The 57,671-nt window shown below is 49.2% G+C and carries 52 protein-coding genes, 1 pseudogene and 1 riboswitch (2 of these 54 running past the window's edge); of the genes and pseudogenes, 46 read left to right on the forward strand and 7 right to left on the reverse strand.

Annotated features, from left to right (window positions below):
* The 15 genes and pseudogenes from E1757_RS21485 to E1757_RS21555 all read left to right on the forward strand — a co-directional run.
* On the forward strand, window positions 1-1,195 hold the final stretch of the coding sequence (locus E1757_RS21485; RefSeq protein WP_133231948.1) for a cation-translocating P-type ATPase. Its footprint begins 1,421 nt before the window's first position; only the last 1,195 of its 2,616 coding nucleotides appear in the window; its start codon lies off the left edge, out of view; the stop codon is at window positions 1,193-1,195.
* 27 nt (window positions 1,196-1,222) lie between these two features.
* Window positions 1,223-1,786 carry a Chromate resistance protein ChrB gene (locus E1757_RS21490; RefSeq protein WP_133231950.1) on the forward strand — a complete coding sequence of 188 codons (564 nt, stop codon included), beginning with the start codon at window positions 1,223-1,225 and terminating at the stop codon, window positions 1,784-1,786.
* 151 nt (window positions 1,787-1,937) lie between these two features.
* Window positions 1,938-2,300, forward strand: a complete 363-nt coding sequence (locus E1757_RS21495; protein ID WP_133231952.1) for an ArsR/SmtB family transcription factor — start codon at window positions 1,938-1,940, stop codon at window positions 2,298-2,300.
* Window positions 2,301-2,563: 263 nt separating this feature from the next.
* Window positions 2,564-2,887 (forward strand): hypothetical protein, encoded by a 324-nt coding sequence (locus tag E1757_RS21500; protein ID WP_133231954.1) that lies wholly within the window; start codon window positions 2,564-2,566, stop codon window positions 2,885-2,887.
* Window positions 2,888-2,904: 17 nt separating this feature from the next.
* Window positions 2,905-3,195, forward strand: a pseudogene (locus E1757_RS21505) (cation transporter); the annotation flags it as partial.
* Between the two features lie 27 nt (window positions 3,196-3,222).
* Window positions 3,223-3,504 carry a hypothetical protein gene (locus E1757_RS21510; RefSeq protein ID WP_133231958.1) on the forward strand — a complete coding sequence of 94 codons (282 nt, stop codon included), beginning with the start codon at window positions 3,223-3,225 and terminating at the stop codon, window positions 3,502-3,504.
* A 212-nt stretch (window positions 3,505-3,716) separates the two neighbouring features.
* Window positions 3,717-5,441: a sensor histidine kinase gene (locus tag E1757_RS21515; protein ID WP_133231960.1), complete on the forward strand. Its 1,725-nt coding sequence runs from the start codon at window positions 3,717-3,719 to the stop codon at window positions 5,439-5,441.
* A gap of 12 nt (window positions 5,442-5,453) precedes the next feature.
* Window positions 5,454-7,058: a response regulator gene (locus tag E1757_RS21520; protein WP_133231962.1), complete on the forward strand. Its 1,605-nt coding sequence runs from the start codon at window positions 5,454-5,456 to the stop codon at window positions 7,056-7,058.
* Window positions 7,059-7,205: 147 nt separating this feature from the next.
* Window positions 7,206-8,105 carry a carbohydrate ABC transporter permease gene (locus E1757_RS21525; RefSeq protein WP_133231964.1) on the forward strand — a complete coding sequence of 300 codons (900 nt, stop codon included), beginning with the start codon at window positions 7,206-7,208 and terminating at the stop codon, window positions 8,103-8,105.
* Window positions 8,106-8,111: 6 nt separating this feature from the next.
* Window positions 8,112-9,005 (forward strand): carbohydrate ABC transporter permease, encoded by an 894-nt coding sequence (locus tag E1757_RS21530; RefSeq protein WP_133231966.1) that lies wholly within the window; start codon window positions 8,112-8,114, stop codon window positions 9,003-9,005.
* A gap of 46 nt (window positions 9,006-9,051) precedes the next feature.
* Window positions 9,052-10,419 (forward strand): ABC transporter substrate-binding protein, encoded by a 1,368-nt coding sequence (locus E1757_RS21535; protein WP_133231968.1) that lies wholly within the window; start codon window positions 9,052-9,054, stop codon window positions 10,417-10,419.
* 88 nt (window positions 10,420-10,507) lie between these two features.
* Entirely contained in the window at window positions 10,508-11,257 is a 750-nt protein-coding gene (locus E1757_RS21540; protein WP_165972220.1) for a class I SAM-dependent methyltransferase, read from the forward strand.
* A gap of 11 nt (window positions 11,258-11,268) precedes the next feature.
* On the forward strand, window positions 11,269-12,630 hold the full coding sequence (locus E1757_RS21545) for a sulfatase family protein (RefSeq protein WP_165972221.1): 1,362 nt from the start codon (window positions 11,269-11,271) through the stop codon (window positions 12,628-12,630).
* A 23-nt stretch (window positions 12,631-12,653) separates the two neighbouring features.
* Window positions 12,654-13,952, forward strand: a complete 1,299-nt coding sequence (locus E1757_RS21550) for an ABC transporter substrate-binding protein (protein ID WP_133231974.1) — start codon at window positions 12,654-12,656, stop codon at window positions 13,950-13,952.
* Between the two features lie 329 nt (window positions 13,953-14,281).
* Window positions 14,282-14,668 (forward strand): ribosomal maturation YjgA family protein, encoded by a 387-nt coding sequence (locus E1757_RS21555; protein WP_246079360.1) that lies wholly within the window; start codon window positions 14,282-14,284, stop codon window positions 14,666-14,668.
* A gap of 131 nt (window positions 14,669-14,799) precedes the next feature.
* Here the strand turns inward: E1757_RS21555 and E1757_RS21560 are convergent, their stop codons facing one another.
* Complete coding sequence (locus E1757_RS21560) at window positions 14,800-15,522, reverse strand: TioE family transcriptional regulator (protein ID WP_133231978.1); 723 nt, start codon at window positions 15,520-15,522, stop codon at window positions 14,800-14,802.
* A 233-nt stretch (window positions 15,523-15,755) separates the two neighbouring features.
* Here E1757_RS21560 and E1757_RS21565 point away from each other — a divergent pair, with 233 nt between their 5' ends.
* Both E1757_RS21565 and E1757_RS21570 read left to right on the forward strand, forming a co-directional pair.
* On the forward strand, window positions 15,756-16,157 hold the full coding sequence (locus E1757_RS21565) for a GNAT family N-acetyltransferase (protein ID WP_133231980.1): 402 nt from the start codon (window positions 15,756-15,758) through the stop codon (window positions 16,155-16,157).
* Window positions 16,158-16,358: 201 nt separating this feature from the next.
* A complete protein-coding gene (locus E1757_RS21570; RefSeq protein ID WP_133231982.1) occupies window positions 16,359-17,522 on the forward strand; it encodes a cation:proton antiporter in 1,164 nt (387 codons plus the stop codon).
* Between the two features lie 35 nt (window positions 17,523-17,557).
* Here the strand turns inward: E1757_RS21570 and E1757_RS21575 are convergent, their stop codons facing one another.
* Window positions 17,558-17,950, reverse strand: a complete 393-nt coding sequence (locus tag E1757_RS21575; RefSeq protein ID WP_246079381.1) for a MerR family transcriptional regulator — start codon at window positions 17,948-17,950, stop codon at window positions 17,558-17,560.
* 133 nt (window positions 17,951-18,083) lie between these two features.
* Here E1757_RS21575 and E1757_RS21580 point away from each other — a divergent pair, with 133 nt between their 5' ends.
* The 9 genes from E1757_RS21580 to E1757_RS21620 all read left to right on the forward strand — a co-directional run bounded on the left by E1757_RS21580 (window position 18,084) and on the right by E1757_RS21620 (window position 27,781).
* Window positions 18,084-18,995 (forward strand): DMT family transporter, encoded by a 912-nt coding sequence (locus tag E1757_RS21580; RefSeq protein ID WP_133231986.1) that lies wholly within the window; start codon window positions 18,084-18,086, stop codon window positions 18,993-18,995.
* 470 nt (window positions 18,996-19,465) lie between these two features.
* Window positions 19,466-20,581: an ATP-binding protein gene (locus tag E1757_RS21585; RefSeq protein WP_342774583.1), complete on the forward strand. Its 1,116-nt coding sequence runs from the start codon at window positions 19,466-19,468 to the stop codon at window positions 20,579-20,581.
* 175 nt (window positions 20,582-20,756) lie between these two features.
* Window positions 20,757-21,299 (forward strand): RNA polymerase sigma factor, encoded by a 543-nt coding sequence (locus tag E1757_RS21590; RefSeq protein ID WP_133231990.1) that lies wholly within the window; start codon window positions 20,757-20,759, stop codon window positions 21,297-21,299.
* Entirely contained in the window at window positions 21,271-22,911 is a 1,641-nt protein-coding gene (locus tag E1757_RS21595; protein ID WP_133231992.1) for a DUF4179 domain-containing protein, read from the forward strand. Before E1757_RS21590 ends, E1757_RS21595 begins: the two co-directional genes overlap by 29 nt.
* Before the next feature lie 196 nt (window positions 22,912-23,107).
* A complete protein-coding gene (locus E1757_RS21600) occupies window positions 23,108-24,019 on the forward strand; it encodes a hypothetical protein (protein WP_133231994.1) in 912 nt (303 codons plus the stop codon).
* 101 nt (window positions 24,020-24,120) lie between these two features.
* A complete protein-coding gene (locus tag E1757_RS21605; protein ID WP_133231996.1) occupies window positions 24,121-24,858 on the forward strand; it encodes an ABC transporter ATP-binding protein in 738 nt (245 codons plus the stop codon).
* Window positions 24,851-25,597 (forward strand): ABC transporter permease subunit, encoded by a 747-nt coding sequence (locus tag E1757_RS21610; protein ID WP_133231998.1) that lies wholly within the window; start codon window positions 24,851-24,853, stop codon window positions 25,595-25,597. Before E1757_RS21605 ends, E1757_RS21610 begins: the two co-directional genes overlap by 8 nt.
* Before the next feature lie 18 nt (window positions 25,598-25,615).
* On the forward strand, window positions 25,616-27,088 hold the full coding sequence (locus tag E1757_RS21615) for a sensor histidine kinase (protein WP_133232000.1): 1,473 nt from the start codon (window positions 25,616-25,618) through the stop codon (window positions 27,086-27,088).
* A 6-nt stretch (window positions 27,089-27,094) separates the two neighbouring features.
* Entirely contained in the window at window positions 27,095-27,781 is a 687-nt protein-coding gene (locus tag E1757_RS21620) for a response regulator transcription factor (protein WP_133232168.1), read from the forward strand.
* Between the two features lie 80 nt (window positions 27,782-27,861).
* Here E1757_RS21620 and E1757_RS21625 read toward each other — a convergent pair whose 3' ends face one another.
* Both E1757_RS21625 and E1757_RS21630 read right to left on the reverse strand, forming a co-directional pair.
* The gene (locus E1757_RS21625) at window positions 27,862-28,548 is read right to left on the reverse strand and encodes a response regulator (protein ID WP_133232002.1); all 687 of its coding nucleotides are present in this window, start codon (window positions 28,546-28,548) and stop codon (window positions 27,862-27,864) included.
* Complete coding sequence (locus E1757_RS21630; protein WP_133232004.1) at window positions 28,545-30,140, reverse strand: ATP-binding protein; 1,596 nt, start codon at window positions 30,138-30,140, stop codon at window positions 28,545-28,547. The genes E1757_RS21625 and E1757_RS21630 overlap by 4 nt, the downstream gene beginning before the upstream one ends.
* Before the next feature lie 207 nt (window positions 30,141-30,347).
* Here E1757_RS21630 and E1757_RS21635 point away from each other — a divergent pair, with 207 nt between their 5' ends.
* From E1757_RS21635 to E1757_RS21660, 6 genes are all read left to right on the forward strand, one after another.
* Entirely contained in the window at window positions 30,348-31,175 is an 828-nt protein-coding gene (locus E1757_RS21635; protein ID WP_133232006.1) for an ABC transporter ATP-binding protein, read from the forward strand.
* Entirely contained in the window at window positions 31,153-32,001 is an 849-nt protein-coding gene (locus E1757_RS21640) for an ABC transporter permease (RefSeq protein ID WP_220446515.1), read from the forward strand. Before E1757_RS21635 ends, E1757_RS21640 begins: the two co-directional genes overlap by 23 nt.
* Window positions 32,002-32,045: 44 nt before the next feature.
* A complete protein-coding gene (locus E1757_RS21645) occupies window positions 32,046-33,143 on the forward strand; it encodes an ABC transporter substrate-binding protein (RefSeq protein WP_220446516.1) in 1,098 nt (365 codons plus the stop codon).
* 298 nt (window positions 33,144-33,441) lie between these two features.
* Window positions 33,442-34,332 (forward strand): methylisocitrate lyase, encoded by an 891-nt coding sequence (prpB, locus tag E1757_RS21650; RefSeq protein WP_220446522.1) that lies wholly within the window; start codon window positions 33,442-33,444, stop codon window positions 34,330-34,332.
* A gap of 34 nt (window positions 34,333-34,366) precedes the next feature.
* Window positions 34,367-35,809: a bifunctional 2-methylcitrate dehydratase/aconitate hydratase gene (locus tag E1757_RS21655; RefSeq protein WP_133232008.1), complete on the forward strand. Its 1,443-nt coding sequence runs from the start codon at window positions 34,367-34,369 to the stop codon at window positions 35,807-35,809.
* Entirely contained in the window at window positions 35,810-36,682 is an 873-nt protein-coding gene (locus E1757_RS21660) for a LysR family transcriptional regulator (protein ID WP_133232010.1), read from the forward strand.
* Window positions 36,683-36,768: 86 nt separating this feature from the next.
* Here E1757_RS21660 and E1757_RS21665 read toward each other — a convergent pair whose 3' ends face one another.
* A complete protein-coding gene (locus tag E1757_RS21665) occupies window positions 36,769-37,338 on the reverse strand; it encodes an RraA family protein (RefSeq protein ID WP_246079382.1) in 570 nt (189 codons plus the stop codon).
* 231 nt (window positions 37,339-37,569) lie between these two features.
* On the opposite strand from E1757_RS21665, the gene E1757_RS21670 reads away from it, so the two are divergent.
* The 9 genes from E1757_RS21670 (at window position 37,570) to E1757_RS21710 (ending at window position 51,067) form a co-directional block, all read left to right on the forward strand.
* Window positions 37,570-38,700 (forward strand): PrpF domain-containing protein, encoded by a 1,131-nt coding sequence (locus tag E1757_RS21670; protein ID WP_133232014.1) that lies wholly within the window; start codon window positions 37,570-37,572, stop codon window positions 38,698-38,700.
* A 34-nt stretch (window positions 38,701-38,734) separates the two neighbouring features.
* Window positions 38,735-41,491, forward strand: a complete 2,757-nt coding sequence (gene acnA / locus E1757_RS21675) for an aconitate hydratase AcnA (protein WP_220446517.1) — start codon at window positions 38,735-38,737, stop codon at window positions 41,489-41,491.
* A 456-nt stretch (window positions 41,492-41,947) separates the two neighbouring features.
* The gene (locus tag E1757_RS21680; RefSeq protein ID WP_133232016.1) at window positions 41,948-42,340 is read left to right on the forward strand and encodes a hypothetical protein; all 393 of its coding nucleotides are present in this window, start codon (window positions 41,948-41,950) and stop codon (window positions 42,338-42,340) included.
* Between the two features lie 87 nt (window positions 42,341-42,427).
* A riboswitch (cobalamin riboswitch) is annotated at window positions 42,428-42,619 on the forward strand.
* A gap of 224 nt (window positions 42,620-42,843) precedes the next feature.
* On the forward strand, window positions 42,844-44,424 hold the full coding sequence (locus tag E1757_RS21685; RefSeq protein WP_133232018.1) for an ABC transporter substrate-binding protein: 1,581 nt from the start codon (window positions 42,844-42,846) through the stop codon (window positions 44,422-44,424).
* Window positions 44,421-45,389, forward strand: coding sequence for a nickel ABC transporter permease (gene nikB, locus E1757_RS21690; RefSeq protein WP_220446518.1), 969 nt, complete (start codon window positions 44,421-44,423; stop codon window positions 45,387-45,389). Before E1757_RS21685 ends, nikB begins: the two co-directional genes overlap by 4 nt.
* A complete protein-coding gene (gene nikC / locus E1757_RS21695) occupies window positions 45,382-47,184 on the forward strand; it encodes a nickel transporter permease (RefSeq protein ID WP_133232020.1) in 1,803 nt (600 codons plus the stop codon). Before nikB ends, nikC begins: the two co-directional genes overlap by 8 nt.
* Window positions 47,185-47,210: 26 nt before the next feature.
* Window positions 47,211-48,014, forward strand: coding sequence for an ABC transporter ATP-binding protein (locus E1757_RS21700; protein WP_165972222.1), 804 nt, complete (start codon window positions 47,211-47,213; stop codon window positions 48,012-48,014).
* Complete coding sequence (locus E1757_RS21705) at window positions 47,998-48,783, forward strand: hypothetical protein (protein WP_133232024.1); 786 nt, start codon at window positions 47,998-48,000, stop codon at window positions 48,781-48,783. Before E1757_RS21700 ends, E1757_RS21705 begins: the two co-directional genes overlap by 17 nt.
* Before the next feature lie 343 nt (window positions 48,784-49,126).
* Complete coding sequence (locus E1757_RS21710) at window positions 49,127-51,067, forward strand: heavy metal translocating P-type ATPase (protein WP_133232026.1); 1,941 nt, start codon at window positions 49,127-49,129, stop codon at window positions 51,065-51,067.
* Window positions 51,068-51,118: 51 nt separating this feature from the next.
* Here the strand turns inward: E1757_RS21710 and E1757_RS35900 are convergent, their stop codons facing one another.
* Window positions 51,119-51,292 carry a hypothetical protein gene (locus E1757_RS35900; RefSeq protein WP_165972223.1) on the reverse strand — a complete coding sequence of 58 codons (174 nt, stop codon included), beginning with the start codon at window positions 51,290-51,292 and terminating at the stop codon, window positions 51,119-51,121.
* A gap of 195 nt (window positions 51,293-51,487) precedes the next feature.
* Between E1757_RS35900 and E1757_RS21715 the strand changes: the two genes are divergently transcribed.
* Window positions 51,488-52,159, forward strand: a complete 672-nt coding sequence (locus tag E1757_RS21715; RefSeq protein ID WP_133232028.1) for a DUF899 domain-containing protein — start codon at window positions 51,488-51,490, stop codon at window positions 52,157-52,159.
* A gap of 175 nt (window positions 52,160-52,334) precedes the next feature.
* Here the strand turns inward: E1757_RS21715 and E1757_RS21720 are convergent, their stop codons facing one another.
* Window positions 52,335-53,321 (reverse strand): LacI family DNA-binding transcriptional regulator, encoded by a 987-nt coding sequence (locus E1757_RS21720; protein WP_133232030.1) that lies wholly within the window; start codon window positions 53,319-53,321, stop codon window positions 52,335-52,337.
* Between the two features lie 479 nt (window positions 53,322-53,800).
* Here E1757_RS21720 and E1757_RS21725 point away from each other — a divergent pair, with 479 nt between their 5' ends.
* From E1757_RS21725 to arfA, 4 genes are all read left to right on the forward strand, one after another.
* Window positions 53,801-55,105, forward strand: a complete 1,305-nt coding sequence (locus E1757_RS21725) for an ABC transporter substrate-binding protein (protein ID WP_133232180.1) — start codon at window positions 53,801-53,803, stop codon at window positions 55,103-55,105.
* A 141-nt stretch (window positions 55,106-55,246) separates the two neighbouring features.
* Window positions 55,247-56,191 (forward strand): carbohydrate ABC transporter permease, encoded by a 945-nt coding sequence (locus E1757_RS21730; protein WP_425464858.1) that lies wholly within the window; start codon window positions 55,247-55,249, stop codon window positions 56,189-56,191.
* Between the two features lie 3 nt (window positions 56,192-56,194).
* A complete protein-coding gene (locus E1757_RS21735) occupies window positions 56,195-57,031 on the forward strand; it encodes a carbohydrate ABC transporter permease (protein WP_133232032.1) in 837 nt (278 codons plus the stop codon).
* Between the two features lie 54 nt (window positions 57,032-57,085).
* Window positions 57,086-57,671 carry the beginning of an arabinosylfuranosidase ArfA gene (arfA, locus tag E1757_RS21740; RefSeq protein WP_133232184.1) on the forward strand. It continues 923 nt past the right edge of the window, so 586 of the gene's 1,509 nt are visible here — the first part of the coding sequence; the start codon lies at window positions 57,086-57,088; its stop codon lies beyond the right edge, outside the window.

A 57,671-nucleotide genomic window follows, 5' to 3' on the forward strand; every position in this document is an offset into this window, starting at 1 on the left:
ATTCAGCGAACAGGCCGGACAGCTTGCGGATCAAGGCTACCGGATCATCGCCGCTGCTTATAAAGAAGGAGCGACCGAAGCCGAATTCGAGGAAAACGCTTTTACTTGGGTCGGACTGGCCGCTATGATTGATCCGCCAAGACCGAATGTGGGGGAAGCGATCGAAGCTTTACATCAAGCCGGGGTCAGGGTCGTTATGATGACGGGAGACCATGCGGGAACTGCGGCAACGGTCGGCCGTCAAATTGGTCTTAAGTCGACTCGCGTCGCTACCGGAAACGAGCTTGATTTGATGACGGAGGGCGAGCTCGTCTCCCGGCTTGAGCATACGAACGTTTACGCCAGAACGGCACCGCAGCATAAACTGCGGCTTGTCCGAGCTTTGCAGCAGCAGGGCGAAGTTGTCGCGCTAACGGGAGACGGAGTCAACGACGGTCCGGCATTAAAGGAAGCGGCTGTCGGCATAGCCATGGGGAAGTCGGGAACGGACGTAGCCAAGGAATCGGCCGATCTCATTTTGACGGACGACGATTTTTCAACCTTGCCGGTCGCCATACAAGAAGGAAGAAAGCTGTTTGCCAATTTGCGAAAATCGGTAGCGTATTATCTTGCGGCGAAAACGGCTTTGATCGCCAGCACTCTGGTTCCGGTATTGGCAGGAATGACATTGCCTTTCACTCCAATCCAGATCATCGTGATGGAATTGTTTTTGGATATCGGCGCCGCCTCCAGCTTTACGGCCGAGCCCCCGGAATCCGATGTGATGAAGCGCCCTCCCGAACGTACGCGGCGATTTTTGGACAAAAGGATGATGACAGGCATCTTTTCAGGCGGGCTCTCTTTAGGCTTGGCCGTTTTGGCAGCCTATTTAATATCATGGTCCATGAGGGCAAATACGGAGTATGCGCAGACGGTTGCTTTTTCGACATGGATGCTCGGCCATTTATGGTTAGCCATGATGATGCGTTCCGAGCGGGAGCCACTGCTATCGTTAGGTTTGTTGACCAACAAAGTGATGCTTTTATGGATCGCGGCGGCCGCCCTATTCCTCGCGTTGACCCAAACTTTGCCTGTTTTGAGCGGTCTGCTGCACCTCGTTGAACTGAAGGGAACGGATTGGATATTCGTGCTCGGATGCTCGTTTGTTGTTCCGCTATGGATGGAAATCAAAAAAATGATCGCTTGGCATAAGTAACTACTGCTGAAGCAGGAGGAATGAGGCATGCGTATAGATCAAGGCTGGTTCATCTTTTCTTACAAAGTTCCTTCCGAGCCTTCCACGCTGCGCGTGCGCGCCTGGAGGACACTGAAATCATTGGGCGCCATGTACATTCAGCAGTCGGTTTGCGTTGCACCGGATACGGCTGAGGTAAGGAAAAAGATGATGGCCATGAAAAAGCTGATCGAAGCAAACGAAGGCGAAGCGCTCTTATTGGAAGTAAGCCAGTTGGCCGGCTATTCGGAGGAGCATCTTTGCGGGTTGTTTAATCAGCAGCGAATGACCGAGTATGAGGAGTTTCTTGGAGGCTGCAAAAGCTTTTTACAGGAGCTTGAGCTTGAAACGGGCAAAGGCAATTTTTCATTTCACGAAGTGGAGGAAAACGAAGCCGAGCTTGCCAAATTGGAGAGATGGGTTCGCAAAATCGCAAAGCGGGATTTTTTCAATTGTTCGAGGCTGTATGCGGCAATGAAAAAATTAGAGCAGTGCGAACATGCGTTCAGCGAATTTACCTCGATGGTTTATCGGACGGAGGGGCGTACGGAAGGCGACATCAGTGCCGACTGATGAAGCTTGGCCCGATTGCAGGTATGCAGTTGAAACAACGGCTCAGACGGTTGCCGCGAGCCTTATTTTTAACATTGCGGCGACAGGGCTACTTTCTGCTATAATATAACGTAAATCGATATAGCGGCAAATAGAGAAGGTGGTGCATAAGTTGGAAAAGGTGCTACAGGATCAATGCGACGAAACTTGTGTCGGGACCTCCAATGTGGTCACGCTGAAGCAAAATTTGATAGCCGAGAACACAGCCGCCAGCCTGGCTGATATATTTAAAGCGCTGGGCGACCCTACGCGTGTGAAAATTATTTATACGTTGCTGCAGCACGAGCTTTGCGTGCACGATTTGACTGAAATATTGGAAATGGGCCAATCGGCCGTTTCTCATCAATTGCGCTACTTGCGAAATCTTCGCATCGTGAAGCGCCGTAAGGCTGGAAAAACGGTATTTTATTCATTGGATGACGAGCATATCGAGCAAATTTTTGTCCAGATGCTGCAGCATTTGAAACATGAATAACCGTATCGGAATACGAAGCCGACGGGCGTCCATAACCAAAGCGCGGCAAAAGCAGAGGTGCTTCCTCTGCTTTTTTGTTTTTTTCGAACCGGGACGATTGACCTGCGATTCCGTGATCGCTTCGAATTAGGCAGTTGCACAATTGACACCCGGATCAGAAAGGCATAATATTGTTAATATATGAACAATTAATCATATATAGGTAAAAGGATCCTGATTCCTGTGTCTGAAAAGTTACTCGCAGCACAAAAAGGAACCGGCACATGAATCATGCTCTTGTGACCGGTCCGGGAGACGAGATCATCATTCCGCCGAGCGTGGAAGCCATAACCATTGTCATGACGAAGAACATCTGCATGGATCACGCGATAATCATGAGAATCATGCTCATGACCATCTTCATCATCACGATCATGATCATAGTCGGGATCACGATCATCTGCATAAACACGACCATCAATACGGTGATCATCAAGGCTACAGCCATGACGGGCATGAAGAACATAGTCATGGACATCACCGCGACCACAGCCATGAGCATCATCATGAAGCTTCGTGCTGCGGGAGCCACGATGCGAATACAGTAAACCGGACAGTAAGCCTCGAAGGCATGCACTGCGCCGACTGTACCTTGAAGCTGGAAAAGTCGATTTCACGGTTAACGGGTGTCGCTCATGTTCAGGTGAATTTTGCCACGGCGAAGATGAGCCTCGGTTACGATCAATCCGCGATCGATTTCGATTTCATTAAAAAGCGAGTGAGCAGCCTCGGGTACAGCGTTCAAGAAAGTGCTGCGGCCAAACATGCCTCGGTTTTCCGAATAGACGGCATGGACTGCGCGGACTGCGCGCAAAAGCTGGAGAAACGCGTTAGCGCCCTTGCTTCCGTCAAGTAGGTTACCGTCAACTTCGGCGCGGCCAAGATGACGGTCGAGCATGACGGCAATGCCGAGCAGGCTGTCATTCAAACGGTTCAACAGGCCGATTATACAGCAACGCCGGAGTCCTCAGGAGGAATCCGCCAAGCCGCTGAGCGGAGCTTTTGGAGACGCAATCATAAAGTCGTGCCGACCGCGTTGAGCGGATTGGTCTTTATCATAACTTGGGGGCTTGAGCTGGGCAGCCTGATCCCCGATACGGCGGCAGCTGTATTGTATGGCCTTGCCATGGTGACCGCGAATGTAATTGGTAGAAATATTTTATAAATGACTGCTATATTAGACCACAGCTAATGTAACATGAACAGGAGTGTTTGCGAAGACGGACAGCCAGATGGATCATAATTGTAAACGGTTGCAATGAATTTGATTACTTGATATGATAGATGTAATTCAGCCGCTGGAGATCATTCCGCGGCTTTTTCCATTCGTGTTCATGGACAAGCATCGGTTTCGGTACGGGGAGGGTGAAGCTAGGCTTGGTAACGAGATTTCATGATTTGCGGATACAATATAAGCTTCTGGTTGTGTTTGCCCCATTGTTCGTTATCTGTCTTCTCGCAATATCGTCGATCGTCTACTACAACGTAGAAAAGACGATGATCCGGAATATTTGTGAGTTCAATGTAAGCAAGCTGAAACAAATATCGGATAAGATCGAAATTTTAAACCGCAATATTATTTCCGTGACGAACGTGTATTATTTGAATCAGGACATCCGGGCTTTTCTAAAGTATGATTCCGGTCAAGGCGAATACGACAGAAGTCGACAGCTCTCGATGATGACGGATACGGTCCAAACGATTCGCAGCAACTTTGACTATTTAAAATTTTCTACGACGATTGTCGGTATGAACAGCCGTTTCTTCTCCGACGCAGACCAAAACGAGCAAAAAAACCGGCAGCGCACCGAGAAGTGGAAAATGGACATTTCCCGAAAACCCGGCGAAATTTATTGGTCGAACACCTATGATTATAACAACAAGTATATTTTTTCCGCAGTCCGATATTTGCAGGACATTTATACCGGCAATCCGCTCGGCTATTTGATCATCGATTTCGACGAGGACATTTTATTCCGCACCTATGAGAATAAACAAGGGGAAAATCATTTTATTATGGATTCACAGGGAACCGTCATCTCGAACAAGGACAAGCAGCTGCTTTCCGTCAGCTTATCCGGCGAGCCATTCCTTCAGCGAATGGGCGACTACGATTCCGGCTATTTTCAATCGTCGTACCGCAAAACCAAAATGCTTGTTTCTTTTTACAAGGTACCCAATCTGAATTGGTATATTGTCGATATGGTGCCGGAGAACGAAGTGCTTCAAGGCGTATACGGGACCAAAAAGTTTATTTATTTGCTTACGCTGCTCAGTCTCGTATTCATTCTGCTGCTTACTTATATGCTGGCCAATATGATCTCATCCCCGCTCAAAAAGCTGGCTCTTTCCATGAACTCGTTACAGGCAGGCAACGTACAAGTTTCTTTGGAGCTTGACCGTAAAGACGAGGTCGGCATATTGGCCTTTCGCTTCAACGCAATGGTGAATCGGATCAATGAGCTGATTCAAGAGGTGGTCCAAGAGCATGAGGAGCGGAGAAAATACGAATTCAAAGCGCTGCAGGCACAAATCAATCCGCATTTCTTATACAATACGCTCAGCTCGATCCGCTGGATGGCCAGATCCAACCGGCCCGAGGTAGTCAATAATATGATTATTTCTTTAGTGCGTCTGCTGCGCCAGTCCATCAGCTCGCAGGAAGAGTATTTCAGCTTCCGTGACGAATTGCAGTTTTTACAGGATTATGTGTACATCCAGAAAATCCGCTATGCAGACAAATTTCAGGTTCAGTTTCAATTCAAGCCGACAGTGCTTTCCTGCAAGACGTTGAAGCTCATAATCCAGCCGCTGCTGGAAAACGCGATCTTCCACGGGATCGAACCGAAGGACGGAACGGGTACGATTCAGGTGAATGCGTATCCGGCGGATTCCGTGATCCTCATCGAAGTTATCGATGACGGAGTCGGATTTAACTATGCGCGAAAGCAGGTTGCGGACAGCTCCTCGGAAGGCGGCCTGGCTCTTGAAAATATTCAGCGCCGCATCCGGCAGCATTACGGTCCGCAGTACGGGTGCCGGGTAGAAAGCTCTCCCGGCCGTGGCACGAAGATAACTGTCACATTGCCCATGATCCGATAGGGAGGATACAGTATGAAAATATTGATTGTCGACGATGAGAGGCCGATCCGCCAATGGTTTCGATACGTCATTCAGCAGTATGGCCAGGAACTTGAGGTTGCAGGCGAAGCGGCCAACGGACAGGAAGCTTTGGCGCTAACTCATTTCCTGCAGCCGGATTTGGTCATTACGGACATCCGGATGCCGCTCATGGATGGCTTGGAGCTGATCGCTCAACTGAACCGCGCCGCCGATCCGTCACCGCCGTACATCTTAATTTTAAGCAACTATGACGATTTTGAATTTGTGAAAAAAGGGCTGGTTGCGGGTGCCAAAAACTATTTGCTCAAGGCAGAGACTGCCGACGAAGAAATTATTGCGGCCATTCGCGCCATTCAGGAACAAATGAAGCAGGAGCGAGAACAGAAATCATTGACGAACAGCCTTCAACTCAGGCTGCATGATCTCAAATCCGTATTCATCCGCGACTGGCTGACCCATGACTTAATGAGCTGGGAGCATGTGGAGCAGCAGCTCGATGATCTGGACCTTCGATTTCCGCATGATTCGCTTGGCATGATCGCGTTCGAGCTGGATGAAACGCCAATATCCGAACAAGGTACCGACGGCGATGCGCTTCGGCGGCAGCTCATTAACTTTAGTCGGGCGGAGCTTGCCAAATGGTATCCCGACGTCGAAGTGTTTCATATGAAGGGAGAATTGTTTCTCGCTATATTTGGCGTGGAGAGCGGGAAGATAATGGCGTCCACGGTGGAGCGGATATGCGGCGATATGCTTGTGCAAGCCCGAAAGCATGCCGGACTCACCCTCTCTTTTTGTTACCGCTTTGACCTGCGGAACCGATCCGACATTCATCGTGCATACGGCGACTGCGTCCGATGCCTGGATTATAAAATGTATTACGGCCTCGGTTGCACACTCAATCAGGCTGAACTGGCGGGTGGCGACAATTCTTCTATGCAGGCCGTTCAGCTATTATTGCGCCGGGCGCTTCAGCAATTCCAACTGCTGAACCAGCAATCGTTCCGAGCCATTGACGATGTGCTGCGTCGGATCGGAGAGACTAAGGCGCTCGGATCGACGGAGGCGAGAGACCTGCTGCGCAAAATTTGGGAGCATGCCGCAGACCAGCTTATGCAGCTGTCGCTGCATAAGCTGCCGGAGCCATTTGCCGAGCATCCGTTTCATCCCGGCCGATGCTTATATTGGGAGCAATATTGCGAATTGCTGATGGACGGAATCGTGCAGATGCATCGTACGGCCTACAAGCAGGTGTACGTCTATTCGGAAGCGGTCAATCAAATCATCCAAATCCTTGAGACGCACTACGATCAAAAAATCAATATGCGCATGGTAGCCGAGCGCGTTCATTTGAATGAAAATTATATTTCCCAGCTGTTCAAAAAGGAAACCGGGATCACGCTGCAAAAATTTGTGATGAAAATCCGCATGGAGCGCGCCTTGCAGCTGCTGCTTGAAGGTCATTATAAGATCAACGAAATTGCCGGCAAGATCGGATACTCCAACGAATCCCACTTTTGTACGTCATTTAAGCTGTATTATGGCGAATCGCCGACCCAAGTCCTGCAAAAAACAAAACAAAAGCTAAGAATTTGAAAAGTGGCTGAGAATTAGCGCATACGCAAGCCGAAAAACTAATTGAAATGAAAAAGCGGATAACCAGGGCTAATGGTTATTTGCTTTTTCTATTTGTACAATGTTGAGTTGTAAGCACTTACATTGCTGGAAAAGGAGGTTAATCGTTTGCTGTCTTTCAAGCTCAACAACCGAAGAAGAAGTCTCATCGCGTTTTACTTGTTTATCGGTCCATGGCTGATCGGCTACCTGGCGTTCACCCTTGGTCCGATACTCGCATCCGGCTGGCTCAGCTTCACGAATTATGATGGCGTAAATCCGGCCGCGTTTATCGGGCTGGACAATTATCGGGAAATATGGGATTCGAGCTTGTTCTGGAAATCGCTTTGGGTCACGTTCTATTACACGCTGGGACATGTTCCGCTCAGTGTAATCGGGGCATTATGTCTGGCGGTACTGCTGAATCAGAAAATACCGCTGTTGTCCTTATGGCGAACTATTTTTTATTTGCCGGTCGTCACTTCGGGTGTAGCGGTCGCCTTGTTATGGTCGTGGATTTTCCAGCCGAGCTACGGACTGATCAACATTTTTATTTACCAGGTATTCGGCGTGCAGGGGCCGGGATGGTTTTTCTCGGATCAATGGTCGGTTCCGGCCTTCATCATCATGAGCCTGTGGGGCGTCGGCGGTCCGATGCTCATTTACCTGGCGGGCTTGCAGGGGATACCGACCCAGTTCTATGAAGCGGCCGAGATTGACGGCGCCGGTGCTTTCAAGAAGTTTTGGCACATCACGCTGCCGATGGTGACGCCCGTCATTTTTTTCAATATGGTCATCACGATTATTATGTCGTTTCAGGTGTTTACACCCGCATTCGTCATTACGAAAGGCGGTCCAAATTACTCCACTTATTTCTATGTGCTTTATTTGTATCAAAGCGCGTTTGAAAATTTCCGGCTCGGATTTGCATCGGCTCTGGCCTGGATTTTGTTTGCAATCATTTTGATTATTACTGTGCTGTTGTTCCGATGGCAGCGCAAATGGGTTCATTACGAGTCAGTGAGGTAACGAAAAATGGATAACCGAACGTTATACGCCAGACGCTCTGCCGCTCATGTACAAAGTCATTTCAACAAGCAGCATAAAGAGCGGTTGCTGAAATCGATTTATACCGTCGTTGTCGCCGCAGGAGCGATCTTTGTGCTGGCTCCCACCCTGTGGATGGTTTCCACCTCCTTGAAGGAAGACGGCAAGGTGCTGCTCATGCCGCCGCAATGGATTCCAAGCCCGATCGTCTGGAAAAATTATGTCGAAGCGCTGGATTTCATGAACGCGGCCCAAGTTTTCGGCAACACCTTTTTCATTGTTATTTTGTCGATTATCGGCCAGCTCGTTTCCAGCACCTTGGCAGGCTACGCCTTCGCCCGCATTGATGTGCCAGGTAAAAATCTTTTATTTATTCTCGTTTTGACCGGGTTTATGCTGCCTGTTCAAATTACGCTTATTCCGCAGTTTATTATGTTCAGCAAATTGAATTGGATCGACACGTTTTTTCCGCTGGTCGTCCCCGAATTTATGGGCGCACCGTTTTATATTTTTTTGGCGAGGCAGTTTTTCCTCAGTATCCCGGGGGAGATGGACGAGGCGGCGCGAATGGACGGATGCGGATTTTTCGGCATTTATTGGCGAATTATATTGCCGCTATCCAAGCCGCTGCTCGGCATCATCGCAATCCAAACGTTTATGCATGCGTGGAACGATTTCTTGCGGCCGCTGATTTTTATTCATTCCGCCAAAAATCAGACCGTGGCGCTGGCGCTGCAGTCGTTTACGGCCGATTACGGGATGACGCCGTGGCATTTGCTCATGGCCGCTTCGTTGTTTGCTCTGCTGCCATGCATTTTGTTGTTTTTCTTCGCGCAAAAATATTTTATTCAAGGCATCGTCATATCCGGCGTCAAAGGGTAGACCTTCGCGTTGCAACAAACACACCATTTTTCAGGGAGCTGATCGTATGAACAAACAAATCGCGGCGTGTGCCGCATGCAGTCTGATTGTGCTCGTCAGCGCCTGCTCTGCGCCGTCATCCGGCGGATCGGGCGGCGCTAATAAGAGCGGCAAAAACGAAGTGGTCGAATTGAAATGGCTGATGCGCAGTAATCCGGTCGAAAACAAGTGGGAGAAAGAAACCGTGATCGAAAAGTTTCAAAAGCTGCATCCGAACATCAAAGTCAATCTGATCGTCGTGCCAAGCAACGAGGTCGATCCGAAGCTGGCTACGATGGTTGCGGCGGGAGACCCTCCCGATGTTTTCTCCATGTGGGGTGAATCCGGCTTCAATGAGTATTATAATAAAGGCATGCTGCTTGAGCTGACCGATTATATTAAAAAAGATATTACCAAGGACGACTTTATTAAAGGCATGTTCGATATATACGCCGTGGACGGCAAATATTACTCGGTGCCTCAAGTGACCAATTTCGGGCAAATGCTGGTGTACAACAAAGATTTGTTTAAAGAAGCCGGCTTGCCCGATCTGCCTACCCGCTGGGACGACAAGTCGTGGACATGGGACAAGATGGTCGAATACGCCAAAAAGCTGACGAAAAATTACGGTCAGGGCGTCAATGCGCAATACGGCATCGCACCGACTTATGAGGCTCATCAAATCGCCTATATGTGGGGAGCCGATCCGTTCCTGCCCGAGCATTACAAAACCGGGTTCGCGGAAAAAAGCCGGCTGGACGATCCTGCGGTCATCGAGGGGCTGCAGGCTACCGCGGATTTGGTCTATAAGGACAAGGTCGCGCCGACTCCGGCCGAAACGAAAACGTTGGAGCAGATGGGCAATATATTCGCCACCGGAAAGGTGGGCATGTCCGTCGTGCTGCCGACGCAAGCCTATGGCAACTTGAAAAACGTGCCGTTTAAGTGGGGACTGGCGCCCTTGCCGACAAAGAAGGACAACAAGACGGCTCTCTTTAACGGCGCCTGGTTTATCGCCAAAAAGAGCAAGCATCCGGAGGAAGCGTGGGAGCTAATCAAATATTTGCTGACTCCCGAAAATGCCAAGGACATGAGCGAAATTACCGGTTTTCTCGTCCCGCATAAAGACGCGGTGGAGACATGGCTGGATCTGTTTGTCAAACCGACGGGCATGACGAAAGACCAGCTGAGAGAAGTCATTACGGGAACGCCTTCCAATTCCGTCGAAAACGTCAACCATCTGTTCGCCAATTTCAGGGAGATGAGTACGACGCTCAAGCAGGGACTGGACCCGTTATGGACCGGGAAAGCGACGGCCGAGGAAACGGTCAAGCAAGTGAAGCCCAAGGTGGATGCCGTTCTCAAACGAACCAACGACAGCAAGGATAAAAAATAAGGGCTGGAGGAATCTTTCGAGACTGTCGATGAATCCCGCAATTCATCGACAGTCTCCGTTCCCCCTTTAAATAAGGAGGCTGATGCACATGTCGACATCCGGATTTTACGATCAAATGTCCGATTATTATCATCTGATTTATCCCGATTGGCCGAACAGTATCCGGCGTCAAGCCGGACATCTGGATGCCATCCTGACCGAGCATTGCCGTTCCGGCGGCAGGCAGCTATTGGATGCAGCCTGCGGTATAGGGACGCAGAGCCTGGGACTGGCGATGCTGGGCTACGAGGTGACCGCATCCGATATTTCCCCCAAATCGGTGGAACGGCTGCTGCGGGAAGCCGCCGACCGCAGACTTAGCCTGAACGGCTCGGTGGCGGATATGACCCGGGCTTATGAACATCACCAGCGGCAATTCGATGCGGTGCTGGCATGCGATAATGCAGTGCCTCATTTGCTGAGCGACGAGCTCATCGTGCAAGCTTTTGAGCAATTTTATCGGTGCACCCGGGACGGCGGCTGCTGCATCGTATCGGTCAGGGCCTACAGCGGAGAACCCCGCTACGACACCGTGTTTCAGCCTTATGGCATCCGCAGCTTCCAGGATAAAAAGCTGATCCTTTTTCAAGTGCAGGAGTACGAAGGCATTCAGTATAATGTTAGCATGTATTTTATTGAAGACGGTCCTTCGCCATGTCCGACCTATGTGATGAAAAGCAGGTATTATGCCGTAACCGTCGACAAGCTCGCTTCACTGCTGCGTCAGGCGGGATTTCGGGAGGTGGTGCAGGCGGACGATGCGTTTTTTCAGCCTGTCCTGATAGGATTAAAACGATAGGAGATGAATCGATGATGGCGACATTGCAAGCATCCGAACGTCGCAAGCAAAATGTGATTTGGATCTTTGGAGACCAGCACCGGGCCCAGGCGCTCGGCTGTAACGGCGATCCGAACGTATTAACCCCCAATATTGATAACTTGGCCGCAGCCGGAGTAAATTTTGACCGCGCCTTAACCGGGTTTCCGTTATGCTGCCCATCGCGCGGAACGCTTTTGACCGGCCGGTACGCCCATAAGGTTGTTCCGGGCCACGAATATCAGCTGCCGGCGGAGCAGCCGACGATCGCAAACGTGCTGAACGATAACGGCTATCATACCGCTTATTTCGGCAAATGGCATCTGGACGGCTTTCACGAACGGGAAGGGCGGGCGGCCTTTCACATCATCCCGCCCGAACGAAGGGGCGGCTTTCAGGAATGGGTCGGCTACGAGAACAATAACAGCCAGTGGGACTGCTGGGTACACGGCGGGGAAGGGGAGCATGCGTTCCATCGGAGACTTCCCGGATTCGAAACGGATGCGCTGACCGACATGTTTATCTCATATATCAAGAACCGAGGTCAAAAACGGGCTGCCGGGGAGGATCAGCCTTTTTTCGCCGTATTGTCGGTTCAGCCTCCCCATGATCCGTACATAGCTCCGAGCGAGATGAGGGGCAGGCATAATCCCGCCCGCGTCCAGCTGCGGCCGAATGTGCCGCAAATTCCAAGGCTGCTCCAGCAGGCCCGCAATGAACTGGCCGGCTATTACGCAATGATCGAGAATCTGGACTGGAATGTCGGAAGAATCCGGGCGGCTCTGGACGATTTGGGACTTGCCTTCGATACGCATATCGTATTTTTCAGCGATCATGGCGATATGCACGGCTCCCAGGGGCAGTTTAGGAAAACGAGCCCATGGGAGGAATCGATCCGCGTCCCTATGATCATCAGCGGGGAACAGCCCTTCTACGGCAGAAAAACGGGAAGATCCCCCGTCTTGTTCAGCAATGTGGATATCGCGCCGACCACGCTTGGACTGTGCGGCATCAATAAGCCGGACTGGATGGATGGAACGGACTACTCCTCCAGACGGATTGGCGCGCGTTCTTCGGACAACGAACCGGATTCGGCCTATTTGCAATGCGTCGTTCCGACAGGTCACGGCCACAGTGTCGACAGAGCGTGGCGCGGAATCGTGACGAATGATGGCTGGAAATATGTTTGCTTCGAACAGCTACCATGGCTTATGTTTAATTTGAACGAGGATCCGTACGAGCAGTCGAATCTGGCTCATAACTCGGCTTATCATGCAGAACGCAAGAAGCTGAACGACAGGCTGCAGGAATGGATTGATGCGACGGGAGATCGGTTTGCTTTGCCGACATATTAACAGCGCAGGATGGAGGATGGGGAATGAAACGCATCATAAGTGGAATCTGTCTGTACCTTTCTTTACTGCTGCTTATGAGCCTAGTATCCTCATGCTCCGTTCCTCAGGTGGAGCGTTTCGAAAAGTCGGAGCCGTCTGCGTGGGTGGACGGAAGTCCGAAAGTGATACGGTTCTGGATGCGCGGAAATGAGAGCAGCGAGCTTTCCGAAAGTTTCCGGCAAGATATGCTTGCCTATGAGCTGAGCCATCCGGATATAAAAATCGAGTACGATTTTATTGCGTACCCGGATGTCGAGTCAAAGTGGAATACGGCCTTCGCCGGCGGAACGGCTCCCGATTTGTTTGAAATCGGCATTATTAATCTGGCGTCGCGGGCTAATTTAAATCAGCTTGCCCCGCTTGATTCATATATTCAGGCATGGGTGGACCGTAAGGACATACCCGAACCGGTATACCGGTTCGGATCTTATCAAGGGCATATATACGGGCTTGGCTATATGTACGCTCCGAATATATTCGTGTACCGCAAAGATTTTTTCGAAGAAGCCGGATTAAATCCCGATCATACGCCCAAGAGCTGGGATGAGCTGCTGGACTATGCGTCCAAGCTTGCGCTGAAGGATGACGGGCGTTTGACCCGGGGCGGATTTGTCATCCCGCGTCAGGGCGGCGAATTTTGGCTCGAAATATTCGGAAGGCAGAATGGTAACGAGATTGTGGATGAAAATGGGATGATTCCGGTCTTCGATTCGCCTTCTGCTGTCGAGGCTGTCCAATATTTGCTCAAGCTTTTGCCTTATTCTGCCACCTATAACAGTCTGAACGGGGAAAAAAATCCGTTTCTGCTGAATAATGCCGCGATGACCTACATGCCTGCGGAAGATATCAACGCCCTGCTTCGCGCCAAGCCCTCCCTGAAAAATCATATCGGCGCCGCCGGGGATGTGCCCGGCAAGCGGCATTCGACGTTTAACGGACTCCGGCTATTCGCTATTTCCAATTCGAGCCGGCACAAGTCGGAGGCATGGGATGTCATTCAATTTTTAATGAGCCGGGAACGGATGCGGACACGCATGAAAGCGATCAATGTGCCGGGAACGCGGGAGTCGCTTATTCCCGAATTTGTCAGCCTCAGACCCGAGCTGAATTCGGCGATCATGGATGCCGTCCGCATCGGGACTGGCCGTCCGAATCTGACTTGGTCGCCGCTGTATGAGAAATACGCCCGTAGGGGCTACGAAGAAGCGATTTTCCAAACGAAGCCGCCAGAGCAAGCGTTAGGCGATGCCGTCAAGGAGCTTCTGAAGGAAATCGGCCGGTAACAGGAAGTTAAATGGAAGGACGTAAATGTACAGCTACATACCTATTTTACGCTGAAAAGCGACGGCAGAGCTGCTTCTACCGTCGCTTTTTATGTGCACCGATCGGTCGGTGCGTGGGCACGTTATTCCATGAGAATGCAGCAATAATTATTTATTAACATCATTAAACATAATAGTATATATCATTAAATATTACTATCATTAGATAAATATCAGCGGTTGTATTGATAACCCTGAATGCGGTAGATTTGCCAAACAGGATGAAATCTATACAATTAAATAGACGGTAACAATAAAGCTGCTTAAAAAGTAGCGGATAAAGGATGATAATGATGAAAGCACGAATGCCGTATTTCATAAGTGTGATCATTTGTATCGTATTAGGATTAGGCTCAAGAACCTATTCCGGCTTATTGCCCGTGTTCATTGCCGAACATGCCGGGGACATGCTGTGGGCAAGCATGGTCTATTTCGGATTTCGGTTTCTTTTCACAAGTAAAAGTTTGGCATGGGCGGCGGCAGGCAGTCTCCTGTTTAGCTTTGGCATTGAATTCAGCCAGCTCTATCAAGCCGAATGGATCGTGAAGCTGAGGCATACATTATTGGGAGCTCTGATCATTGGCAGAGGTTTTTTGACGCTCGATTTAATTCGATACGCTCTGGGCGTTACAATCGCTTTTGGGGTGGACAAGTTCGGGCTGCGACGCAAATCGTGATAAAACTGTATTCGAACCGAAGTCGATGTCGTTCCAGACATCGGCTTTTTTCGTTCGCGCAACCTTGACAAACGCGCATATCCCGGGGGACGGCGAAGCCGCTTGTCCTTGAGCAAGCGGATTCATTCCATTCAATCGGCAAATGATTCAGGCATAAGCTCCAGCACCTGGCACAGCTCGACCAGTTGATGGATGCCGCGCACCTGCTGACGGTTGCGCTCATGAATCGTCAGGATCGCTTGCTCCGTCACCTTTTTCGCTTGCTCGAAGTTTTGGTGTTCCGCGGCTTGAACGATTTCTTTCATTCTTTGCAAAAAATAAACGGTGCTCCGCAATGTGCGGATGAGTAAAATTTTACGAATGTGCACCGGTGTGAACAGCCGATAACCGTTCTCCGGATCGCGCTCAGGTGTGAGCAGACCTTCCTTCTCCCAATGACGGATCGCTGACGTCGCAACGCCAGTGAACGCGGCGGTTTCGCCAATCGTCATTCGATTTTTCGGCTTTTTATTGGCCAGTGGCGGGAGCTCGAGGTTTTGCAGCAGCTCGAGCGTCCGGTCCGCTGCTGCTTTCTCAAGATGCAAATTGGACTGTTCCTTGTTCACAAGCCAAAAGGCGGCATCAAGCTCGTCATGCTGAATGGACCGGAGCACCTCGCAGGTGACGGCGACCCCAAACCCGGGAAACATGGCGCGCAAACAGCGAAAATATGCCAAATGCACCTTCGTATAAAGACGGTAGCCGTTATCGGCACGGGCAGGGGCCGGAACGACTCCCCATGATTCATAATGGCGTAAAGCGCTCGTACTGATATCCAGCTCTCTCGCAATGTCGACAGGTCTATAATATTGCATCCCTAGACCTCCTTCGAAATGACTTGGAGGCTCCACTATACCAGAACCGGCCGCACCGTGCAAACACTCGAGAAAAACATTAAAGCTGCTTGACATGGAAGATAGTTTTATATGAAGGGAATTCGAATGAAACTTTCTCACTTGCATCAATGTTGTAAAGTAAAAAATAAGGAGCCTTTAATCAGAAAAGCTCCTGTGCAACTTCATTTCAAGAGAGGAGGAAACGGAATACTATGAACATCTCCCATATTGCTCCACTTCCAGAAGAGTACCTGGCATTAAGAAAGGCGGCAGGTCTTAATTCCAAGGATGATTCGACAGCCAAAACGGCATTGTCAAACTCGATATTATCGGTCTGCATAAGAAACGATGAATCCGAGCTTATCGCTATGGGGAGAATGATTGGCGATGATGCGTATGTATATCTCATTGCCGACATGATCGTCCATCCGTCCTGCCAAAGCGAGGGCTTGGATGAAACCGTAATGATGGAAATAATGAAGTATTTGGATCGCAGCGCTCCCAAAGGCGCGGATGTTATATTAATGTCCGATATACAGGCCATGGCGTTGTATAAAAAGTTCGGTTTTGAGCTGACTTATCCGAACTCGCTAAGCATGCGCAGAACGATATAGAGCGGGTTGGAGAAATTGTGTAAAAAAATGAATCCATAATCTGTTTTATACGTAGAGAAATGTAAATAAAATACCCGTTTTATTGGAGGAGCCTGTCACCTTGGATTTGCTATGTCCGCATAGCTGCTAAGGTTGCAGGCTTTTTTTGCATTTTTTTTAAAAATTTAACTCATGATATGAAGAAGAGGAGTGACAGAACGCATGCTTATTTTTCAATTAGCGATCATTTTACTTGCGTCCAAAATAGCCGGAGAGGTGAGCGTCAAATTAGGCCAGCCCTCGGTTCTCGGTAAGCTGCTTATCGGCATTTTGCTCGGGCCTTCCGTACTCGGATTGGTGAACAATACGGATATTTTGAATGAATTAAGTCAAATCGGCGTTATTTTATTAATGTTCATCGCCGGTTTGGAGACGGATGTCGATGAGTTCAAACGAACGGGAAAAGCCTCGACTTTGGTTGGCATCGGGGGAATTATCGTCCCTTTTGCTCTAGGCTATGCGGGCGGAATTGTCCTGGGACTTCCGCAAATCGAAGCCGTCTTTCTGGGGCTGCTGCTTTCGGCGACCAGCGTCAGCATATCGGTGCAGGCGCTTAAGGAACTGGGCAAAATGAAGACCAGAGAGGGGACCACCATATTAGGCGCGGCTGTTATTGACGATGTGCTCGTGATCATCGCGCTTGCCTTCGTCATGAGCTTTGCCGGCGGTGATGTGAACCTGGGGATGGTCATCGTAAAGAAATTTATTTTTTTTGCGGTTGCCATTTTACTGTCTTGGAAAGTAGTACCCTGGGTATTGAGGAGATTTGCGCCGCTGCGTGTGACCGAGGCTGTCATTTCAGCGGGTCTGATCATCTGCTTCGTATTTGCGTATATGGCGGAATATGCGGGAGTAGCTGCAATCATCGGCGCCTATATTGCCGGAGTCGCGATAAGCTTGACATCATTCAAGCATGAAGTGTTCGAAAAGGTTGAGACGATCGGCTATTCGATCTTCGTGCCTGTATTTTTCACATCCATTGGAGTTACGGCGGAGTTTATCGGCATTACTGAAAATATCGGACTTATCATCGGTCTTAGTTTTGTGGCCATCGTTACCAAGCTCGCCGGTTCGGCGCTTGGGGCCAAATTGTCGGGGTTCGGATGGCAGAGCTCTTTCGGGATTGGCGCCGCCATGGTCTCCCGGGGAGAAGTGGCGCTAATTATCGCAGCCATGGGTTTGGAAGCCAATCTGCTGAACAAACAAATGTTCGCATCCGTCATAGTCGTCGTTTTAATTACAACGATCGTAACGCCGCTGTTAATGAAATTGTTTTTCAAGGAAAAAGCGGCAGCTAGCGACGATAGACAGACGATAAATGAATAGCCGCTAACGATAAGGCCGCCGCGGCGGCCTGTCCGTTATTTCATAAGCTCATGATAAAAATACAGCTTCCGTTTCGTATCTTTAATGATTTCCTCCAACTCCCGACGCTGCTCTTCCATTTTGCTCAAATGCTCGGATAAAATGTTGATCCGGCCCGATATTGTCGCAGCTTCCTCATCCCGTACGGGTGAACGATGGATACAGATTTGTCCCTCCTGAAAAAACTCCTTAATCTCTTCTAATGATAGTCCGGTTTTCTTCAGACACTTTAAAGATTTCAATAGATGAACATTGTCATCGCTATATAAGCGTACGCCGCCCGGTTCTTTGCGCAAAGGCTTTAAAAAACCGAGCTTTTCGTAATATCTTAACGTATCCGGACTGAACTCCGTCATTTCGGCAACTTGACGGATCGTGTACAAAGGCATCGCCACCTTTCTATTCATAGTTTACACGTTGGAGTCAGCTCCAAGTCAATAGCAGCATATTTCTAAAATGCGTATTGTGCTAAATTCACAGCTTGGATATACTGGGTTCAACCGTTTGGAAAGGAACTTATTTATGCCGAACTTCAATCGGGCTGGAAAAACATACGAGCTGTATTTCGTTATTGGCATATTGGCGATCTCGTTTTCGGCCATTTTTGTCCGTTGGTCTTCAGTCGAAGCTTCCGTAATCGCCATGTACCGGTTATTTATAACCAATCTGATTTTACTTCCGCTCGTCTGGAAGCACCGGCAGTCGATGTTTCAGCTTGATCCGGGACAGTGGGGGCTGCTTGCCGTATCGGGCACGATGCTCGGACTTCACTTTCTGTTGTGGATGGAATCGCTGCGCCTGACTAGCGTAGCCAGCTCGACCGTCATCTTAACCTTGCAGCCTGTTCTCGTGATGCTGGGCTCGCGATTCCTGTTCAAAGAAAAGGCCAACCGGATGATGCTGATAGGGATGGCGGCTGCGGTTGCCGGCTCCATTGCGATCGGGTCCGGAGATTTCCGTCTCTCGGGGACGGCGGCGCTCGGCGACGCGCTGTCGTTGTTAGGAACCATTGCCATTGCCGTCAACATGATGATCGGGCAGCGTCTTCGCCAAGGGATGGAAGCATTCACGTACAATTTCTGGGTATTTTTGATAGCTGCCTGTTCGCTCGGCGCCTATAACGCGGCCATGGGCTTCAAGCTTACCGGATTTCCTGCCAAGGAATGGGGGCTTTTCGTACTTATGTCCGTCGTGTCGACCTTGTTCGGACACTACCTGTTTAACTGGCTGTTAAAGTATATGAACGCAACGGCCGTTTCGATGGCGATTCTTGGAGAGCCGGTTTGCGCGTCCCTGCTCGCGTGGATGCTGCTGGACGAAAAGCTTACCGCTTTGCAACTGGCTGCAGGTATGTTGATCATTGCAGGGGTGTGGGTCTTCATTCGAAGCCGCCCAATTAATCCGACCGAGATAACGGCAATTCATCCCGATTAGGAAATTCGTCCAATTGGCTACAATAATAAGCCTGGTGCGCACGTTAAGAGTGTACCAGGCCGTTTTGCGTCCAAAACGCTTTAAGAATTGATTACAAACGGGCAAGATTCGCATCCTTAGTGAACTCGTTCAGCTTTGCTGAACATCGGGGAATCAGATGGGGACTCTACCCCAATTAGAGGTGGGGGTCTTAATCCGATAAAGTCGTAATCGGATAAAATTTGCTTAAGCGAAATAAATGTGAAAATCAGCTGTTCCAAAATCTCCTCAGGCAAATAGTGCACATTTTTCTCCTTTGGCTAATGGGACCGCTTAGCGTATATTTTCGTTAAAATGTTAGCGGACCCTATAATTATTTACAGCTTTAATCAAATAAGTTATAATTTTACGTAAACACGTAATTACGTAATTAAATAAACGAAACTTGACCATAACGTGTTTAATCTATTCTCAAAGGAGTGTGAATTCCGGTGAATCAAGATTATCGCAATGAGTTGAATGCATTGAAATCCCGGGTTGAGGCACTTGAACAGCTTGTTCGGAAAGCGGCAGGCGCAGAAGAAAAGCCCGTCATACCTGGAGGAACGGAGCGAACAGTGGAGGAAACAGTTTTGCCGAGCGGAAGCGCGGAAGCATGTGCGATTTACTTCTCGGGCTATTATCGCAGCGGCGATCAAACGGTACGGTGCCAGCCGCAGGAAAGGCGCTCGGACGAGCTGCTCGGCCTTTCCGGAGGCAAGGCGGCCAAAGTGCTTGCCGCGCTTGGCCACAAGCAGCGACTCGATCTGCTGCTCGAGGTATGGAACGAGCCGCTTACCGGGGCGGAGCTTGTAGAACGGCTGAACATGGGGACGACCGGCCAGCTGTATCATCATTTGAAAGCTTTAACCGGCGCCGATTTGCTGCAGCAGGAAGAACGCGGCGGACGATATACGATTCCCGCTCATCGCCGGTTTCCGATTTTGCTTCTGATGGCAGCCATTGCGGATTTAATCGATACAAGCGATTATATCGATATGGCTGAAGTACGCAATGAAGCGCACAGCTACTTGGGCGCAGCCACGAAAGACGGGTTCGATCTCCATCAACTGCTTTGGGCTGTCGTCAGCAATTCGATCCTGGAGCATGAGGGGGGTTATTGCAGCGAAATCGGCATCTACTTGCATGACGACGGAAGCATAACCGTCGCGGATAATGGCCGGGGAATTCCGACCTGGCTGCTGCCGCAAACCGGTCAGCCGGCAGTGCAATCCGTGATGACCAGACTGGACCTGTTCGGCGATCCCAAGCAATCGTTCTTCGCTCCCGGCGCGGAGAAAGGGATCAGTATAGCGGTAGTCAATGCCTTATCGGACTTGTTGAGCGTAGAAAACCGCAGAGATGGCGAAATTTATCGCCAAGAATACCGGCACGGCATCCCGCAGACCGGACTCATGACTGTTGGCGCTACGAAGGAGACCGGCACGAGCGTTACCTTCAAGCCTGAACAGGAGCTGTTTGCCGGACGTTTTGACAAGTCGGGCATTGTAATGCGAGCCAACGAACTGGCAGAGGCTTACCCCGGAATTCGGATCCGCGTCCAATAAAGAAGAATCATTATGAGTACAAGGCTGCCAATGCAGCAGTTACGCAACGGCCCATAGCCTCATACGCTCCATGCTCATGCGCGCGCAGCGCGCTTTTTCTTTTTTAAGGGACTGCTAATGAACCTTTTGTTCATTTACATTGTTTAATAGTCAGAAACGGAAAGGAGGGGAACGCTTGACGGAAAAGGAACTGTTTGAAACATACAAAAAAGATGTTTACCGGACTTGCTTCTTCATGCTTCAGCAGGGCGCCGACGCGGAGGACGTATGCCAGGAAGTGTTTATGACCGTATTCCGGCATGACTGGACAAAGGTTGAGCATTTGAAGACGTGGCTGATACGGGTAACGGTTAACCACTGTCTGAACCATTTGAAGAAAGCCAGCCGTTCGAAAATGAAGCAAATGCAGCTTCAGCTCCAGCCTGCTCCGGCTATGGAAAAGGCGGCCGAAACGGTTGCCGAGGAGCGGGAATCCGCCATGGAAGCCATGCGTCTGATGCGGCAGCTGCCCGCGAAAATGAAGACGGTTGTATCGCTTCGATTTTTGAATGAGTGCAGCCTGAATGAAATTGCGGATATTCTCGGCATTCCGGTAGGAACGGTGAAATCCCGATTGAACAGAGGGCTAAAGCTGATGAAGCTGATGGTGATCCAGGGTGAAAACAAGTACGGAAAGGACGGGAAATCGTATGAACAAGGCGGAGCAAACATTTGCTAAATTGTTAAATGAAGAAAAACAGATGGACTATCCGGATTTTGATGCCATGTGGAAGCGGCTCGAATCCCAACTGCCCGGTCCGGATGAAAAGCTGCTGCCCGTCGATATGAACGCCCCGAAACGGAGTCGCCTCCGCAAAGCAGCCGTTATTTCAGTCCTGTCGGCCGTACTGGCGGCCACCCCGGTAGTTGCGGCCATTTCGTATAATTGGGATCATATTCTGTCTTACCGCAGCGGTATTCAATCGGCGTTACAGCAAGGACTCGGACAAATTATCGAAAAATCGGTGACGCATGACGGCGCCAAGCTGACGGTACATACGGCGATTGTCGACGATAACCGGACGGTTCTGCTGTACAGCCTGACGACACAGGAAGGTACGTCGGACAGCCTGTACTTTTCGGGAATGGAACTGAAGGATAACCAGGGGCGCGTAATTGAGGGGCGACACAGCCAGTCATGGGATCAGGCCAGCAAATCGTGGACCGGCTATTTCGAAACGGAATGGACGCCGGACGGTGTGGAAGCCGATGTGCAGCTTACGGCGCGAAAGCTTCAATCCTTTGCTTCAATGGAACGCGATATTGATTTTCATCCGTTGGACGGAAAATCGCAATCATTCGATATCGGCCAGGACGGGATCGGCAAGCTGACGCTGCAGCCGTTTGCCCAGGGTGATAACATGATGTTCGCTTCCGCGATTACTTTCAATCTACCGGAAGCGCAGCAATGGTCGCATCCCCGGATCGGAGTGTTCAAAGGAAATGCTGCTGTCAAAGAGGCAGGTCCCGGCGTATTCGGCAAGCCCGGGGAGCATGGAGAATATACCGGCCAACAGCGTTTCGCGCTTAGTTATCTGCAGGAGCCGTCCGTAACGTACAAGCTGCTCTACACCCGGGAGGTGCGGCATATTGACAGCAGCTGGACGTATGACCTGCATTTGGACAAAAAGCAGATGCTGAGCGGTACCGTGAAGCGCAGCCTGAACATTCCCGTCGAGCATCCGGACGGACGGATGGTGCTGAACCAAATGATCGTGACACCGACACAAATCAGAATCAAGGCCAGCCACGAGAAATATATGCGCTTCCCTTACCTGAACTATGCTTTGGAAGTGAACGGAACCGTCTTGAACGGAGGGATTTGGCATAATGGCGATAACCCCGAAGAAACGACATTCCGGTTCGAGGTTCCGCCCGGACTGCGCGTGACGGAGCAGATGCCTGTCACGTTCGTAGCCAAATATGAAGTGCTTCAGCATAAAGACGCAAAGGATTCGATCCGGCTGAAAAAAATTAGCGAACGGAAGCAAACGATGACTACACAGGTCGGGGCTTATACGGTTCAATGGACCTACTACAAGCAGGACGGAAATCTGTATGTGCAGAGCGAGTGTACGGATCCGAGCTTTGGCGGAGTCAACCAGACGTATATGGTCGACGGGGAGAAGACAGTGGTCGGCAAACCGGTGAGCGCCAACTTTTCCGGGGACGGCAATAATAAAGCGATCGATATGTACGAAAACTTCAACGGTACCGATGCGGATATTCATATTTTCTGGTATTATACCGAAGATCCGGCCAAGGAACTGCGCGTAGCGGTAAAGGAATAGAGGATCCAAGGAGACAACTTCATAAGCGACGATACCAGTACGACCGGTTGCTCTGTCAGCCGGTTTTTGTTGTGGCGCAGGCGATCGCTCACGGACAGTTTAATACTTTTTTAATAATTCCTTCACAACGGGTTTATTTTTTATGGCTATTATAGGCATTGCAAGTGAATCTATCATTAAACCCAGGAGGAAACCAATGAAAAAGAAATGGTTAGTAGTAGGCGGTGCTGTAGGAATAAGCGGAATCATGATGCTGAGTACCGGTTTAAGCGCAATGGCCAGCACATCGGGCTATGACGCCTACAAGTCGGCGCTCAAAAACACCAAAACGGTCAAAAGCATGACCGTAGAAGCATCAGCAGCTCTGCAGGATAACGGCAATGTTCTCGCCAATGCTCAAGGCAGCTTTAAAGTGAGCCCGGATCAAAAGGCGGCGAGCGGCAGCGTGGATGTGACATCCGGCGGCGATAAGCAGCAAATCAGCTTCTACAAGCAATCGAACGAAACGGTCGTCAAATCGTCGGCCAGCGACGTGTATTATGTGAAGCCAAACGGCAAGGAACGCGTCAAAACGAATACTAACACCGATAAGGAAATGCCTCAGCAGGTCGAAACAGTAATCGATGCTCTCGTCGGCAACTTGAAAGATTACGTTGCTGTAGATGCGAAGGCGGACGGCTCGAAACAAATTTCGATTCAGCTCGATAACGCACAGCTTCCTGCTGTCGTCAACGCGATCGCTCCCATCGCCATTAAGCATGCGGCCAAAGGCGAGCATGGCGGCAAGCAAAAGGACGGCGCTTCCGAAACGAAGCCCTTTAATGAAAATTTCCTGAAAACAGCGGCTCCTCAATTGACGCAAGACATTAAAATCGAGAAAGTCGCGGTTAAAGCGAACGTCAATGCATCGAACTTCATCGATCATCAAGAGGCGGATGTGACGGTATCGGGCAAGGACGATAACGGCGCCGCGCACCAGGTTACGCTTCATCTGCAAGCCGATTTGTCCGGATACAACAGCACGACGCCGGATACCGTCGACTTGACCGGCAAAAACGTTCAACAGATGAAGAACGAGTTCAAAGGCCACAGACAAAATAATCAATAATAGACAACATAAACAAAATATTTCATCCATATTTGAACGGGCGGCAGTGCGGTTCACGATAACCGTCTGCTGCCTCCATTGTGTAGGGGGAGGCAAGGAATATGAATCCTATTCTGGAAACATCGGATCTTACCAAAGAGTACGGTTCCCGGCGCGGCATCCGGGAAATGAACCTGCAGCTGTACCCGGGCGATGTGTATGGATTATTGGGCCCCAACGGCGCAGGGAAAACGACGTTCCTGAAGCTGATTACCGGTCTAATACGTCCCGACCGGGGCAGCGTCGCTTTGTTCAATGCCAATATCGCCGACCATTACGCGCAAGGCATGCAGCATGTAGGCAGTATGATCGAATCGGCCGATTTTCACGACTTTCTTACAGCCTGGCAGTATTTGAAGCTGGTTGCCCGGTTTTATCCCCATATTCCAGATCAGCGGATCGAGCGGGTATTGGAGGATGTAGGTTTATGGAAGGTTCGCAAAGACAAGATTAAAAACTATTCCACCGGAATGAAGCAAAAGCTGGCATTGGCTGCCGCCATTTTGCCGGAGCCGAAGCTGATTATATTGGATGAACCTACGAACGGTCTCGATATCGAAGGAACCGTCATGTTCCGCAAGCTGATCGCCCGGCTCTCGGAAGAGAGCGGAACGTCGTTCATCATTTCCAGTCATATGATTCACGAGCTGGAGCAGCTGTGCAACCGGATCGGGATCGTGTACGAAGGGCATTTGAGAAAAGAAGGCTATGTATCGCAATTGCTGCAGGCCAATCAATCGCTGGAGCAGCATTATATCGAAGAAATCCAGGTTGCCAAAGGGGAGAACAATCGTGCATAGTATAAGAGCGGGGTATATCAATGAGCTTATGTTAATGCTGTATCGCAAAAAAACCGCGATGTTCTTTATATTTTCGGCGATTTTGCCGATCCTTATGGCGTTTGCGCTGAATTCGCTGCAGCCGGTACTGGGACTTGTAGCGGTCAGCCGTTCGTTCCCGCATCAAATGCTCGATATTTATACCGCTGTCTGGATACCGCTGTTCATTCTGTTTAACATCGGGGACTTGTTTCCTAATGAAATTGCGTCCAGGACTTTAAAACTTGCCTTGCTGCGGCCGAATACGCGCTTTCAAGTATATTTGGCAAAGGTTGCGGCTTTAGCTACGGGTATTGCGGCTCTGCTTGTTATGCTCGGCATCGTAACTTTGATCTGCAACCTGTTTGCCGGCTCGCCTCTTGGCTTGACGGAAACGTTCGGTATCGTGAAAGCTTATTTCGCCGCTTTGGTGGCGATGCTGGCTCTGGCGGCGTTGTTCATATTTGTCGCCCAATTTTTCAAAACGGCCAATGCGTTTATGGTATTTTCCATCGTTTTATACGCCGCGGCGAAGCTTGCGCCTTTTTTCTCGAGCTCAATCGCTGCTTTCTCGCCGGCATCGTATACGAATTGGCATATGCTGTGGCTCAGCTCAACCGTTTCGGCGGGCAGGCTCCTGACCGGTTCGCTGTTCCTTGTATCCAGCTGCATTTTGTTTTTCTCGCTGGGTTACTATATATTTGATCGAAAAGAAGTTTAAAAAGCGGGGAATGCTCTGATGTCGATTCGCTTAAAGCTATTGCTTTCATATGCGGCTATGCTGTTTATCCCGCTCGTTATGATCATCATTACCGCCATCCTGCTGACCATTGTATTTCGGGGCGATCTTCAAAACATTCGCGACACGTACAGCAAAGACCCGAGTGCGATCGAAAACAAGTTCGAAAACCAGGGCGCCAACCAGATGCTCAAGGAGATCAAGCGCGTCTCGGAGAACAATCCGGCCTTATTATCGAACCCGGCCTACTGGACGGATGTCGATCAGGAGCTGAGCTCGAGCCGATCGTACCTGATCGTACGGAAAGGTAATGATGTGCTGTTCGTCTCGCCCGCCTTTCAGGATAAAGAGCTGTTGAACCATCTTCATCCTTACGAGCATCCCGGCAAAATGGAAAAAGCAGCGCCCCAACGATACGGCAACGAAATTTATGAAGCGAATCGTCTTGACTTCAAATTTGCGGATAATCGCCCAGGGTCGATGTTTGTCGTCAAGACATTGAGTCCGTTTGTTCATTTCGCGCAAAAGTTTTTCCCGATTTTGTTCACATCGCTGCTGCTTATTTTGGTCCTTACCCATACGCTGTTGACCTATTTTGTATCGCGGAGCATCATAAAACCGCTCCAGGCTTTGAAAAAAGCGATGAAACGGATGGAGGAGGGGGACCTTGATTATGAGGTACAGGTGACTGGAAAGGATGAAATCGGACAGCTGAGCGCAGCCTTTGAGTCCATGCGCAAGCAGCTTCAGCAATCGATCAATACGCAGCTGCAGTATGAAGAGAACCGGAAAGAGCTGATCTCCAACATTTCTCACGATTTGAGAACGCCGTTGACCGCCATTCGCGGCTATGTGGACGGATTGGAGGAAGGGGTTGCCGATACCCCCGATAAAAGGAAAAAATATATCGAGATCATATCTTCCAAAGCCGAAGAGATGGATCAATTGATCGACGAATTGTTCCTATATTCGAGGCTTGATTTGAATCGGCTGCCGTTCAATTTTGAAATTATCGACATGCATGACTTTATAACGGATTGGTCGGAGGAGCTTGATTTCGAGCTGGGCAAAAAGGGCGTGCGATTTTCATCGTCCATTGATTTGGAGTCTGGAAGTAAAGCGTCCGTGGACCGTGATAAAATAAGACGCGTATTCAATAATATTATAGACAACTGCTTGAAGTATATGAACAAACCGGTCAACCGAATCGAGCTGAGAGTTCATGCGGCAAACAATCTCGTCATCATCGAGGTCGAAGACAACGGACGGGGAATTAATCCGGAGGCGCTTCCGTTCATTTTTGAACGATTCTATCGCGCGGAACCGTCGAGGAACAGCGATACCGGAGGCAGCGGACTTGGTTTGGCGATCTCCAAGCAAATTATGGATGGGCATGGAGGAACGATTCAGGCTGCCAGTACCCATGGCGAAGGAACATGCATTACTATGACTTTGCCGACAAGAAGGGGGTAGACGATGATGAAGCGCATATTGATTGTTGAAGACGAAAAGGTCATTGCCGAATTGGAACGGGACTATCTGGAGGTCAACGGATATGAGACGGACATTGCCTCCGACGGGGAGCAAGGGCTTGCGATGGGCTTGAACGGGGAGTACGATCTGATCATTTTGGACCTGATGCTCCCGCTGGTTAACGGCTTTGACATCTGCAAGCAAATTCGCGCACAGCGCAACATTCCGATCCTGATGGTGACGGCGAAGAAAGAAGATATCGATATCATTAAAGGTCTTGGCTTCGGTGCGGACGATTATATTACGAAGCCGTTCAAGCCTGCGGAGCTGGTCGCCAGAGTGAAAGCTCACCTGGCTCGTTACGAACGCCTGATCGGTGCGAAGGAAACGAAGCAAGAGGTGAAAATTCGCGGGCTCCTGATCGATTACGGCTCGCGAAGAGTATTTTTGCATGATCAGGAAATTATGTTAACGACCAAAGAGTTTGATTTGCTCTATTTTCTGGCGATACATCCGAATCATGTGTTCAGCAAGGATCAGCTGTTCGAGAAGCTGTGGGGCATGGATTCGCTCGGGGATGCGCAGACGGTCACCGTTCATATCCGCAAACTAAGGGAGAAGATTGAGATCGATTCGTCCAATTCTCAATACATTGAGACGGTATGGGGAGCAGGGTACCGATTCCGGTTGTAGGGATCTTCACCGTATCGGAACCGGCATGGACGCGCGGCAAAAAAGGAAAGGAAGAGGAAGGCGGTGAAAAACGCCTCACCTCACTTTAGGCAAAATAACCGCTGGGGGCGTCCGACCGTCCCGTATTGCAGAAACTCATTTGCTGTTCCTTGCTCGATTAAATACTCCAGGTAAGCGCGAGCCGTCGAACGGCTGACTCCGGCCATATGTGCGATCCGCTCGGCGCTGCAGGGCTGGTCCTCCAGCGCCATCGATTGCTTGATTCGCTCCAATGTGCGAAGATCGATACCTTTTTGCGGCTGCTGCAGGTTGATCGATTTCGCGGATCTGAATTTCTTTAGACCTTCCACAAACTGCTGATCCGGCGTTGCGGGGGATTGCAGGTGAATTTTAAATTGTCTGTATTTTTTTAATGTATCCTGCAGCAGATCGAGGTCAAACGGTTTAATCAAATAATCAAAGATCCCCAATTGAAACGCTTCCTCAATCGTCCCAATCTCCTTGGCTGCGGTAATTAATATGACGTCGCAAGATATTTTCTCAGACCGGAGCGTCCTCAATACATCAATACCGGATCGATCGGGTAAATATACGTCGAGAATAAGCAGATCCGGCTTCAATTTCCTGGCCTGATCGATTGTTTGTTCAAAGCTGCCTGCCACTCCCGCAAGCTCGTAGCCTTCCTGCTGCTCAATATAGCTTGCATGCACTCTGGCGATCATAAAGTCATCGTCAACGACCAAAGCCCGCAATTGTACCGATTTCATTCAACATTCCTCCTAATGGGCAGACTGACCCGGATCGTCGTTCCTTCCGGCGTGCTTTGGCATGTAAGAAAGCCATCGTGATTCGATATTAACCGGGATACATATGCAAGCCCAAAGCCGCGGCCTTCTCCTTTGGTCGTCGTGCCGTCGTTGAAAATAGATTCAACAATAGCCGGATCGACACCGGGACCATTGTCCTTTACGTAAATGAGCAGATCGTCATCCTCTTCCTTTAGAAATACGGTTACAGTAGGGCCATTTATTTTGACGGCGGACGATTGAATGGCTTCGAAAGCGTTATCGATAGAGTTTCCCAAAACGGTAAGGACAATATCCCGATGCGGGCAGTTATCCGGTATATTAGATTCAGGGCTGACAACTAGCTGAATGCCGAGCTCGCCTGCCCGGTGAGTCTTGCCTAATAATATTCCCACAACTGCAGAATCGCGAATTTTGGCTAAATAAAAATGCATCGCATCCTGGTATTCTTCGTTGATTTGTTGGATAACGGCTTTCGCCTTATCATATTCGGATATTTTGATCAAGCCTAAAATGAGGTGCAGCTTGTTCATAAACTCATGTCTTTGGCTGCGCAGCGTATCCACATAACGGCCGATATCGGCCAGCCGGTCATCGATTTGATCCAGCTTCATTTTGTCCCGGAATGTACTGACCGCACCGATCACCCGGCCGGACAAGATGACCGGTACGCGGTTGGCGACGACAAGCGTATTGCCGATGATCATCGGCTGGTCAATTTGCGATATCCCATTCTCCAGCACCTCAGGTAAACGGGTCAAAGGAATGACTTCGGAAATTTCTTTGCCGATAAGCTCCGTACTCCCGATCTCCAGCATTTTCTTGGCCTCTTGATTACAGGTAACAATCTTCCCTTCCTTGTTGACGGCGATAATCCCCTCGCAAATCGCATCCAGAATGGCGGCCTGCTCCTGGGTTACGAAAGCGATTTCATGCGGCTCCATATTAAAAATTTGTTTCTTAATATGCCCAGATAACAGATATGCGCCGAACAGACCGAAGAGCAGCGCCGCGCCCCCGATGCCTACGACCTTTTGGAGTAAAACAAACAGCTGACTCCATACGTTGTCTACCAAATATACGACGGATACCACTCCGATTTGATGATGGTTGCCGTCAAAAACAGGCGCCTTGCCGCGAACCGAATAGCCGAGAGATCCTTTGGCTTGAGTAATGCTTTCTTTCCCGCTTAAAACCGCCTCGTTATCGTCACCTACCATATGCCTGCCGATTTCCGCCGGGTTGGAATGGCTGTAGCGGATTAAATGCATATTGCTGACGACAATCACATCGGCACCGACATTGTTACGTATTTGCTCGGTCATCGGCTGGATCGTCAAAGAAGGGTCGGACAGCTCAAAAGCTTCTACGATTTGCGGAAGACCGGCAACGGTTTTGGCTACCCCCAGCGCTTGCTCGCCTGTCTCCGTAAATTGCTTATCCACGATGATATAGAACATGGCGGAAATGACTAACAGCAGAACGAACAAAATGTTCAATGTAACCAGAGCATTAATCTTGCTTCTAAGCGTCAATTTCCTTAATCTGCTCATAAATGCGGCTCCAAATCGTTTTTTTTAGTTTAATGCCTGATGTTCATTGACGTAAAGACTTATTTCCCTTATTTGCCGTTAACAATATCGCCAAAATATAAAAATAACGGCAATATTCATAATATCGGCATTTTATTTCAATCCTGGCGTGTTCACTTATAATCTATGTAAGCGCAACCAAAAAATATTTGTGAAGGAGACGCCAGCATGAATCAACCGAGCACACGCTTGTCCGAATCCCCCATGATTGATCTGCAAGGGGTCGCAAAACAATTTTTAAAGCCTTCCGGAGAGGTTCACACGGTTTTGCAAAACATTAATCTGCGCGTAGAGAAAGGGGAGTTTTGTTCCATTGTCGGGCCGACGGGATGCGGGAAATCGACGACATTAAGTCTGATAGCCGGATTCGAGAAGCCTTCATATGGAAAAGTTCGAATACAGGGAGAGACGCTGGAGGGGATCAATCACCAGGCTGCGTGCGTTTTTCAAACGGAAAACGCTTTTCCCTGGAAAACTGTCATCGACAATGTCTCTCTCGGTTTAAGACTTAAAGGAATGATTAAAGGCGAGGCTTACCAGGAAGCAAGACGATGGATCGAAAAGGTCGGCTTGAAGGGATTCGAAGGCCATTACCCTCACCAGCTCTCCGGCGGAATGAGAAAGCGCGTCGCCTTGGCACAGTGCTTGATCACCCAACCGCAAATTTTGCTCATGGACGAATCATTTTCTGCGCTTGACGTCCACACGCGGCACTTAATGGAAAATGAGCTGTTGAAAATATGGGAGGAGACGTCGGCATCCGTCTTTTTTATTACGCATGATCTGGAGGAAGCAATTGCTCTGAGCGATAGGGTCATTGTTATGACCGCAGGTCCGGGTGCAACGATAAAAGGCGATTATAAGATTGATCTGGAGCGACCGAGGAATGTGGCGGAAATCCGGTTTGACCGGCAGTTCGCTCAATTGCACGAGCAAATATGGAACGATTTAAGAGATGAGGTGATGGTCAGTTATGCAAGCGCAAACCATGCTTAATACACAAGAGGATATGATGTCGCGGAAAAAAGAAATGAGGGCTCAAGCGGCAAAAATTAAAATGCGTAATCTGACCCTGCAAATTATTGTCTTCATCACCCTATTCGGATCGTGGGAAATTTTATCGGATAAAAAAATCATTGACCCGTTCTTTTTCTCCAGTCCGTATGCCATCCTGAAGCAAATTGTGGAATGGATTGTGGAAGGTACGAGCCAAGGCCCGTTGTATGTTCACTTTGTCGTCTCGTTCGAAGAGACGGTCATTGCCTTTGTTATCGGAGTGCTCCTGGGTGTGATCGCCGGCTATGCCTTAGGCAGAAACGATATTTTATCGGTCATTTTCGGTCCATACATCCAAATGTTGAATGCGCTTCCAAGAGTTGTGCTGGCTCCGATTTTTATTATTTGGTTCGGACTTGGCATGCCTTCGAAGATTGCTCTGGGCGTGACGCTGACTTTTTTTATCGTTTTCTTTAACGCTTTTCAGGGCGTGCGCGAGGTGGACAAAAATTTACTGAATAATGCGCGGCTGCTCGGAGCCAACAAGCGGCAGCTGGCCCAGCATGTCATCATTCCTTCGGCGCTGACCTGGATTTTGTCCAGCTTGCATTCCAGCTTCGGCTTTGCCCTCGTCGGCGCGGTAGTCGGCGAGTTTATAGGGTCTACCAAAGGTTTGGGATTTCTTATTGCTCAAGCCCAGGGCGCCTTCAATACGACCGGCGTATTTGCCGGCATGGTTCTCTTATCGGTTACCGCTTTGGCGGCGAATTGGGCCGTTACCAAACTGGAGAAACGTTTTATCGCATGGAGACATGTTCGTCAATAGCTAAGGTTTTACGAAAGATTTCATAATATAAAGGGGTAATGACGATGAAATTCGGGAAAAAATCAACGATTAGCGCGGCTTTATTCATCTCGCTCGGTTTAATTATGGCTGGATGCGGTACGATGGATAATAAACCGGCTGCCGGACCCGCCGCCGCGACGGCTCCAAAGGGAAATGAACAGCAGGCCGCCGCTCCGGCGCCGGTCAAGCTTCCAAAGGTGAATATTATGGTTGGCGGCCTGGAAAAAATTATATATTTGCCGGCAAAATTGACGGAAAGCTTAGGATATTTCAAAGAAGAAGGACTCGAGGTGGAGCTGACAAGCCAGGCTTCCGGAGTGAATGCGGAGCAGGCGCTTATCGCCGGCGAGGTGCAAGGTGTTGTCGGTTTCTACGATCATACGATCGACATGCAGGCGAAGGGCAAATTTCTTCAGGAGGTCGTTCAGCTGGCTACGAATCCCGGAGCAAAGCTGATGGTTACGAACAAAGCGAAAGATCAAATCAAAAGCTTGTCCGATTTAAAAGGTAAAAATATCGGGATTACAAGCTCGGGGGCTTCATCGCATTTTCTCGTCAATTATTTGGTGACCAAAGGCGGTAACTCCACGAAAGATTACGTGCCTTTGGCTGTCGGAGCCGGCGGTACTCTGGTCGCAGCCATGGAGCAGGGGAAGGTGGAGGTGGCGTGGGCGACACAGCCTACTACCGCGTTGCTTGAGCAAAAAGGCATTGCAACCACGTTTGTGGACCTGGAGAGCCAGGAAGGCTCCAAACAAGTTCTGGGCGGCACATATCCGGCCCCGAGCTTATATATGAATGCCGATTACGTGAAGAAAAATCCGGAAGTCGTGCAGCGTTTAGCCAATGCTTTTGTCAAAACATTGCGATACATGAGCACGCATAAAGCGGATGAAATCGCCGAAAAACTGCCGAAGGAATATTATGCGGGCGATAAAGATTTGTATGTGAAATCGCTCCAAGCCAGCCTGTCCATGTTCACCCCGGATGGTAAGATGCCCGCGGGCGGACCGGAGAAGGTACTGGAAATTTTAACCGTGTTTACACCTCAGCTGAAGGACGCCAAAATTGATCTCAGCCAAACGTTTACCAACGAGTTTGTAGATAAAGTGAAAAAGTGAACTCGTTCAGCATTGCTGAACATCGGGGAATCAGATGGGGACTCTACCCCACCTGATTCAAGGCCCACCTTAGAGGTGGGGGTCTTAACCCGATAAAGTCGTAATCGGATAAACTACCGAACCGCTTGATTCATTGGAAGTCCGGTGAAAAAGCAGAGGATGGACGTAATCGTTCCAACCATTTTTCACCGGACTTCCGGCTGCAGCACGATTTAATTAAATGAAGAGGCGTTTTGCTGACGCCTCTTTCGATTTGTGGAAAATCCAATTGACAAAGGAGCGAGATAATTTGAGCCGCATGATGACACCCGGCTCCCGGTTATGGGAAGCCTTGCAAACGGAACAACCGCTGCAGGTGGTTGGAGCGATCAACGCCTACACAGCCATGATGGCGGAGCGCGTAGGCTACCGCGCCATTTATTTATCCGGAGGCGGAGTGGCCAATGCTTCTTTTGGACTGCCGGATCTCGGTATTACGACCTTAAATGACGTTCTGGAGGATGTGAGGCGAATGACGAATGCGACGTCATTGCCGCTGCTGGTCGATGCGGATACCGGCTTCGGAGGCGCATTCAATATTGGGCGAACGGTCCGAATGATGATACAGGCCGGGGCGGCCGGGATCCACATCGAAGACCAGGTTTCGGCTAAACGTTGCGGTCATCGTCCCAACAAAACGATTGTCAGCCGTTCCGAGATGGTCGATCGAATCAAAGCGGCCGTCGATGCGAAGGCAGACCCGGATTTTGTGGTGATGGCGCGTACGGACGCGCTTGCGGTCGAAGGGCTGGACGAAGCCATTGAAAGAGCTTGTGCTTGTGTCGAGGCCGGCGCCGATATGATATTTCCCGAAGCCGTGCTGACCCTGGAGCAATACGAAGCATTTGTAAAAGCCGTTGGAGTGCCGGTGCTCGCCAATATAACCGAATTCGGACAAACCCCGCTGTTTACGGTTAAAGAACTGGGGGAGGCGGGAATCCGGCTAGTTTTGTATCCGCTAACCGCCTTTCGCGCAATGAACGCAGCCGCCTTGAAAGTATTTAAGGGGCTGCGCAGCGAGGGGACGCAAAAAAATGTGGTAGCGCATATGCAAACAAGAATGGAGTTGTACGATTATTTGAATTATCACGAATATGAGCAAAAGCTTGACCGTTTGTTTGAGCAAGCTGCTGAGAATGAACCAATGTAAGGGCTAAATGACAACTATCCACGGAGGAAATTATATGACCTTTCATACTAGCAACATCAGACCGGAGCCGGATCAAGTTTTGCTCGATATAGCCGACTATGTCTATGACTTCGACATACATAGCGATGAAGCCTATCAAACGGCGCGCTTATGTTTGATGGATACGCTCGGCTGCGGTCTTCTGGCGTTACGGTACCCGGAATGCACCAAGCATCTTGGGCCGATTGTTCCGGGAACCGTAGTACCTCTCGGTGCAAAAGTGCCCGGAACCCCATATCAATTGGATCCGGTCGCAGCGGCATTTAATATCGGCTGCATGATTCGCTGGCTGGATTATAACGATACGTGGCTTGCGGCCGAATGGGGGCACCCGTCCGACAATCTTGGCGGCATTCTCGCCGTTGCCGACTATATCAGCAGAAAAAGCGCCGCCGAAGGCGGAGCGCCGCTGACCATGAAGAATGTGCTGACTTCGATGATCAAGGCGCATGAAATTCAGGGCGTACTTGCTCTTGAAAACAGCTTTAACCGCGTTGGACTGGACCATGTGCTGCTGGTGAAGGTCGCCTCGACGGCGGTTGTGACTCAACTGCTCGGCGGATCGAAAGAGGAGATGATCAATGCGGTTTCCAACGCTTGGATCGACGGGCAAGCGCTTCGCACATACCGTCATGCGCCTAATACCGGTTCCCGCAAATCGTGGGCTGCCGGAGATGCCACCAGCCGTGCAGTCCATCTCTCCTTGATGGCGATAAAGGGCGAGATGGGCTATCCATCTGCGCTTACAGCCAAAACATGGGGCTTTTATGACGTATTATTCAACGGAAACGAACTTAAGCTGCAACGGTCTTACGGCTCATATGTGATGGAAAACGTGCTGTTCAAAATTTCTTACCCGGCGGAATTTCACGCGCAAACTGCGGTGGAATGCGCAATTCAGCTGTATCCCGAGGTTCAGGGCAGATGGGACGATATCGATCGCATCGTTTTAACGACGCACGAATCGGCTATTCGTATCATCGATAAGCAAGGACCGCTGCATAATCCGGCGGACCGCGATCACTGCCTGCAGTATATGGTCGCCGTCGGCTTGATTTATGGCGAATTAACTGCGGATCATTATGAAGATGCGATAGCCGGCGATCCCCGGATCGATATGCTTCGGGAAAAAATGATTGCGATAGAAGACCCTCGATATTCCAAGGAATACCATGAACCGGACCTGCGCTCGATAAGCAACGCCGTGCAAATTTTTTTCAAAGACGGCAGCAGTACCAAGAAGACGGAAGCAGCATTTCCTGTCGGGCATCGTCGAAGGCGTACGGAGGGAATTCCGCTGCTGGAACAAAAATTTGCAGCCAACGTTGCGACGCGTTTTCCGCGCAAGCAAGCGCAAGCCATCATGGAGCTATGCCTGAACCATCAGAAGCTGGAGGGAACACCCGTTCATCAATTTATGGATCGGTTTGCGCTGTAAATGGAGGACAGGGACTGGACGATTTTAAAGGTGCTCTATGAACAGCGCAATGTTACCAAAACGGCGCAGCATCTATTTATTTCACAACCTGCATTGACGAACCGCATACAGCAAATTGAAAAACAATTTGGCGTTCAAATCGTGCAGCGTAAAAGCAAAGGCATCGAATTTACGCCTGAAGGCGAATATTTAGCCCGCTGTGCAGACGAAATGCTTTTAAAAGTTAATCACATTAAAGATCATGCACTAAATATGCGAAATCAAGTGTCGGGAACTTTAAGATTGGGGGTTTCGAATTACTTTACGCGGAACAAACTCCCGGGAATTTTAGAGCTGTTCAAAAAGAACTACCCTGACGTGGAATTCAAGGTAGTTACGGGCTGGAGCAGAGACGTGCTTAATCTCGCGTACAACCAGCGCGTTCATATCGGTTTTGTCCGGGGTGATTACGCATGGGGGGATCGGAAGCATCTGTTATTTGAAGAACAGATTTGCATCGCTTCAAGAAATGAAATCAATATGGAGGAGCTTCCCGCCCTGTCCAGAATCGATTACCAAACGGACTATTTGTTTAAATCGCTGATGAACAATTGGTGGTCGGAAAACTATGCTCATCCTCCATTTATCGGCATGGAAGTGGATAAAGTCGAAACTTGCCGGGAAATGGTGATCAGAGGCTTGGGATATGCTATTGTGCCCACCCTCGTTCTTGAAGGCTTCACGGATATGCATAAAGTGACGATTGCCGATAAAAAAGGTCAACCGCTGATACGAAGAACATGGATGTATTATCATGAGGAATCGCTGCAGTTAAATCTGGTTCAAGCCTTCGTCCAATTCGTACAGCAGCTGGATTTAAGCAGACCGTTATAGACAGGGCTTCGTCTCTTGCCGAAAACAGAAGGATTATGCTGCCGGGATTACAACTTCCATGTTCTGCCATAGCCTTTATAGACGCGCTATGCTTTTCCGGACTGGAGCGTCTCGTCCAGATATTGAAGCAGTTTTTCCGAATTTCTCAAATATTTTTCGGAGCGTTCTTTATCTTTGTTCAGTTTTTCCAGCGCATGCTTGAGCACCGTTTTCTCTAATGCCCGGGGCACGACAACAACGCCATCGGCGTCGCCGACCACAATATCCCCGGGGTGAACCGCTGTCCCGCCGCAAGAGACAGGTACGTTAATTTCACCGACACCGGCTTTGCTGCTTGCGGCGGCAGCGGTTCCCCTGGAGAAAACAGGGAATCCCAGCTGCTTAATCCCCTCGATATCCCTGATCACTCCGTCGACGATCATCCCTTTTAAGCCTAACGTTTGGGCCATTCCGACAACAAAGTCCCCTGCAACAGCCCTATACTCGTCTCCTTTGGCATCAATCACCAGCACATCGCCGGGATTTGCCTCCCTGATTGCTCGGAATACGGTGAGGTTATCGCCGACCGGCATTTTTACGGTTAAGGCTCTGCCTGCCACACGATATGTTTCCTTTAACGGCTTAATGCGGGGGTCCATATTATTCAATCCTTGCATAGCATCCGAGATGCAGGTTGTCGGCAGCTCTTGAAACGGATCGATAAACTCATTACTCAAAGCGATCTCCTCCTTTTTTAATTCACTATAAATGCATTTCTCTTCAAGTTGAAATAGAAATTCATGATGGATAGCGATACAGGAAAAGTATTATTCATTGGCCGCGGATTGCTCTAGAATGAAGCCAAATCGAGCTCTCAAAAAAATAAATGTGATCCGGAGGTATTCACCATGTCCCAATTTACAATTCCATGCGCTGTTTACAGAGGCGGCACAAGCCGAGGCATCTTTTTTACGAAAAGCAGCTTGCCGGAAGATTCCCGATTGCAGCATAAAATATTTCTTCACGGTATCGATGCTTATAATAGCAATCAAATTAATGGCCTGGGCAGCGGAACCTCCCACACAAGTAAAGTATGTGTCATTTCGCCGTCGGCCATGGACGGAGCCGATGTGGATTACACCTTTTATCAAATTGGAATCGGAGAAGCCGTTGTGGACGATACAGGTACATGCGGCAACTTGATGGCCGCAGTCGGCGCTTATGCCGTTGACGAAGGAATGGTTACGGTGGGGCCTTCCGACGATTATGCCAACGTTACGGTTCACAATACCAATATCAAGAAAATGCTCCGGTTGAAAGTGCCTGTTGCGAACGGTCAAGCCAAAGTGCAGGGCAATTATGCAATGCCAGGGCTATCGGGCACCGGTGCAAAATTCACTGTCGATATTTTAAAGCCCGGAGGCGGAAAAACGGGCAAAACGATGCCCATCGATGTCCGATTTTCCATGGAAACGGACAGGAAAGCTTATGAAGTCTCCTTGATCGACGTTGTTAATCCGTTCGTGTATGTAGCCGCCTCCGATTTGGGAATCGAAGGAACCGAGCCGAACCGCGAGCTGTCGATGAAGGAGGACCTGCTGGCAGAAATTGATGCGATTCGGAGACGGATGGCCGTACATTCAGGGATGGCGGCAGCGAATGACGAAGTCGCAGGCTCGGTTCCTAAAATCGCCATTGTAGCAAAGCCGCAGGACTACATGACTTCCGCAGGCAAGCGGATTAAGAAAGATGCTGTCGACATCGTGGCAAAGATGCTGTCCATGGGAAGCTTCCATCGAACGTTTGCCGGAAGCGGCCTTTATAACATCGCGGCAGCGGCGCTGCTGTCGGGTACGCTGCCAAATCGGGTAGCAGCGAAGAAAGACGGCGTGCACAATCAAATCGTCCGAATCGGTCATCCGGAGGGTGTAGCGGAGGTTCGCGTCTCTCTGACGGAGGATGGGAACGACGTTGCCTCGGTAGGGCTTGATCGAACGGCAAGAAGAATTATGAAGGGGGAGCTGTACATTCCTGAGTAACTGCTGTGCGATAAGAATTGGAGGTATACAAAAAATGACAATTAATGGGAATGATATTTTCGCAGTTCGTTCAACTTTTACACTGAATGGGATAACGTACAGCTATTATCGTTTGGGTGCTTTGGAAGAAGCGGGAATTGGCCGTATTTCAAAGCTCCCTTATTCGATCAAAATATTACTGGAATCCGTTCTGCGTCAGTATGACGGCAAAGCTGTTACAAAAGAACAGATTGAAAACCTTGCCAAATGGGGAACAGCGGAGATGCCAGCAAACATGGAGGTTCCTTTCAAGCCTGCGAGGATTGTGCTGCAGGATTTTACCGGGGTGCCCGTTGTCGTAGATTTGGCCTCGCTAAGAAAAGCGATGAAGGAAATGGGAGGGAAGCCGGAGCGGATTAATCCGGAAATACCTGTTGATCTTGTGATCGACCACGCGGAGCAGGTCGATCGGTTCGGCACGCCGGATGCGCTTGAATATAACGTCGACAGAGGCTTCGAATTGAATTACGAAAGGTATAAATTTTTTAAGTGGGCGACCCATTCCATTCATAATTTCCGTGCCGTGCCGCCATCGACCGCCATTATCCACCAGGCGAATCTGGAAGTTCTGGCTCCCGTCGTTCAGAGTATAAAAGAAAGCGGCGGGAATTATCTCGCTTTTCCTGATACCTGTTTTGGAACCGACTCGCACACGCCCATGATCAACGGTCTCGGTGTCGTAGGCTGGGGCGTCGGTGGAATCGAAGCCGAAGCGGGCATGCTCGGTCAGCCTTCCTATATTCCGGTTCCCGAAGTTATCGGCATCCGGTTACACGGGAAGCTCTCTGCCGGTGTGACGGGGACCGATTTGGCCTTGCACATAACAAATCTGCTGCGAAACAAAAAAGTAGTCGGCAAATGGGTTGAATTTTTCGGGGAGGGCGTTGCCCGTTTATCTCTTGCTGATAGAGCGACCGTTTCTAACATGTCTCCTGAAAACGGAGCGACGATGACGATTTTTCCGATTGATCAGGAAACATTGAACTACTTGCGCTTAACCGGGCGGGAGGAAGGGCAAGTCCAGCTTGTCGAGGCTTATTGCAAATCCAACGGCTTGTTCTACACGCCTGAATCCGAGGAAGCCGTTTATACTGAGGTAATAGACCTTGATCTTTCTGTTATTGAAACAAGCGTGGCCGGTCCGAAACGGCCGCAGGATCTGATCCGTCTTGCGGATGTAAAGGAATCGTTCAGAAGAGCGCTGACCCATGAGGCTGGCAATCACGGATATGGCCTACAAGAAGATGAAGCTTCCAAGGAAGTGCAGGTCCGCCATCCCGGCGGTGGTAAAGCATCGATATTAAAAACGGGCTCTATCGTGCTTGCAGCTATTACAAGCTGCACAAATACTTCGAACGCGAACGTCATGATCGGTGCGGGGCTTCTCGCCAAGAAGGCGGTTGAAAAAGGATTGCATGTTCCTCCATATGTGAAAACAAGCCTTTCGCCAGGCTCCAAAGTAGTGACCGATTACTTGCGAAAAGCAGGGCTGCTGCCATTTCTCGAGCAGCTTGGCTTCTATCTCGTTGGCTACGGCTGCACTACTTGCGTCGGCAATTCCGGACCTCTCCCGGAGGAAATCGCCGACGCGATTGTCAGAAACGATTTGATCGTATCCGGCGTCCTGTCCGGGAACAGAAACTTTGAAGGGCGTATACATCCGCTCATTAAAGCAAACTTTCTCGCTTCTCCGCCGCTCGTTGTTGCGTACGCCATTGCCGGAACCGTAGATATTAACCTTAAGGTTGAACCGATGGGCAAAGATCGAGACGGCAATAACGTATATTTGGCGGATCTGTGGCCGACAGAAGCCGAAATTCAAAAAACGATATCCGAAACGATTTCCAAGGATCTGTTTAACTATCGAAACGAACGAATTTTTGCCGGCAGCGAAGACTGGAACAGGCTGAAAGCTATCGAAGGCTTGCTCTATGAATGGGAAGAGCAATCAACCTATCTGCAAAACCCGCCATTTTTCGAAAATTTGCCCAGAAATCCCCGCAGCATCCGTCCGCTGCATCATTTGCGGGTGTTGGCAAAGCTCGGGGACTCCATCACGACGGATCATATTTCGCCTGCGGGTGGGACGATTCCGAAAAACAGCGTTGCCGGAAAATATTTGACAGATCGTGGCGTAGAAGAGGGCAAACTTAGCTCCTACGGAGCGCGCCGAGGCAATCATCACGTTATGATGCGCGGAGCTTTTGCCAACATCAGATTGCGTAACCAGGTGGCCCCGGGAACAGAAGGCGGGGTCACAACCTATTTTCCAAACGGCGAGGTGATGTCTATTTATGATGCGGCAATGAAGTACCGGCAGGAGAGGGTTGGTCTTATCATTATGGCGGGCATCGACTATGGCATGGGGAGTTCACGCGACTGGGCGGCCAAAGCAACCTGCCTGCTCGGGGTTAAAGCGGTGATCGCTCAAAGCTTCGAACGCATTCACCGCAGCAATCTTGCATTGATGGGAGTTCTCCCGCTCCAATTCAAAGAAGGAGAACAAGCGGATACATTAGGATTAACCGGCAAAGAATCGTATTCTATTGACATTCATGAGCATATCCGGCCGCGGCAAACCGTAAAAGTTACTGCTACAGATGAACGCGGACGGCAAAAGCAATTTGAAGCGATCGTCAGGTTTGACAGCGAAATGGAGGTTCATTATTACCGCCATGGCGGAGTTTTGCAAATGGTGCTTCGCGACAAGCTGTCCATGGACAAGCCGGGAACATTAGAGACTGTCGATTAAACGGGATAAAGGCTTGGCCTTGATAACGCTGGAAAAAACGAATCGGTCTCCGCGGCCTTTTTTTGATGCGGAAGGACCATTAACTCCCGATTCGACGAACAGTGTGGAATTCGGGGTGCTTAATATGGTCAAATCCGGTGAATATACCATCGTAAGAGCACTGCTGAATACTGCTCGCAACTCGAATCATATCCCTGATCATGCCGTAAAAATCAAAATCGGATTTTCGATGAGAATGGAAATGCACTGGGGAATTTGAATACGACTTTCGCTCAGAAAACAGACCCAATGTATACGATTTTAACGGGAAAAGGAGACTTCACTCAATATAAATCAGTCAAAGTTGAGCTTGATTCCAATGGCGATCTTAATAAATAACTATTCATAATGCATGCAAAGTAAAAGTATAGCCAAACGATTTTATGTCATGCATCCGCTGCCGAAGGGAGACAAAACATGCTCGCCAGAAAAGCATTAGCCGCTCATCAAGCGGAGAATGCGCGTGTTTGGGCTGACCTCACCTGTTCTCCTGTTCGGGATAATCGCAGGTGCGCTATATGTGTCTTCACCGCCCCAACCGCCGTTCACCGCAACGGATGCAGTAGCATTCGCCACTCCGGCAGCGGCTCCACGCTTGATTGGTTCCCCAAGCAAACGGGCGTGATCAAGCTGCAGATCGAAGGATACGACGTTGAAAGGGAAACGAAAGTAGTGGAAACGCCCTTTTATTTCATTGAGCGTTGGCGCAAAGGTGAAGAAGCCGGAGAAAACCGCATGATCTATGAGGTCAGTCGCGGTACGATGGGAGCAAATGGGGGAGAGGGTACGGATCCTCCATATCGGCGTTGAATTGTTCCGGCGGTACGTGTTGGGGTGACTTCTTCAATCACCTGTGCTACAATAAGCGAGACGCAAAGAAGATAGGCTCAGACTAATTGAATAAATGTGGGAACAAGGTGCTTCAGCCTGCTGAAGCTTAAAAGGGAAGTTCGGTGCAAAGCCGACGCGGTCCCGCCACTGTAACGGAATAGTCAAAGCGACAATGCCACTGATCTTGCCAAAGATTGGGAAGGCCGCTGATGATGCGAAATCCGGAGCCAGGAGACCTGCCTGTTCTGACAACACTGCTTTAACCTACGGAAGATAGGGAAGTGTTGAGAGAACCGTTGTTTGTTCAATAAACAGGGGCATCTTTACCTTTTGTTATCTAAGGTGGGGATGCCTTTTTTGCGCGTAATTTTCCGGCTGAGGGGGGTGAGTTCAAACATATATTGACGTTAAGTTACTATACGGTTAGAATCATAATAGTAATAATTACGAATTATGTAAAATCAGTTGGAGGTTGTTCTTACATGAAATCCGGAAGTCGCAAGTTTCAAGGTTGGGGGGCAATTATTGCAGCCTTCCTTATGGTCACGCTGTCTGCCTGCGCGTCCAAGCCAAACGAGGGCACTCAGCCGGCAATATCCAATGCCGCAAAATCCGCGGAAGCAGCCAAAGAGCAGGTATTGAAATATGTTACCTTGAATATGCCGCGTTCTTTGGACCCTGTCCATATCGACGCTCAGCGGATTACATCGGACGGCATTGCAGAGCCGCTAGTCATGCTTAACGATGACGGTTCGATAAGACCATGGCTCGCCAAGTCTTGGAAAAATATCGAACCTGCGTTGTGGGAAGTGGAGCTGCAGCCTGACGTCAAGTTTTGGAGCGGGGCGTCCATGGATGCCGCCGCCGTGAAAGCGGCACTGGAACGTCACCAAAAGCTGAATAAACGAGCTCCGTCTCAAATTGGCGGCGTGGAATTTATCGTCAAAGACAAGCTGCATTTGCAGATGAAAACGGCTAAGCCTGATCCTAACTTTATTTTCAAGCTTAACGGATTTGCCATACATAACGTCGAAGAAGCTACCCGCTTGGGAGATAAATTCAACTCGCAAGCGGATTTGACAGGCTTTATGAAGCCCGTGCAGTTCACCGCGGGCGAGTTGTTGATTGCAGAAGCGTTCCCGGGCTATTGGGGAGAAAAGCCCAAACTACAGCGGCTGGAAGCAAGACTGGGCGCGGATGCGCAAGCGCGTCTGTTGGCGCTCAAGAACGGCGATGCCGATGCGGATATGAACGTAGAAGTCGAACAGCGTGTATCATATGAAAAAGACCCCAAGTTCGCAACTTACTTCCCGATCGGACAGACGACCAATTTATGGCTGAATATGAAAAAGGTGCCCGAGCTGCAGGATAAACGTATTCGCATGGCGTTGAACCTGGCAGTAGACCGCAAAGAGCTTATTGACGGCGTAAGCCGCGGTTTTGCCTCCAAAGCGACAGGGCATTTCCCGGCCGGGCTTCCTTATGCGATTGCGACAAGCACTGAAACGGATCGGGTTAAAGCCGAGAAGCTGCTGGACGAAGCGGGATGGAATAAAGGTCCCGACGGGATTCGAACCAAAAACGGCCAAAAGCTTAAATTCAAAATATTGACCTACACCGTATTTCAGCCTTTGGCAGTTGCCCTGCAGTCGCAGCTGAAGGGTGTCGGTGTTGAAATTGAGCTGAATCCGGTAGAAACGACGGCTTCCAACCAAATGATGCTCGACGGCAATTTTGAAACGGCAACCTATTGTTCCTGCGGCACCGCAACCGGCGATATCGGGGGTCAATTATATTCCTACTATTATACAGGTGTCGCCTCCAACTATGGCGGTTACAGCAATCCGGAGGTGGATAAGCTGATCAACCGGTTGAGCTCCGAGTTTGACGCCGGCAAGCAGATGGAGCTGGCCAAACAGCTTCAAACCATCGTTCAGGAGGACGTTCCGATTATTTATTTATTCAATAACACCCGTTGGGGCGCCGCTTATAACAAAAAAGTGCAGGGCATCGATAAAAATATGCAAACCAAAATTGTTCCCGGGATGTATATTTCCAAATGAAGCTGATTCGCTATTTAACGATTCGAATGCTTCTTACGGTTCCCGCTTTATTGGGCATAACGCTGCTTATTTTTTCCTTGATCCGATTTATACCCGGCGACCCTGCAAGGGCCATTCTGTTAACGATGTTCGATCCAAGCACGAATCTGGCTGATTTGGAAAAGGATGCGGAAGCTCTACATAAGCAGCTTGGGCTCGATCAGCCATTTCCCGTTCAATATGGAACATGGCTGTGGAAAATCATGCGAGGAGATCTGGGCATCTCTTTCCGCAGCAAGACGCCGATTCTCGAGGAGCTGCTGCAGTGCTTGCCGGCTACATTGGAGCTTGCCGGCGCTGCGCTGGTTATTATGCTCTTCATTGCGATACCGTCGGGTATCGCCGGAGCCGTGTATCATCGAAGGATCGCGGACCATGCGACCCGGATCATCGCACTGATCGGCGTATCGGTTCCCGGCTTTTTCTTAGGCTTGGTGCTGATGTACATCATGTCCGTAAAGCTCGGTTTGCTGCCGACGATGGGACGGGGCGGAGCAGAGCATCTGATATTGCCGGCCTTGACTCTCGGAATCGGTCTGTCATCGGTGACGGCCCGACTTCTTCGCACCAGTCTGCTGCAAGTATTTTCGCAAAAATATATGATGCTTGCGGAGGCTAAAGGGCTGCATCGCAGGACGATTCTGTTCAAGCATGCGCTGCCCAACGCGCTGCTGCCGGTGCTGACATCGGTAGGGCTTCTCATAGGGGGACTGATCGGAGGAACGGTCATTATTGAGACAGTGTTTTCATGGCCGGGAGTAGGACGCTATGTAGTCGACGCCATTACGGGAAGAGATTATCCGGTCATCCAAGCCTTTGCCTTGCTGATGGCAGTCGTTTACATTTTATTGAATTTGATTGTGGACATCACTTACCGGTGGATGGACCCGCGTGTCCGGCTGGAGCAGGAGGGACAGCATGGATAAAAGATTCGGCCAGCGTCTTTTGCTTGCGCTGAAAACGGACCCTTTGGCAATCATTTTATTGGCCCTAGTTGCAGTCATTATTGCGATGTCCGTCGGAGGGACATGGTTTTCAAGCTACGATCCGGTCCAGGTCGATTATAAGCAGGCGCTCTTGCCGCCTTCAAGCGAGCATTGGCTTGGAACGGACAATTATGGCAGAGATGTGCTGTCGAGATTGATGCATGGGGGGATTGCTTCACTGGGTGCTTCGTTGATAGCAGTCAGCCTCATCATCTCGTTAAGTCTGGCGATCGGGCTTGCAGCAGGTTATTTCGGCGGTTGGCTCGATATGGCGCTTACCCGGTTGATGGATGTGCTCTTCTCGTTCCCGCAGCTGGTGCTGGCGATTGCTCTTGCCTCCTTGATGGGGCCCGGACTGACCAGTCTGATGATTGCCGTAGCGGCGGTATCGTGGCCGTCCTTTGCACGAATTTTTCGAAGCTTCGTACTGTCGGTGCGCAACGAGGGCTATGTCCAGGCTGCCCGAACCTCGGGCATTCCTGCCTGGAAAATCATAACCACGCACATACTCGGATCGATTGCCGGTCCTATTCTTGTGCTGGTTACACTGGATATCGGCAGCATTATTTTGAGCATAGCCTCCATGTCTTTCCTTGGCTTGGGCATTCGTCCGCCGCAGCCGGAATGGGGAGCCATGCTTAACGAAGGGCGCGCTTATATTGAAGAAGCGCCATGGCTATTCCTTGCGCCCGGCTTGACGATTTTCCTGATGGTGCTGGGAACCAACTACCTGGGGGATACGCTGAAGGACGCCCTGGAGCCGAGGGCGATACAAATGCCGCGTTTGTTTGGCGGCAGTAAAAAGCGGAAGCGCATGGAGCCAGTGGTCGTGAAAGCTCATAGCTCCAAGACCGGCCAACATGCGAACGTATGTTCGCATCCCGAGCTGCCAGTCACGGCTGGAAATACGGCATCTGTTCTTTCGATAGATGGCTTGCATGTAGCCGCTTCGGAAGGGATGCACGGCCAGCCCAAGCCGATTCTTGAAAATATTTATCTGGAGCTGAAGCCGGGAGAATGTCTCGGTTTGGTCGGCGAAAGCGGCTCCGGCAAAAGCACGCTGGCGCATGCGATCATGGGACTGCTGCGATCGCCGCTCGAGCAAACGGCTGGAACGATCCGTTTAATGGGCGAGAATACGAGCCGCTGGGAGTGGAACGACTGGCGCAAAGTGCGCGGCAGTCATGTGGCTTATATTACGCAGGACCCTATGGACTCGCTCAATCCCGTACTTACGATAGGGGAGCAGCTTCGGGAATGTTTGATCGCGCACAGGGATAAGGATGGCGGCCTAAGCCAAGCAGAGGCCAAACGTAAGGTACGGGAGCTGTTGGAGCAGACGGGCTTGCCGGAAGAAACGTATGGCCGATTTCCCCATCAATTGAGCGGCGGTATGCGGCAGCGGGTCGTCATTGCAATGGCAGTCATCAATGAGCCGCAGATCATTGTCGCGGATGAACCTACGACCGCGCTTGACGTTAGTACGCAAGCCCGGATTTTGGAATTGCTTATCGCGCTCCGTAACGAACGAAAATTAGCGCTGATCTTTATTACGCATGATTTGAGATTGGTGACCCATATTGCAGATCGGATTTGCGTGATGAGAAATGGCCGTATGATAGAACAGGGGGATGTTCGATCGGTATTTACGAATCCGCGTGAAGCTTATACCAAGCAGCTGCTGGAATCGATCCCTTCGTTACGGATTCTGTCTCAGCTCCGCAAAGTGAAGTGATGCGAATGACGAGGAGGAGAAACATAATGCTGGAGCTTGAAGGAATCCAAAAACATTACCAACGGAAACGAGTGCTGGACGCCGTATCGTTCTCCATTCATCCCGGTGAAATTGTAGGACTGATCGGAATGTCGGGCTCCGGGAAAAGCACTTTGGCCCGCTGCATAGTCGGCTTGGAGCAAGCGGATGCGGGCCGCCTGCTCTGGAACGGGAAAGCCTTGACGGACAGGGCGGTCAGAAAAACATGTTATCAACATATTCAAATGGTGTTTCAGGATCCGCGGAACAGTCTTAATCCCACCTGGACGGTTAGAAGGAGTCTGCTGGAATCGTGTCGGCAGTTTCAACCGGCCAAAAGCATGAACGAATATGACCGCATGTTGGAGAGCTTGCTTGAATCGGTCGGTTTGGATATGGATTACTTGCGCCGTTATCCGCATGAGCTGAGCACCGGCCAATGCCAGCGGGTCTGCCTGGCCCGATCGCTTGCGCCCGAGCCCAAGCTGCTTGTTCTGGACGAGTGTCTTTCCGCTCTGGACGTTTCGATTCAGGCACAGATGATCATGCTGCTTCAGGAGCTTCATCATAACCGGCAGATGAGTTATTTGTTTATATCCCACGATATCGCCGTAGTCGCGTCGCTGTGCCAGCGGGTGCTGGTCATTCAACACGGTGCAATCGTTGAGGAAGCAGGCGTACATGAACTGATTCATGCCCCCAAGCATCCGTATACGCGGTCGCTGCTTGCGGATACGCCGGTTTTTCCCGAATATATGGACGTATCCGAATGCGAGCAGGAGAGGAGCGATGAATATGCATACCAAGGTTGATTTTAATTTTCTGGAGAGCAAGTATCATATATTAACAAAAGATCTTCCCGGCTCCGTTCTCTCGGCAAGTTTATCCGACCTGCAGGACAAGGAAAAGGCCATGCAGCTCATCCGGTCGGTCATGCGTATTATCCGCGCGGGCCAGCCGGATATTGCCGCTTTTCATCTTTCCAGTTGGCTCGGTATGGTCTGCTCGGCCGTTCAGGCTTCCTTATCGCTGTACGATACCGTACTGCTGCTTTCCCCGGAACGAATCCGGCTTCACATCATGATGGTCGATGGACGTCGAAACGTATCGTTCCTTGTAGAGGATATAGAGCACATTTGCATATCTATTGAAAGGGCAAGGGTTTCACGCGCGGAAGCTTTGAACCGCTTTTATGAGCGGACGGTGTTTCCGATATTGCGCGGCATGGCATTGGCGGCAGGTACGAGGGAAAGTCAGCTCTGGGCGCAATTTGTGACCAGGATGTATAATGAATCGGATTACATGAGCAACCATGCAAGCTTCAAGGACAGGGAACATTGGATTAAATGGGATTTTGCGCTGCTGCTGAATGAACTGAGACTGGAGAAGCTTGAATTGCGGCGCAATCCTTTCGATGTGAAGTTCAATTGGATCGGGCAACTGCATAATCCGGATGAACTAACACGGAAAAAAACGGCTTGTTGTCTTGCTTATATGACCGGTACCGCTCATGGCTACTGCTACACTTGTCCCCGGCTGGATGAAGCAGGACGAAGAGAAAGACGGCTATCCGCAAATTAGGGTTTAAGGAAGACGGCATTTTATGGGGATACTCTTTCTTTCATGGATAATACATTGATCAACGCTGCTTCTGCTTTCTTTTAAAAATGGAGTGGGGCTGCGGCGGCCAATCAAATGCTGAGGCACTCAAGCAAATTTGACAAAACCTGGTTTAAGCCATTTACTTTTGATTTGTTACAGATTATAATAATTATAAACATGTTTCCTAATGGAAACTTATTTGAATAAAGGAAAAACGAGAATCATTCTCGTTACACATGCTGCTCCTCTAAACAGGAGCAGCATGTACCATTTTAAGGGGACTAATAATGGATTTCATTCTCAATGAGAAGGAGCGATAGCAATGATTTCAACTTTCCAATCTGCGGATAACACAAAAAAACAAGAGATTATTCAACCTGAAGCCAAGAAAGCGAACGAGTTAACCGGTTGGCTAAGCCGGTACGGCGAGGGCGTGGCGGCATTAACCAGCGGTCTGTTTATTGTCGCTGCATGGGGAATCGGAAACGCCTCCCATACATGGGAAGTGATATTGTATTTGTTTGCCTTTGTTGTCGGCGGATTTGTAAAAGCGAAAGAAGGTCTGCAAACTTTGATTGCCGAGCGGGATCTGGATGTCAACCTGCTGATGATCGTTGCGGCGGTCGGAGCCGCCAGCATCGGTTACTGGGCGGAAGGAGCCGTTCTTATTTTTATTTTCTCCCTCAGCGGTGTGCTGGAAAGTTACACGATGGACCGGAGCCGCCGCGATATTTCCTCACTGATGGAGATGAAGCCTGAGACGGCTGTCCTTTACCGTAATGGCGAAGAAATGGCAGTCGGTATTGAACAACTGACGATCGGGGATACGATTGTAGTCAAGCCGGGAGAACGGATACCCGCGGACGGTATTGTGATTGAAGGGGCTTCTGCCGTCGATCAGGCAGCCATTACGGGGGAATCGATTCCAGCCGACAAAGGAGAGGGAGACGAAGTATTCGCAGGAACGTTGAACGGGCAAGGAGCATTATTCATTGAGGTTAGTCAGCCGAGCGAATCGACCTTGTTTGCCAAAATTATTCGTCTTGTTCAGGACGCCCAGAGCGAAAAGCCCGCAACACAGCGATTTATCGAACGGTTCGAACGTATTTATGCAAGACTCATCATATTCATCTCGTTTCTCTTTATTGTAACTCCGCCGCTGCTTCTAAACTGGTCATGGCAGCAGTCTTTTTATAAAGCGATGGTATTTCTTGTTGTTGCCTCTCCGTGCGCTTTGGTTGCTTCCATCATGCCGGCCATGTTATCGGCTATTTCGAACAGCGCCAGAAAAGGGGTATTGTTTAAAGGCGGGGCGCATTTGGAAAATTTGGCTCGTACAAAAGTCGTTGCTTTCGATAAGACCGGAACGTTAACGACAGGTCAACCCGTTGTAACGGATCTCATTGCTTTTCAGGGATATGACGAGAGTGAAATGCTGCAAATAGCCGCTTCCTTGGAGAGCTTGTCCGAGCATCCGTTAGCGAAGGCCATCGTACTTCAAGCTCAGGAAAAAGGTTTGAAAATTCAGCGTCCATCAGCGTTTACGACCCGTACGGGATGGGGGGTTCAAGCACAGTGGAATGGCGATGCCTGGAAAATCGGAAAACCCGCATTTATGGAAAAAAGCTTTGCAACCGAGCCTGTATTGGAAATCATCGACCGGCTGGAACGTGAAGGGAAAACCGTGACCGTCATGCACAATACGCATGGTGCTGTTGGTGTCATCGCACTTCGGGACAGTCTTCGTCCAAACGTGAAACAAACGATTGTCGCGCTTAAAAAGCAAGGTATCAAAGTTGCAATGCTGACTGGAGATCAGCGGCAAACCGCCAATGCGATTGCCCGGGAAGCGGGCATAGAGCTAATTTACGCGGAACTGCTGCCCGAAGATAAAGTGAGTCGGGTCAAGGAGCTGAAGCAAACGTACGGATCCATTGCGATGGTTGGCGACGGGATTAACGACGCTCCCGCCTTGGCCACCGCTACGGTAGGGATTGCCATGGGGACCGCCGGAAGCGACGCGGCGCTGGAAACAGCAAATATGGTGTTGTTGAGCGACGATATTGAGAAAATCTCGGAAGCGATCGTACTTGGTAAAAGAACCTTATCGATCGTCAAACAAAATATGGTATTCGCTCTCTCCGTCATCCTGCTGTTAATCCTGGCTAATTTTATTCAAGGAATTGCTCTTCCATTAGGTGTAGTAGGCCATGAAGGAAGTACGATACTTGTTATTCTTAACGGACTGCGGTTATTACGATAAACCGATCACCTCATGAAAACGGGCCCTGCGCAATCAAACGGCAGGGCCTTTTTATTGATCCGTTCTTCCCGTATAGGAGACACGAGATTTGGTGTGAGGGAGGAAAGGGGTATCCGCAGCAGCAGTTTTTCTTCGGATTGTTCGATCGTTTTCGATAGAAATAAAAATACAAAAAGCTCCAAGTCCAATAAGAATCATGGTAGTGACAGGAAGCAGCAAGCTCATCGACGCAACTCCTCAGTGACAAATAATGATAATCATTATCACTATTATAACCGATTTTTGCAAATGAGCAACCATATAAATAAAATTTTTATAGACGTTAAAGTTCGCAATTAATAAGAAATGATAATCAGCAATATTTGCTAATATATAAAGGGATACTTAACCAATTTTATAGCAATTTCAAGGAGGATGGGAATGGAAACGAACAAACAGGCACTTCCGCAAATTGTAAGCGAAGGCGAGTGGCAGACGGCTCGCGAACAGCTGCTCGTCAAAGAGAAGGAGCTCACTCGCGCGTTGGACGCGCTGGCCGCAGAACGCCGGAGGCTCCCGATGGTCCGGATCGACAAATCGTATGAGTTCGAGGGCGCGAACGGATCCGCGAGTCTGCTTGATCTGTTCGACGGGCGACGCCAGCTCATCGTCTACCACTTCATGATGGCGCCTGGCTCCGAACACCGCTGCCCGGGCTGTTCGTCCTTCACAGACAACATTGGCCATCTTGAACATCTGCATGCCCGCGATACAACGTTCATTCTGGTTTCCCCCGCGCCTTTATCACAAATTGCCCCCTACAAGGAGCGCATGGGCTGGAAGGTGCCCTGGTTTTCTTCCAACGGCAACAGCTTCAACATCGACTGCGGTGCGGGCAGCGGCTTCGGTCTGAGCGTCTTCCTCCGTGATGGCGACAGCGTATTCCGCACTTATTTTACAACGTCGCGCGGTGTCGACAGAATCAGGGCCGACTTCAATCTCCTTGACCTGACACCTTTCGGACGCCAGGAGGACTGGGAGGAATCACCCGAGGGATGGCCGCAAACCCGGCCATACATATGGTGGCGCCTGCATGACGAGTACGGAGATTGATCCATATTAAATATTAAGCCGACAAGCATCAAAAAGGCCGCCATCAGCCATATATCGGCAGCCAAAGCGGCCCGCCTCCTCTTGGAGTGCGGGCCGCTCTTTATGTTGATCAATAATCGGGAGATTGAAATTGCGTTGCGAGACAAGCTTTACGCTCCTAAGAGATCAAGGCCCTCTACAGGGACTCTCCTTCGATGATCTTATACTCGATAAGAGGGGGGGAAGTCACCGCTGATTTATCTATTTGTTCCAAAAGAACATCGACTGCCAGCTTACCCATTTGTTCCACATTGTAATGAACGGTTGTTAACTTTGGCGTAATGTATTTCAGTACATCGATATTATCGAACCCCAAGAGCCCGATGTCATCGGGAATACGAATTCCTTTATCCTTCAAGTAATTCATCGTTTCTAAGGCATACTGGTCACATGAACAAATAATGGCGGTACGTTTCAGCTTTAAATCGATATTATCCAGGGCGCGAATGTAATGTTTATCTGTCACGATAATAGGCTCCTCCGCAAAGTTCTTAAGGCGCATACCCTCGAGCAGTCCTTCCAACCTTTTTTCTTGTGTATAAATATTGCTTACACCGTGATAAGCGAGAGGAGGACAAATGTAAACGATACGTTGATACCCTTTATCAATTACATATTGTACAGCGTCACTCATGGCACTCCGGTCGTCGATTCCGATATAACTCCAATAGTCCGACAGCTTATTGCAAATGGTGACAATAGGGACATTAAACCGTTTCAAATACTGTTCAAAATCCGCTCCCTGATTGATCGGGAATAAGATGATTCCATCCACTTTCCGGTTCACAAGGTGTTCTATCGCTTGTTTCTCAGTTTCAAAGCTTTTATCTGTTAACAGGAGATTAACGAAATATTCCCGTTGTCTCGATTCCATTTCGATCGAATTCGTAAGCTGCGAAAAGGAACGATTATATAGATCAAAAAGGACCAACCCGATGGTTTTGGTCGTTCCTTTCGCCAAGCTGCGCGCTAAAAAGTCAGGCTGATAGTTGAGATCCGCAGCCACTTTCAATATTTTCTCTTTCGTTTTGAGACTAATCCCGGGCCTATCGTTCAGCGCTCTGTCCACGGTACCGTGGGACACCCCGCAAAGTTCGGCAATTTCTTTTATCGTAATGCTCATCGGGGATCCTCCTGCATAGTGTGCGCACACGGTGTGATTAACCCAAGTATAAATAGCTCCCCATTTTTTGTCAATAAAAACCGAACCATGTACAATTTATTTTAGCAGACCGTATTGACAGTAAAAATATCCCAGTGTTATAGTAAACGTGTTCGCACACGAAAATTTTGAAAGCGAATACAGACAGCTTGGTTTCCGACTTTAAATTCGCTTAACGTGATAAGCGGCGTTTATTTTACCACAAACCGTGCGCGCACACGAAAAGTGATAATGGCTTGGACAACTAACACGCATATTTTTTAAAATAAAAATGTGTGCGCACACGTAAGTTGAAAAGTTAAGTAATCATGATTTCACTCGTTACCTCTCTCATTTTCATGTTAACGCTTTCACTATTTTCTTTATTACCCGCGTTACTAGCCTGAATTAAGGTTGAGTATATAATTATCTCATTTAGAGGGGGCAACAGTATGTCAATCATGAAAAAACCGGTATTGTTAACCGTAAGCTCGATACTTTCCGCATCGCTCGTATTAGCGGGTTGCAGTGACTCAAGCGCACCGGCTCAAGGCACAGCTAAAGGCGGAGCAACAGAACTGACTCTATGGACCTTCAATGCACTTCATCAAAAATTTTATGAGAATGCGGCCCAGAGATGGAATGATGCGAATGCAAATAAAAAAATTACACTTAAGGCAACTACCTATCCGTATGACGATATGCACAACAAGCTGCTGCTGGCGCTGCAATCCGGACAGGGAGCCCCGGATTTGGCCGATATTGAAATCAGTAAATTTTCCAATTACCTTAAGGGGGATAAACCGCCTCTGGTTGAGCTGGATGATATCGTAAAGCCGGTTTATGATAAGCTGGTCAAATCGAGAATGGATATTTACAGCAAGAACAATAAGTTTTATGGCATCGATTTTCACGTCGGCGCTGTTGTTATGTACTATAACAAAGAACTGCTCGACAAAGCGGGAATAAATCCGGATAGCATTAAAACATGGGAGGATTATTACCAGGCAGGGAAAAAAGTCGTCGCGGCTACTGGTAAGCCGATGACGACAATCGAGACTCGGGACCAGTGGTCTTTCTGGCCTCTCATTGTGCAGCAAGGATCCGATTACTTCGATAAGGACGGAAAAGTGAGTTTAGATAATGCAACCAATATTAAAACATTGGAATTTCTCAAAACATTAGAGGATCAAAAAGTCGCCGTTGCTGCTCCGGGCGGCGGCCACCACAAAGAAGAATACTATGGATTTATGAACAAAGGCGGCGCTGCCTCCGTTATGATGCCAATTTGGTATATGGGCAGATTTACGGAATATATGCCGGATCTTAAAGGGAAAATTATTATCCGTCCGATGCCTGCATGGACAGCAGGGGGCAAAAGATCTGCAGGTATGGGCGGTACAGGAACTTCAATAACGAACCAGTCCAAAAATATCAGTCTTGCTAAGGAATTCCTCGCTTATGCGAAATTGTCCGAGGAGGGGAACAAGAAGATCTGGGAAGAGCTCGGCTTTGATCCCATTCGGTGGGATGTATGGGACTCTCCGGAGTTGAAAGCGGACAATAAATTTACCCAATATTTCGGAAAAGGAATTTTTGATATGCTTTTGCAGATTAAAGGTGAAATCGATTCTCCCCATACGACCGAAAAAATACCGTTTGCAGCCGATTTGGTGAAAAAGAATGTCATTTTCAAAGTGATTGAAGAAAAAAGCGCAACGCCTGAGCAAGTCCTGAAGGATGCTGCAAATGAACTAAGAAAATAAATACGCTCGGCAAATCGTTGGCCTTGGTATCAGGGCCAATGATTTGTACCGGTTCAACAAGTCTGTGCTTACGAAATAATTTTCTGGCGAGTGTATGCTTACAAAGCAGGCTTTCCATCGGAAAGTGCTGGGGGAGAGAAGATGAATAATAAAACGGCAGTTCAAGAACAGCTTATGGCGGTAAATAATTCGGGAAGGTGGATTAAGCGTGCTTTTTATTCCCAACACGCAGCGCCCTATGTGTTTATTTCACCGTTCGTAATTACCTTTCTTCTGTTCCAATTGTATCCGATTATTAGCTCCGTTATTATGAGTTTCCAGGAAATTATCCCTGGAGAAACCAAGTTTATCGGACTTAAAAATTATCAAGACCTTAACAATGAACATTTTTTTAAGGCAATATGGAACAGCCTTCGTTATACGTTCTGGTCGCTGGTCGTGCTTCTGCCATTTCCGATGCTGTTGGCCGTCTTTTTAAACTCCACCAACATGGTTGCCAAAAACTTTTTCCGGTCTACGCTGTTTATGCCTGCTCTTACATCCATCATTGTGGGCGGTGCGATTTTCAGACTTGTTTTCGGTACATTGGAAACAGCGCCGGCGAATGTTTTCTTATCCTTATTTGGGTTTGAATCGGTCAAATGGACTTCCAGCGCGGGGGCAGGCATGTTCATTATGGTCGCTTTGGCTTCTTGGCGTTGGATGGGCGTCAACCTTATTTATTTTCTTTCCGGACTGCAGAGCATTCCTCAAGAGCTGTATGAGGCAGCGGAAATGGATGGGGCCAACCGGTTCACCCAATTTTTTAGAATTACGCTCCCATTATTGAAGCCGGTAACGGTATATGTGCTGACGATCAGTATTTTCGGCGGGTTTGCCATGTTTACGGAGAGCTTCGTTTTCTGGAACACACAATCCCCTTCAGATATTGGCCTTACCATTGTCGGATATTTATATCAACAGAGCTTCGAGTTTTTTAACATGGGCTTCGGATCAGCTATCGGTATTGCTTTCCTGTTTATCGTCTTGTCGATTAACATTCTCCAGTTACTTATCACCGGCCAGTTCAGAAAGGAGAACGAATAGACTATGACATACACAGATAAATTGCAACGGGGCGTTCTTTTCGTAGTTTTTGTCATATTGGCTGTTGTCGCCTTGTTTCCTTTCTATGCTCTATTATTGGCATCATTCAAACCGCCAACCGAGCTGCTGAGGTATGGGTTGAATCTCAAGCTGCAGATCGACCTGTTAAGCTTCAAAAACTACCTCTATCTGTTTATGGGAGGCAAGGTTTATTTTACTTGGTATGCTAACAGCTTGTTGATTACTTTCTTGGCCACGCTGTTAACGTTGCTGTTATCGTCGCTTGTCGGCTATGGCCTGGCGGTTTATCAATTTAAAGGAAGAAACTTAACCTTTTTACTCGTCTTATTTGTAATGATGGTACCTGTTGAAATAATTATGCTGCCGTTATATAAAATGTCGATTGCCTTGAAGTTAATTGATTCGTATTGGGGCGTAGTTATTCCATTTGCGGTATCTCCTTTTGCCGTTTTCTTCTTTAGGCAATTTGCAGTGGGGATTCCAAAAGATTTTCTGGATGCGGGACGAATCGATGGCTGTACGGAATACGGCATTTTCTTTAAAATAATGGCACCGTTAATGGCTCCGGCATTTGGAGCTATGGCGATTCTGCAAGCGCTGCATCATTGGAATAACTTTATATGGCCGTTGATCGTGCTGCGTACGGATACTAAATTTACGCTTCCGATCGGACTGTCGTCTCTTCTTACGCCTTATGGAAATAATTACAGCATTCTTTTATCGGGGTGCATCATGTCCGTCCTTCCGTTATTAATTTTGTTTATCGCATTCCAACGCTACTTTATCTCCGGTCTGACCGTTGGAGGAGTTAAGGGGTAGCGAATTGCATCACCGACACTTCATTAAGAGACAAAAGAGGGAGTAAACCATATGTTGAATCTAAAAAAAGCGAAAATGATCCTGGACAAAGACTTCAAAATAGCACAAATTGACAAACGAATTTACGGTTCTTTTATTGAACATCTCGGTCGCGCGGTATACGAAGGAATTTACGAGCCCGGACATCCGCTTGCCGACGATCAAGGATTCCGTAAAGATGTCATTAGTCTTGTCAAAGAATTGAATGTGCCGATCATCCGTTATCCCGGCGGAAACTTCGTTTCGGGTTACAATTGGGAGGACGGCGTAGGACCAAAGGCCGATCGTCCGCGACGACTGGAGCTTGCATGGAGAACCGTTGAAATAAATGAAGTGGGGACGAATGAATTTGCGGATTGGGCCAAGAAGGTTGATTCCGAAGTCAATATGGCCGTTAACTTGGGGACACGAGGGATTGATGCCGCCAGAAATTTGGTCGAATACTGCAACCATCCATCCGGGTCATACTGGAGCGATCTCCGTATTTCTCACGGCTACAAAAATCCGCATAAATTTCAAACATGGTGCCTTGGCAACGAAATGGACGGACCTTGGCAGATCGGACATAAAACTGCTGTAGAGTATGGCCGTATCGCAAGCG

Source organism: Paenibacillus piri, from assembly GCF_004354045.1.
Classification (GTDB): Bacteria; Bacillota; Bacilli; order Paenibacillales; family NBRC-103111; genus Paenibacillus_S; species Paenibacillus_S piri.

Coding starts and splice junctions, on each gene's coding strand:
- E1757_RS21570 (WP_133231982.1), top strand. CDS start 16,359: ATGCTTATTTTTCAATTAGCGATCATTTTACTTGCGTCCAAAATAGCC.
- E1757_RS21555 (WP_246079360.1), top strand. CDS start 14,282: ATGATGAAAGCACGAATGCCGTATTTCATAAGTGTGATCATTTGTATC.
- E1757_RS21725 (WP_133232180.1), top strand. CDS start 53,801: ATGAAAAAACCGGTATTGTTAACCGTAAGCTCGATACTTTCCGCATCG.
- E1757_RS21615 (WP_133232000.1), top strand. CDS start 25,616: ATGTCGATTCGCTTAAAGCTATTGCTTTCATATGCGGCTATGCTGTTT.
- E1757_RS21545 (WP_165972221.1), top strand. CDS start 11,269: ATGATGGCGACATTGCAAGCATCCGAACGTCGCAAGCAAAATGTGATT.
- E1757_RS21665 (WP_246079382.1), bottom strand. CDS start 37,338: ATGCAAGGATTGAATAATATGGACCCCCGCATTAAGCCGTTAAAGGAA.
- E1757_RS21700 (WP_165972222.1), top strand. CDS start 47,211: ATGCTGGAGCTTGAAGGAATCCAAAAACATTACCAACGGAAACGAGTG.
- E1757_RS21645 (WP_220446516.1), top strand. CDS start 32,046: ATGAAATTCGGGAAAAAATCAACGATTAGCGCGGCTTTATTCATCTCG.
- E1757_RS21510 (WP_133231958.1), top strand. CDS start 3,223: ATGACGGTCGAGCATGACGGCAATGCCGAGCAGGCTGTCATTCAAACG.
- E1757_RS21635 (WP_133232006.1), top strand. CDS start 30,348: ATGAATCAACCGAGCACACGCTTGTCCGAATCCCCCATGATTGATCTG.
- E1757_RS21735 (WP_133232032.1), top strand. CDS start 56,195: ATGACATACACAGATAAATTGCAACGGGGCGTTCTTTTCGTAGTTTTT.
- E1757_RS21655 (WP_133232008.1), top strand. CDS start 34,367: ATGACCTTTCATACTAGCAACATCAGACCGGAGCCGGATCAAGTTTTG.
- E1757_RS21705 (WP_133232024.1), top strand. CDS start 47,998: ATGCATACCAAGGTTGATTTTAATTTTCTGGAGAGCAAGTATCATATA.
- E1757_RS21710 (WP_133232026.1), top strand. CDS start 49,127: ATGATTTCAACTTTCCAATCTGCGGATAACACAAAAAAACAAGAGATT.
- E1757_RS35900 (WP_165972223.1), bottom strand. CDS start 51,292: ATGAGCTTGCTGCTTCCTGTCACTACCATGATTCTTATTGGACTTGGA.
- E1757_RS21730 (WP_425464858.1), top strand. CDS start 55,247: ATGAATAATAAAACGGCAGTTCAAGAACAGCTTATGGCGGTAAATAAT.
- E1757_RS21540 (WP_165972220.1), top strand. CDS start 10,508: ATGTCGACATCCGGATTTTACGATCAAATGTCCGATTATTATCATCTG.
- E1757_RS21535 (WP_133231968.1), top strand. CDS start 9,052: ATGAACAAACAAATCGCGGCGTGTGCCGCATGCAGTCTGATTGTGCTC.
- E1757_RS21520 (WP_133231962.1), top strand. CDS start 5,454: ATGAAAATATTGATTGTCGACGATGAGAGGCCGATCCGCCAATGGTTT.
- E1757_RS21490 (WP_133231950.1), top strand. CDS start 1,223: ATGCGTATAGATCAAGGCTGGTTCATCTTTTCTTACAAAGTTCCTTCC.
- E1757_RS21660 (WP_133232010.1), top strand. CDS start 35,810: ATGGAGGACAGGGACTGGACGATTTTAAAGGTGCTCTATGAACAGCGC.
- E1757_RS21565 (WP_133231980.1), top strand. CDS start 15,756: ATGAACATCTCCCATATTGCTCCACTTCCAGAAGAGTACCTGGCATTA.
- nikB (WP_220446518.1), top strand. CDS start 44,421: ATGAAGCTGATTCGCTATTTAACGATTCGAATGCTTCTTACGGTTCCC.
- E1757_RS21720 (WP_133232030.1), bottom strand. CDS start 53,321: ATGAGCATTACGATAAAAGAAATTGCCGAACTTTGCGGGGTGTCCCAC.
- E1757_RS21560 (WP_133231978.1), bottom strand. CDS start 15,522: ATGCAATATTATAGACCTGTCGACATTGCGAGAGAGCTGGATATCAGT.
- E1757_RS21620 (WP_133232168.1), top strand. CDS start 27,095: ATGAAGCGCATATTGATTGTTGAAGACGAAAAGGTCATTGCCGAATTG.
- E1757_RS21500 (WP_133231954.1), top strand. CDS start 2,564: ATGAATCATGCTCTTGTGACCGGTCCGGGAGACGAGATCATCATTCCG.
- E1757_RS21680 (WP_133232016.1), top strand. CDS start 41,948: ATGCTCGCCAGAAAAGCATTAGCCGCTCATCAAGCGGAGAATGCGCGT.
- E1757_RS21670 (WP_133232014.1), top strand. CDS start 37,570: ATGTCCCAATTTACAATTCCATGCGCTGTTTACAGAGGCGGCACAAGC.
- E1757_RS21630 (WP_133232004.1), bottom strand. CDS start 30,140: ATGAGCAGATTAAGGAAATTGACGCTTAGAAGCAAGATTAATGCTCTG.
- E1757_RS21580 (WP_133231986.1), top strand. CDS start 18,084: ATGCCGAACTTCAATCGGGCTGGAAAAACATACGAGCTGTATTTCGTT.
- acnA (WP_220446517.1), top strand. CDS start 38,735: ATGACAATTAATGGGAATGATATTTTCGCAGTTCGTTCAACTTTTACA.
- E1757_RS21530 (WP_133231966.1), top strand. CDS start 8,112: ATGGATAACCGAACGTTATACGCCAGACGCTCTGCCGCTCATGTACAA.
- E1757_RS21640 (WP_220446515.1), top strand. CDS start 31,153: ATGCAAGCGCAAACCATGCTTAATACACAAGAGGATATGATGTCGCGG.
- E1757_RS21605 (WP_133231996.1), top strand. CDS start 24,121: ATGAATCCTATTCTGGAAACATCGGATCTTACCAAAGAGTACGGTTCC.
- E1757_RS21595 (WP_133231992.1), top strand. CDS start 21,271: ATGAACAAGGCGGAGCAAACATTTGCTAAATTGTTAAATGAAGAAAAA.
- E1757_RS21575 (WP_246079381.1), bottom strand. CDS start 17,950: ATGCCTTTGTACACGATCCGTCAAGTTGCCGAAATGACGGAGTTCAGT.
- E1757_RS21625 (WP_133232002.1), bottom strand. CDS start 28,548: ATGAAATCGGTACAATTGCGGGCTTTGGTCGTTGACGATGACTTTATG.
- E1757_RS21685 (WP_133232018.1), top strand. CDS start 42,844: ATGAAATCCGGAAGTCGCAAGTTTCAAGGTTGGGGGGCAATTATTGCA.
- E1757_RS21550 (WP_133231974.1), top strand. CDS start 12,654: ATGAAACGCATCATAAGTGGAATCTGTCTGTACCTTTCTTTACTGCTG.
- E1757_RS21715 (WP_133232028.1), top strand. CDS start 51,488: ATGGAAACGAACAAACAGGCACTTCCGCAAATTGTAAGCGAAGGCGAG.
- prpB (WP_220446522.1), top strand. CDS start 33,442: ATGATGACACCCGGCTCCCGGTTATGGGAAGCCTTGCAAACGGAACAA.
- E1757_RS21600 (WP_133231994.1), top strand. CDS start 23,108: ATGAAAAAGAAATGGTTAGTAGTAGGCGGTGCTGTAGGAATAAGCGGA.
- nikC (WP_133232020.1), top strand. CDS start 45,382: ATGGATAAAAGATTCGGCCAGCGTCTTTTGCTTGCGCTGAAAACGGAC.